Source organism: Peristeroidobacter soli, assembly GCF_004138485.1.
Taxonomy (GTDB): Bacteria; Pseudomonadota; Gammaproteobacteria; order Steroidobacterales; family Steroidobacteraceae; genus Steroidobacter; species Steroidobacter soli.
In genome coordinates, this window is the sequence record NZ_RYEV01000003.1 from 1,143,654 (window position 1) to 1,201,324 (window position 57,671).

A 57,671-nucleotide genomic window follows, 5' to 3' on the forward strand; every position below is an offset into this window, starting at 1 on the left:
TCGCGGCAGTGTGCTCACGAGGGTGCAAGGCAAGCCCCTGCCGGCCTGGGCCGCCGATTACGATGCGACCAGCTGGGCGCAGCTCTTCCTGAAGTACAACATCTCGCACCCGGCCGTGACGGCGGTGATTCCCGGCACGACCAAGATCGCGCACCTGAAAGACAATCAGCTCGCCGGTCGCGGCCGCCTGCCGGACGCCAAGGGTCGCAAGAAGATCGAAGAGTTGTGGGCCAGCGTCTCGGCCTGACCGCTAACCGCCAAGATGGGGTTGCAGCCAGCGTAGCAGCCCCCCGAGCTCCATCGCGCCGGACTGCCGCGCGATCTCCCGGCCCTGCTTGAACGCAATCAGGGTCGGGATGCCTCGGATGCCGAAGCGCGCCGACAGCGACGGCTCGTTGTCCGAATTGACCTTGGCGAAGCGCGCCTTGGTCCCGAGCCTGCGGGAAGCTTCCTCGAAGTGAGGGGCCATCATTCGACAGGGACCGCACCAGGGTGCCCAAAAATCCACGATCAATGGCAGGTCGCTGCGGGTCAGGTGCCGGTCGAACGCCGCCGTGGTCAGTTCCAGGGGATGACCCTCAAATAGCGCGTGATGACATTTCGGACACTTCGGTCCTTGCTCCAGCCGGTCGGCAGGGATCCGAACCACGGAATCGCAATGGCCGCAGACCAGGTGGATGCCGGCGGCGGAAGGGGTGGATTGGCTCATGAGGTCTGTATTACGCGTCGGGCAGGTCTCCCGGTAATGGGGACGACAAAAATCGCATACAAGCCCGCAAGCAGGTCCGCTTTCGAGCACAATATGCGCCTCCCCAAGTCCCATTGACCCGCAGCCGCCTCCGATAAAGGGGCGGCGCATGACCGATAGCGCATGAAAGATCTCACCCAAGGTTCCATCGCCGGACATCTGGTCTCACTCGCGGTCCCCACAGCGGCGGGCATGCTGTTCCAGACCCTCTATTACTTCGTCGACCTGTACTTCGTGGCCGCGCTGGGCGACTCCGCGGTGGCGGGCGTGAGCGCGGCCGGCAACGTCATGTTCATCGTGCTGGCCCTGACTCAGGTGCTCGGCGTCGGTACGGTCGCGCTGATCTCGCACGCGGTGGGGCGCAAGGATCAGCAGGACGCCAACCTGATCTTCAATCAGTCGCTGCTGATCGCCGCCTTGTGCGGTCTGATCGTGCTGGTGGCGGGCTATCTCATGGCCGGTCCGTATCTGAGCGCAGTCGCTGCCGATGAGCCGACGATCGAGGCCGGCAAGGCCTACCTGTATTGGTTCTTCCCGGGACTGGCGCTGCAGTTCGCGCTGGTCTCCATGTCCTCGGCCTTGCGCGGCACCGGCATCGTCAAGCCGACCATGATCGTGCAGGTGCTGACAGTGCTGCTCAACACCGCGCTCGCTCCCGTGCTCATCGCCGGTTGGGGCACGGGTCACGCCATGGGCGTGGCGGGCGCGGGCCTCGCCAGCACGATCGCGATCGCGGGCGGCGTGATCCTGTTGTCGATTTATTTCGGGCGGCTGGAGAAGTATGTCTCCTTCCATCCCGAACAATGGCAGCCGCGCATCGCGGTGTGGCGTCGAATGTTGAACGTCGGTCTACCCGCGGGCGGCGAGTTCGCGCTGATGTTTCTTTATACCGCCATCACCTACTGGGCGATTCGTGACTTCGGCGCCGCGGCCCAGGCCGGCTTCGGCATCGGCTCACGCATCATGCAAGGCATCTTCATGCCGGCCATGGCCATCGCGTTCGTGGTCGCGCCGATTGCGGGTCAGAACTATGGCGCCAAGCGCATGGACCGGGTCCGTGAGACGTTCCGTGTTGCCTCCGTGCAATGCGTGGGCATCATGTTGGGCCTCATGATCCTGTGTCAGTGGCGTCCGGAAGCGCTCGTCGCGTTCTTCTCGCATGACCCCGAAGTCATCCGCGTCGGCGCCTTGTTCCTGCATCTGATCTCCTGGAACTTCGTGATGAGTGGGCTGATCTTCACCTGCTCGGGTGTGTTCCAGGCGTTGGGCAATACCGTGCCGGCGTTGCTGAGCTCGGCGTCACGACTGGTTGTTTACGCGCTGCCGCTGGTGTGGCTCACCTCGCAACCGGGCTATGACATCGAGCACGTCTGGTACCTGTCGATCGCGGCTAACGTCGTGCAGGCGACGATCAGCGTGACGTTGCTCCGGAAGCAGATGCGTCTGCAGCTTGGCTCAGCTGCGACTCAGCCGGCGTAACGCGCCAGATACAGTTGCCGACATCGTCGGCGACCAACAACGCGCCATCGCGGCTGACCGCCACGCCCACCGGTCGGCCGAGTGCTTCACCGTGCTGGCTGATGAATCCGGTGAGCACATCCTCGGGCAGGCCGATCGGGCGGCCATTGGCGAAAGAAACAAATGCCACTTTGTAGCCACTGCGCGGCTCGCGATTCCACGAGCCGTGCATGCCGATGAAGGCGCCATTGCGATATTTCTCGGGCAGCATCTCGCCCTCATAGAAGATGAGGCCCAACGACGCGGTATGCGAGCCGAGCCCGTAGTCCGGCACGAGCGCCTTCGCGACCAGCTCGGGTCGCTTGGATTCGACACGCTCGTCGACGTTCTTGCCCCAGTAGCTGTACGGCCAGCCATAAAAGCCGCCGTCCTGTACCGAGGTGAGATAGTCGGGCACGAGGTTGTGACCAATCTCGTCGCGCTCGTTCACCACCGTCCACAGCACGCCACTCTGCGGTTGCCAGTCCATGCCGTTTGGATTGCGCAGCCCCGACGCGAACACACGCGTCGCGCCCGTGGCCGGATCGATCTCCCATATCGACGCGCGCTTCTCTTCCGCCTGAATGCCGTTCTCCGCGACGTTGCTGTTCGAACCGACCGTGGCGTAGAGCTTGTCACCCTTCGGACTGGCGATCAGGTTCTTGGTCCAGTGATGATTGATCGGTCCGGCGGGCAGGTCGGCGAGCTTCGTTCCTTTGTCTTTGATCTCGGTGGCGCCTGGCTCGTAGTTGAAGCGCAGCACCGCGTCGGTGTTCGCGACGTAAAACTGTTTACCGATGAGCGCCATGCCGAACGGCGAGTTCAAGCCTTCGATGAAGGTCGCTTTGACCTCGGGCTGACCGTCGCTGTTGGCATCTCGTAGCAACGTGATGCGATTCGCGCTCGCTGTTTTCGAGCCGGCCTTCTTCATCGCCTTGTCTTGAAAATACGCGCGGATTCCTTTGCCGTCGTCGGGCCGCTCCGGTGCGTTTGTTTCGGCGACGAGCACATCGCCGTTGGGGAGCACGTAGACCCATCGCGGATGATCGAGATCGCACGCGAAGCGGGAGACGGCAAGTCCTTTCGCAGGCGTGGGCGCTTCGTCGAGTTTCCACGGCCTTGCCTTCGCAACGTGTATGGTTGGGATGAGAGATTTTTCGGGCGCGGGCAGCTTGGGATTGGCGCCGTAGCCTTGGTCGGGGGTCATTTGGGTGGTGACGTCGGCGGCGTTGGCCGCGAGGGTCGTTGCGAGGAGAGATGCGGGGAACGAGACGGTCGCGGCTTTTGTAGGCGTGCGCATGACAATGGTCCCACGGGGAAGGGAGTTGTCAGGTGGAAGGGTTGGGGGTGGGTGGGAGTTCCGGGGGAGGGAGGAATGGCTACCGGTTCTTTACGACCTGTCTCCTAGCGAAGCGCATTCATCCAAAGGATGAATTTCCGCCGGCTCGGTCGCTCTCGGGTTGACGATGCAATCGATAGGCCCATACGATCTCAATGTCACGTCTGGACTGGCGTGGCGGAATTCAGGCGAGCCAACAATCAATTCGAAGCCTTGTTGCCATGGACGGTGCCTTTGCATTGCATCTCCATCACGCGGACATCGCTGCGATTACGAAACGCGTGCGTAGGTCTGCACACTGACGGGCGAGGAGTTGCGGATGCGGAGTCATTATTGCGGCCATGTGCAGTCTCGAGCTGCGTTGCTCGGATCGCGTCAGGTACATTGGCTGGTTACGCTACTGCTAGTCATTGTCGCCGCCTCAAGTCATGCAGGCGACCTGGAGCCACGCTATAGATGGTGGATAGGTGTCGGTGGTTTGACCTACTACGATAGCTTGGAAGAAGGCTTTGCAGCGTACAAGGCCTGGGAAGATGCGAACAATGAAACCCGTCCCGGCACGAACAACGACATCTTCGTGCTCGGATACGAGCCCCATTCAAATGGCTGGACAACCAACGGACAGGTCCGGCTATATCCCTTCCGTTATCGTAGCGCTTCGACTTGTCCGAACACCTGTCTCGCCGGCGGTATGGGATTGGCACCCGAGTGTCCGGTAGGCACTACGCTAGTCCAAATTGATGAGAGCGCGACGGTGCGCAAGGTCTATTGCGCGGAGCTGGCCCGGCCGGAACCGGACTGCGATGACTGCGGCGAGGTGGGCAATCCAATCCATCCCTCCGCAGGCGTGAAGCGTCAGGTTGAAACGGACTACGAAGCTGCGGATGGCACGCTGCGATTTGCGCGAACCTATCGCAGCGATCGCAATGGCTGGCGCCACAACTATCAGGTCGCAGCAGTCGATGTGAGCAGCAGCTTTGGAACGCCGAGTCACTCCGCGGGCGCGTGCAAGCCCGGTGTCGGCCTGACCAGCGGCAAGCCTTATTGCTTCCGCTACATTTCACGCGGCTCGCCGAGTGACATCGCACTGCTTCGCGCGGATGGTCGTGTGGTGTACTTCTCCAAGGTCACCGGTTTGCCGACGTCTGCGAATGTCAACGAGCGTATGACCCCTGTCCTCGACGGTGGCGGTGCTCTCATCGGCTGGGACATCCGAGATGGTCGCAATGACAGCGTGCAGCGACTGAGTCCGAGTGGCCAATTGCAGATGATCCTTCATCGCGACGGCCGGACCGAGACCCTTGCATATTCGGATGCAACCACCCCCTCCACCATCGCGCCGTTTGCCGGGTTGTTGATCAGCGTCAGCGATCAGACGGGCGCACAGCTGACGTTCACTTACGATGCTCAGGGACGTATGGCAACGATGACGGATCCGTCGGGCGGCATTTATTCGTACGCCTATGACGAGCCCAGTTCGGTCGTGCTTGCGGGCAAGTTGCCGGTTGGCAATCTCACGTCAGTCACCTATCCGGATCAGACGAAACGCACCTACTGGTACAACGAGCAGGACGAGACGGCCAATAACAACCAGCCTTTCGCCCTGACCGGCATTACAGACGAGGCCGGAAACCGCTACGCCACCTTTTCATACAACTCATCCGGTCGGGCCATTGCTACCGAACATGCCGGAGGCGTGGAAAGGTACTCGTTCACGTATTCCGGATCGAACGCCAGCGTTACCGATCCTCTGGGGACCGTGCGCACACACACTTACTCCACGGTGCTCGGTCTGGCGAAGAGCACGTCCATCAACAAGCCCTGCACCGGTGCGACTTGCGGCGGCAATCCTGCGGCGACGACTACCTATGACGCCAACGGTAACGTTGCCAGCCGTACCGACTTCAACGGCCGCAAGGTTTGCTACGCGCACGACCTGTCTAGGAATTTGGAAGTCGTCCGTCTCGAGGGCGTGGCTTCTGGCGTGAGTTGCCCAGCCAATCTGAGCTACTATGTGCCTGCCGTCGGCACGAGGCAAAGGAAGATCGTAACTCAATGGCATGCAAGCTATCGCTTGCCCACTCAGATTGATGAATTGGGTAAGCGCACGACCTTCACACATGATGTCAGTGGCAATGTGTTGACCAGGACCGATCTGGATACCACCACGAGCGAATCGCGCATCTGGACCTATACATACAACAGCTTTGGCAAAGTGCTGACAGCGGATGGTCCGCGCACCGACGTTTCGGACGTGACGACATACACCTATTATGGCTGTACGACCGGCTATCAGTGCGGCCAGGTCCAGACCGTCACTAATGCTGCCGGGCACGTAACGACCTTCAATTCATACAACGCGCATGGTCAGCCGCTCACGATCACTGATCCTAACGGGCGGGTTACGACGCTGACTTACGATGCACACCGGCGATTGAAGTCGCGAACCGTTGGTATTGAAGTAACATCATTCGACTACTGGTCGACAGGTCTGTTGAAGAAGGCCACGCTGCCTGACGGCAGCTATCTCGAGTACACCTATGATCCCGCTCATCGTCTGAGCGAAATTAACGACGCGGAAGGAAACCGTATCCACTACACGTTGGATGCGATGGGCAACCGCACTGGCGAGGCTGCCTACGATCCGTCCAATGCGTTGACCCGCACTCGCACGCGAGTCTTCAGTGTTCTCAATCGTCTGGAAAAGGAGATCGGCGCGGCGGGCACAGTCAACGTCACGACTACCTTCGGCTATGACAACAATGGAAATCAAACGAGTGTGATCGCTCCGCTCGGCAGGGATGCCACTCAGGGCTACGACGAGCTGAATCGCTTGACCAGCGTTACCGATGCACTGAACGGCGTCACGCAGTATGGTTACAACGCCTTGGATCAGCTGATCTCGGTCACCGACCCGAGAGGGCTGGTCACTTCGTACTCATACAACGCGCTGGGAGACTTGGGGCAGCAAACCAGTCCAGATACCGGCGTCACGAGTAACACATACGACTCCGGCGGTAACCTCGCCACGAGCACCGACGCACGCGGCGCCGTCGCCACGTACACTTACGATGCGCTGAATCGAGTCGCCACGGCTGCATTCTCTTCTGGCTCGACGACGGATCAGACGCTCACGTACACCTACGATGCGGGCACCTACGGCAAGGGGCGCCTCACCGGCGTCTCGGATGCCGACCACTCGTTGTCATGGACTTACGATGATCAAGGCCGTGTGCTGACTGCAGGTCAGGTCGTCGGGTCTGTTAGTAAAACGACGAGCTACAGCTATGCCAATGGCCTGAGGCAAAGCATGACCACGCCTTCGGGGCAGGTCATCAGTTATAGCTACACCGACGGAAAAATCACCGGCATCAGTGTGAACGGCACCGTGCTAATTTCCAATGCCCTGTACGACCCCTTCGGTCCCGTGCGCCAATGGACCTGGAGCAACGGCTCGCTCTCGGTGCGCACATTCGACCAAGATGGCAAAGTCACCCAGATCGACAGCGCCGGTTTGAAGACTTACAGCTACGATGATGCTTTCCGCATCACCGGTATCACCGATACCACCGATTCGGCACTGAGCTGGACGTACGGGTACGACGATCTCGATCGTCTCACGAGCGGCTCGAAGACCGGTACGACGCTCGGCTACACATACGATGCAAACGGCAATCGCCTCACTCAAACCGGTACCGGCGCATCGACGTTCACGGTTGCAGCGAACAGCAATCGGCTTACGAGCACTTCAGGCGCGCTCGCACGCACGTATGGGTACGACAATGCCGGCAACACGACGAGCTTCACCGGCATCACGTTCACCTACAACAACCGCGGGCGGATGAAGAGCTCGACGAAGAGCGGCGTCACCACCAACTACACCTACAACGCGCTTGGCCAGCTCATCAAGAAGGGCACGAGCACGCTGTACTACTACGACGAAGCCGGTCACATCATTGGCATCTACACCGGTAGCGGCGCGTTAACCGAAGAAATCGTGTGGCTGGGTGATACACCCATCATTTCCCTGCGCCCCAAGGTCGGCGGTGGCATCAACATCTACAACATCCACACTGACCACCTGAACACGCCTCGTCTCATCGTTGGCTCGGTCAATCCCGGCGTGCGCTGGCGCTGGGACGCCGACCCGTTCGGCGGTGGCACGGTCAGCAACAATCCGTCGGGGGTGGGTGTGTTCAATTTCGATCTGCGGTTTCCCGGGCAGATTGCGATGGCGGAGACGGGGCTGAATTACAACTATCTGCGCGATTACGATCCAAATACGGGTAGGTACATTCAATCGGATCCAATCGGGTTGAGGGCCGGTATAAACACCTATGCGTACGTGAGTGCCAACCCAATCAGCCTCATCGATCGGTTTGGCCTACAGGGATTTGATCCCGGTCGCTGGCCTGAGGACCCCACCCCGGATAACAGGGATCCGCGTACGCCTTGGCAGCCGCCTGGTGCTTCCAATCGCGATCTTTGCGATCCGTACTGGCGCGTAACTGTTGAATTCAACGGGCAGCAGAACACCGGGCTTATTCCGCTTGTCTCAGAGGAAGTGGTTTCGGAGGACGGGTGTCACAAAACCGTCCTGTGTACCTACACGGGGCGCATTTTCGTCAACGTGAGATGGGGCGAAGCTAGTGCTGACAGTCGCGAGATGGTTGTTACGAAGTTCAAGACTCGAAAGAAGTAAGCACATGAGAAAGATCTGGATCGTGCTGTTTTGCATGCTTGGCGGAGCGATCGCTGCCTGCGCTGCGGAGCCGCCGATGGATGCACGCAAGGTTCATAAAAATGAAGAATCAGCTGTGCAGGAGCAGCCAGGAAGTGCTGGCACAACTACCTTGGGCCACCCGGTCATTCGTGCCGAGTTACTGACTGTCAATAGAGGGACCATCATCGATCTCGTCGTCGGAACTGCCTTCATAACCCGCCAAGATCGAGAGGCCATTCAGATACATGGCGCACTTCCCCTCGAAGAGGGTGATCTTCTGCAGATTCATTCCGATTCGACAGTGCGTCTTCGTTCTCCCGATGGCAAGGAGATCGAGCTTCGACGTGAACACGGCGAGTGGTTTCGCTTCTCCATACGCGGCAACTGATGCGGATATTGTAGCCGCGTCACGAGAAGCGCTTCGGTACTACAACTACTTCGGGGATTACGATCCGGCAACTGGGAGATATATCGAATCCGATCCGATCGGGCTCGACGGTGGCATCAATACCTATCTTTATGCAGACGCCGATCCGATATCGATGGTCGATCCGACAGGAGAAAACGCCGCCGGAGTGGCGGCGGTAGGTGCCGCTGCATGGAGGATATGTATGAGGATTCCGAAGTGCGCGGCGAAGCTTGCTGAGCTGGCCAAAAAGGCAGTTGAGCTATGCAAAACAATAGACTGCACTGTTCGGTTCGATAAGAAAGGTCATCCGTTTGATATACCTGGACAAGGGGTTTGATTGTGTATGCATTGGCAGATTGATTGCCATATTAAAGGTGTTAAGGGAAGCGGGTTCAGCATCCATTCCAGACTTCCAATCTGCTATAAACGGGGTGACCCGATTCCCCCCCGCCCGTCCACCATCAACCCTCCCATGAGTACGCTACTAGCTAGAGCCCTCGGATCCGGGGTGCAGGTCGCAGCGCTCACTCCGTATACGAAGTGGCAACAACTGCTGCTTGCCCGTGAAAGCCTGGGTGGGACGATCGAAGACGGCGATTCTGTCGCGACATATGAACTGCTCCCCGTCCAAGCACTGGATGATTTGGGCGAGGAGACTATTGAAGTGCGCGTGCTTGCGGCGGATGGGCATCGGCAGCTAACTGCGTACTATTATGCACGTCCAGGTTCATGAGCTCATGGATGGCTTTGAGCATGCCGACGATCGCGTGGTCGTGCGAGGAGATCTCGTGATCGAGTCCCGCGAACCTCTCGGCGAGCTGAAGTTGTAGGCGAACAGGTCCGCAGTTGCACGAGGCGCGCACGACGTGGATGCTCATCTCAACAGCTAGCGAGCTGTTGAATATCGTGGCGGCCATGATTGCCCGTGTTCAGTGAAGACGTAGGGCTGATACTTGTGGTGCTGGCCCCGGCCATTCTTTAAGGTCGCAGATTGGGGAAGGGTAAAGAAAATCTGTTGACGCAGGCGAGTCGCCGAGACGGGTTTTGAGCCATGGAAGGCCGCTTTTTCTGGGTAACTCGCATGCATGCAATCGAAGCATGCGAAATCCCCTTGTTGCGCAGCTCCCGTGCGTCGGTTTGGCCCGCGACGTCGACAGTGCGTGCAATGCCATCGCACCTGGACGATCCGCCCCAAGAAGCGCGGTCGTCCGCTTCGTCGAACATCTCCCGCTCTTCTGCATCAGGTGCTGGTCGAGGGTTACACGCTCGGGCAACTCTTCTCCGATCGCGTCCCGGTTGCTCTACCTGCATATCGATATCGGTTTCGTCAGGCACTGCGCCGATGGGTGTCTCGACCCAGCCCCCAACACATCCCGCCCGGGCCGCTGGTGCTCTTGGTCGATGGACTGTGGTTCGAATTCGAGGGAATACCGTGGGTGCTGTACCTGATTGCACTAAAGCCCTGTCGAGGCCACCAAGCCACCTTCCTTGATCCTTTGCTGCTTCCCGGCCGGGAAGGTGCGTCGCGCTGGCAACAAGCCGTGGACGCGATCCCAGTCCATGCCAAGAAGCGTACTCGAGCGGTCGTGGCCGATAATTTGCCTGGGATTGAGAAAATCGCCCGCCACCATGAGTGGATTCTGCAGCTCTGTCACTTTCATCTGCTGCTTAAGTTGCAGGCCCCTCGCCGCAGGGTGCGTTACAGCCTACGTGGCGGATCGGTACGTGAGGATATCTATCAATCGATGCGCAACGCATTGAGCTTGCCGCCAGGAAAGCGACTGTCTCAAACCATCGAACATCTACAGCGTTTGTCTCGAGGAGACTGCGGAACGGCACGTATCAAAACAGTACTGTGCCAGTTCTTGGTAGACCTGCCGTTCTATCGATCCTATCTCGCCCATCCGAATCTTGGCCTGCCGCTGACCACTAACGCTGTCGAATCTATGTGCCGCTTGGTACGAGAGATGCTGCGCAGTAGTCGCGCCGGATCCAATCCAAAGTCACTGCTGCTCTGGACCACCGCCCTCATTCGTCTACGCCCCACCATCATTTGCAATGGGCATCAGATCAACAGAAATTCTTGACCCTTCCCCAGATTGCGACCTTAAAGCGCCCGCCTCATCGGTGCCCAGCTGGAACATGAAATCCGCGGGGAAACGTGCCAGATTACGTTTGACCTGCTCGTTGAAACGTTTGGTGGTGACGCCGTAGAGCACGGCGTGCTCGCTATCGAGCAGCACGCGCTGGCCGCGCAAAATGAGGATCGATTGTGCGATGCGCTCGGCGGGGATGAGGGCGGACAGTGCGTTCTTCGTCATTTCTGCTCCTTGAAGGTTGGCTTCCTTGCCTGTTGTGCGGTCTCGATGCCAGTTTGTCTGGAAGTCGACGCTCGCCATGTGAAGTATGTACGACCGGTGTCGATGCAGTTCTCCATTTACGGAGACGATGGTGGGGCTCCTGGGGACCGGTGCACGGGGAGGTCATGGCTGGCGCTTCTGCGGAAAAGTTTCCGCGAAAACGAAAGCGGCGGCCCAACTTGAGATCGCGATCTGCGATCTCAAGTTGTGAGCTACTGAGCCGTGATGAACAAGGCTAATGACGCTGCTATACCCCTCGACGTTAAGCCGCGAGCGCAGCTGCGCAGTGGTCGCGGTGAGACACTCCGCCATGCTGGCTCCGCGACCGTACATTTTGTTACGAATCCTCACACTCTCAAACTTGCCGAGAGCCATAGTGAGCGACGGCGCGCGTGCGCTGGTTGCACTCACGGAATTCGTATGGCTCTTCTCAATGGTTGCTTGGGCACGGCCCGCGGCGTGGCTCTCGGGCTCGCCGCACTAACGATGTTCTTCGTCGCTGGCTGCGCCGGTCTGCGAGACAAGCCGCCGTCCGACGTGAATTTCTCCGGCGAGTGGAGCTTGAACACGTCGTTGAGTGAGGATCCTTCGGCAATGGAGCGAGGCGGAGGGCCGGGACAGCGCGGTGGTGGAATGGGGCCGGGTGGGCGTGGGCCGGGTGGCGGCATGGGCGGAATGGGCGGCGGCATGGGCGGCATGGGAGGACGCGGCCCCGGTGGTTCAGGCGGACCGGGCGGTGGAATGGGTGGGCATGGCGGCCGTGGTGGCATGGCAGGCGGGCCTGGAGCGATACGCGATTTCATGGACCAGCCCGAGCAGCTGTCCATTACTCAGGCGCCCACGGAGTTGAATCTCGTGGCCGACGGCGTGCCGACCAAACTGGTTTACGGTGAGAAGGTGACGGAGTCGGCGAGCAGAGGCGTGGCGGAGCGAGAGGCTGGATGGAAGGGTAATGACTTTGTGGTCAAGCGTTCGATCAAAGACGGGCCGAGCGCGACCCGTCACTATTCGCTCACTGACGAGGGCAGACAGCTGGTCGTCACGACCAAGATGTCGGGTGGACGAGGGCCGGAGCGGGAGTTCATTTCTATTTACGAGCGACACTAGGGCGCCGACTGGTCATTCGCATACAGGCGCGCCGGTCGACGGAGAGTGCGCGGCGAAAGAATGAGGCGGCATGCTCCTGTATCATGTCGCGCATGTCCGACCCCATCCAAACCATCAGCACACTCCTAAACAAAATCTCCAGCCAGGCCGACGTCGAAGAGAGCGCCGAGTGGTATCTGCGCAGCTACCTGGTCGACTACAAGCGCACGCTGTTGAGAAAGTGGTCCAGTCAGGAGATCGAGTTCGCGACGGGTGCGTTGATGCGCTTCTGCGCGCAGTCGCTGGATACGGACGGCCCGCTGTATCGAGAGTGTGCTGAGATCGCGGAAGAAGGCACGAAGATGGGCGTGGAGCTCAAGGCAGCGGGGCGTTGATAGGCGCTCGGGGAATTTAACACTCGGCGTTTCCGCAGAAACTTCCGCGCCGGCTCCGGCTAGAATGAGCAACGCAAACCAGCCACTGACCCTGCGGAGTCCTCCGACCATGCCCATCTACCGCTACGGCGAGCGAGTCCCCTCCGTCCACGAAAGCGTCTTTGTCGCGCCGAACGCCAGCGTCATCGGCAGCGTCGTCCTGGCCGAAAACACCAGCGTCTGGTTCGGTGCGACGATTCGCGGCGACAACGATCTCATCACGTTAGGCAGAAACTCCAACGTGCAGGAGAGCGCGGTGCTTCACACCGACCCGGGGCTGAAGCTCACCGTGGGGGAGAATGTCACCATCGGTCATCAGGCGATGTTGCACGGATGCACGATCGGCGACGGCTCGCTCATTGGCATTCAGGCCGTCATTCTCAACGGCGCCGTGATCGGCAAGTCGTGCCTGGTCGGTGCTGGCGCCGTGGTCACCGAGAAGAAAGAATTCCCGGACCGCTCGTTGATCGTCGGTTCGCCGGCGCGAGTGGTGCGCCAGCTGTCGGATGAAGACGTGGAGAACTTGCTGAAGTCCGCGCGAGTCTACGCCGAGCGGCGAGCAAACTTTCTCGCCAATCTCAAGGAGATCTGACCCCGCCGCGGCTCGCGAGCTGATGGCGCAGGTGTGAGCGCACCGTCGGCCATTCGCTCGCGATGATGCTGTACACGCAGGTGTCTCGCAGCGTGCCGTCACTGGAGCGGCGATGGTTCCGCAGCACTCCGTCGAGCTTCGCGCCCAGTCGTTCGATGGCGCGACGGCTTTGATGATTGAAGAAGTGCGTGCGGAATTCGACCGCGATGCAGTTGAGATTCTCGAACGCGTGCGTCATCAACATCAGCTTGCATTCGGTATTCAGCGAAGTGCGTTGCACTTGCTTGCGATACCACGTGCCGCCGATTTCAACCCGGCGGGCGTCGGCGTCGATGTTCAGATAGGTCGTGATGCCGACCGCCTTGCCGGTATCCGCCGCGATGACGGCGAACGGCAGCATCGTTCCCTTGCGCTGTTGATCGAGTCGCTTCTCGATGTCCGCTTTCATCTGCTCGGGCGACGGAATGAACGTGTACCACAGATTCCACAGCTCGCCGTCGCGCACGGCTTCGACCAGCTCGTCGTGCCGGGCCAGGCTCAGCGGCTCGAGAAAGACAGTGTCGCCATGTAGGGAGATCGGATCCGGCCAGGGCATAGCGGTGCCATCTGATGAGTTGAATGCAGCTAGCTTAACGCAAACGCGTCAGCTGGCGTGCAACAGGCCGGCGGCGGGGGCGAGGATGCCGTTCAGCGGTCGGGGTTTACCGATGGCGTAGCCCTGGCCGTATTGGACTTCCAGCTCGATCAGGCGCATGCAGATTTCGGGCGTCTCGACGTACTCGGCGATCGTTTCCATGCCCATCGCGCCGGCCAGCTGAGCGATGGCGCCGACCAGCGATTGGGAGCGTTCGTTGTGGAGCAGGTCGCGGATGAACGAGCCGTCGATCTTCAAGGAAGAGAACTGCAGGTTCTTCAGATGCGTGAGTGAGCTCAGGCCGGTGCCGAAGTCGTCGATGGCGAAACGGCAGCCGCGAGCGCCGAGTTTGCTCATCAGCAGTTGCGCTTGCCCCATGTTGCTGACCGCCGCGGTCTCGGTCAGTTCGAAGGTCAGCCATTCGCCGCTCACGCCGCTCTCATCGAGTTGCATCTGCATCCAGTCGAGGAAGGCGTCGTCGCTGATCGTCGGGCCGGACAGATTGATCGACACGTGCAGCGGTTTGAAACCGGGGCGGGCGCCGGCGTCACGAAGATGTTTGAGCACGTCGATCACGACGAGGCGATCGATCTGAGGTAACAACTGGTACCGCGTGGCCGACGACATGAAGTGCGACGGCAGCACCATGCGACCTTTCTCGTCGATGATCCGCAACAGCATCTCGTAGCGATGCACCGAGTCCGGTGTCAGCAGCGAGGCGATCGGCTGGCCGAAGATCTGATAGCGGCCTTGATCCAGCGCGCTGCGCAGCCGGCCGACGATGGAAATGTCATCGCGCCGGCGGATCATGCTGGTGTCCGACACCTCATAGATCTCGACGCGATTGCGTCCGCGATCCTTGGCGGCCTTGCAGGCGACTTCGGCGCCCGCGAGCGAATGGTCGAAGCTCCGCTCGCCGTCGCGCAACGTCGCCGCGCCAAAACAAATCGACAGGGGATATTTGTCATCGCCGACCGGAAGGGAGCGCGCCTGCACGGCGTCTCGCAAGCGCGAGGCGATTCTTTGCGCCTGAGCCAACGGGCAGTCGGGAAGGAAGATGGTGAAGCGATCGCCCGACAGACGGCTGAGCACGGCATCGTCGTTGGCAAGCGCCCCTGCGAGCGCGTTGGCGACGACGGCGATGGCGCGGTCGCCCGCCTCGAAGCCGAACAGATCGTTCACGACATGCAGCTGATCGATATCGCCGTAGAGCACGCTGGAGCTGGCGCGCTCGCCGAGCGATTTCAGTCGCCAGCCGACCAGCTTTTCAAAGCTGCCGCGCGCGATCAGGCCGGTCACGGGATCGGCCGGCAGCGACAACAGACTTGCCAGCTGACGACTCAGCTGTGAGCCGGTCTTGAGATCGCTCTGCTCGAAAGCATTCTCAGCGCTGAGGCGATACATCATCACGATGCCCGCCGGCTCGCCGGAAGATTCGAATACGGGGGCGACCAGGAAACGTCCGATCATCGGGCCGCCGTCCTCGTAGCGGACGCGGTTGCGTATCACCGGGCTGTTGCTCTCGCGTGCTTGCAGCAGAAACGTATTGGCGATCCCCCGCAACATTTCTTCCACGTCGCGTGCGTCGTCGCTGGGACAGTGGCTATGAAAATCGTCGCGCGCCCCCGACGCAAAGGCGGTCGCATGGCAGCCGATGCGTCGCTGCGCCTCGATCAGAAACTGGCGGATGGTACTGGTTGCCGAGTCCATAGACGCCCCATGGGGCACGGCAAATGTAAGTTGGGCGCCGACGGCGCGGTGAGAAGCCGTTCGCAAACGACTTATCACAGGTTGGGAAAAAACGCGGAAATTGGCTCGTGCAGTGCGATGCCGGGACGGGCCGTGTGACGTGCATCACACGGCCGCCCTTGGGGATTCCGCCGGGACCAATCAATCCCGGATGAAGATGGTCGCCGGCTGTTCCAGCTTTTCTTTCAGCGCCTGGATGGACTCGGCGGCGTCGTAGCCGTCGATGAAGCGGTGATCGAACGATGAGGACAGGTTCATCATCAAGCGGACCGCGATCTCGCCATTGACGATCATCGGGCGTTCCACGGCCTTGTTGATGCCGACGATGGCAACTTCGGGCGCATTGATGATGGGTGTCGAAACGATGCCGCCGAGCTTGCCGAGGCTGGTGATCGTGATCGTCGAACCCTGCAGCTCGTTGCGGCTCGCGGTGCCTTCGCGCGCCGCCGTCGTGACACGGCGGATCTCGGCCGCAAGCTCTTTCAGAGACAGCGATTCGGCATGCTTCACCACCGGCACCTTCAGACCATCGTGGGTCTGAGTGGCGACGCCGATGTGCACGCCGTCGTGCCGGACGAGCACGTTGCGCTCGGAGTCATAGCGCGAGTTCACTTTCGGAAACTGCTCGATGACTCGCACCAGCGCCATCGCGAGGAAGGGCAGGTAGGTGTACGAGGGCGAACCCTTCGGCAGCTGCGAGTTCAGGTGTTTGCGCAGGCGTTCCAGCTCCGTCATGTCGACTTCCTCGACATAGGCGAAGTGCGGAATGTTTCTCTTCGAATCCGCCACGCGCTGCGCGCTCACGCGACGCACGCCGAGGATGCGGATCTCTTCGGTGCCGGTGCGAACCTGGCGGCCGCTCGGCGCAGAGGCAGGAGCAGGCGATTTGCCGGCCTGGCGGTCCTGGATTGCGGTCTCGAGATCTCCGCGCTGGATGCGGCCATCGCGGCCGCTGCCGGCGACGGTCGAGAGGTCGATGCCAGCGAGCTTCGCGCGTGCACGAGTCGCAGGCGATGCCATCACGCGGCCGCCCAGGACCTTGGCGGGCTGAGCGGTGACGTTGCCGTTGTTCGCAGCCGCCGGCGTCTTCGCCGGCGCGCTCGAGGCGGCGGGTGCGGATTGAGCGGCGGCAGGCGCGCCCTCGACAGCCACGCTCGCATCCGTTTCCAGCACGTACAGTTCGCTACCGACCGCGATTTGATCGCCGGGCTGCCCACCGAGCGAAACCACTTTGCCGCCCACCGGCGCGGGAAGCTCGACCACGGCCTTGTCGGTCGACATCTCCACAACGGGCTGATCTTCGCCGACGACATCGCCGACCTTGACCTTCCACGCCACGACCTCGGAAGACACCGTGCCTTCGCCGAGATCCGGCAGTTTCACCACATGACGGCTCATGTCGCCTCCATCGTTGCTTTAATGGCGGCGATGACGCGCGCCTGGCCAGGGAAGTATTCCCACTCGAACGCGTGCGGATAGGGCGTGTCCCAGCCGGCGACGCGCAGGATCGGCGCTTCCAGGTGCCAGAAACATTCTTCCTGAATGGTCGACAGGATCTCGCCGCCGAAGCCGCCGAAGCGGGTCGCTTCGTGGGCGACGATGCAGCGGCCGGTCTTTTTCACCGAGTTCACGATGGTTTCGATGTCCAGCGGCACGAACGAGCGCAGGTCGATGACTTCGGCATCGACGCCGGCCTTTTCAGCCGCCGCCAGGCACACGTGCACCATCGTGCCGTAAGTGATGATGGTGAGTTTGTTGCCGGGGCGGACGATGTCGGCGACGCCGAGCTCGACGCGATAATGACCTTCCGGCACGTCGCCCTTCGGGTGGGAGTTCCAGCCCACCGCCGGCTTGTTCGGATCGCCATCGAACGGACCGTTATAGAGACGCTTCGGCTCCAGGAAGATCACCGGGTCGTCTTCTTCGATGGCCGCGATCAACAGACCTTTGGCGTCGTACGGATTCGAGGGCATGACGACCTTCAATCCCGACACGTGCGCGAAGATCGCTTCCGGACTCTGCGAGTGCGTCTGGCCGCCACGGATGCCGCCGCCGCATGGCGTGCGAATCGTCACGGGCGCGCAGAAGTCGCCGCCGCTGCGATAACGAATGCGCGCCAGCTCGCTGACGATCTGGTCGTAGGCCGGATAGATGTAATCGGCGAACTGAATTTCGGCGACGGGGCGCAGCCCGTTGATGCTCATGCCGATTGCTGTCGCGACGATGCCGCCCTCGGCGATCGGCGAGTCCAGCACGCGGTGCTCGCCATACTTGCGTTGCAGGCCTTCGGTGGCACGGAACACGCCGCCGAAGTAGCCCACGTCTTCGCCCATCAACACGACGCCCGGATCGCGCGCCATCATGACATCCATGGCGGAGTTGAGCGCCTGGATCATATTCATCTGAGTCATTTCTGCGCGCGCTCCTTCAGCTCCTGAGCCAGCTGCATGCGCTGGCGTGCCAGGCTGGGCGTCTCTTCTTTGAACACATCCTGGAACATGATTGCAGGGTCGAGTTGCGGGCCGTCGGTGAGCGTGCCGTAGGTGTTGGCCTCTTTCCACGCCTGGTTGACGTGCTCCTCGCACTCCTTCTCGACTGCTTTGTCCTGCTCGTCGGACCATGCGCCGAGATTGCGCAGATGGCCTTTCAGGCGGTCGATCGGATCGCCGAGCGGCCAGCTCTTCTCTTCATCCTTCGGGCGATAACGCGACGGATCGTCGCTGGTCGAGTGAGGCGCGGCACGGTAAGTGACGAGCTCGATCAACGTCGGGCCGGCGCCGGTGCGAGCGCGCTCGGCAGCCCACTGAGTAACCGCGTGAACGGCGAGGAAGTCGTTGCCGTCGACGCGAATGCCCGGCATGCCGTAGCCCGGACCGCGCGAAGCAAACGAACGGCCTTCACCGCCAGCAAACGTCTGGAACGTGGAGATGGCCCACTGATTGTTCACGACGTTGAGAATGACGGGCGCCTTGTAGATCTGCGCGAACAGCAACGCGTAATGGAAGTCCGCTTCGGCCGTGCTGCCATCGCCGAGCCACGTGGCGCAGATGCGGTCCTCGCCCTTGATGGCCGCGGCCATCGCCCAGCCCACGGCCTGCGGGAACTGAGTGGCCAGGTTGCCGGAGATCGAGAACAGATTGCTTTCGACCGAGTGGTACATCACCGGCAGCTGACGGCCTTTGCACATGTCCCGGGTGTTGGACAGCAGCTGGCACATCAGATCGACGATCTTCAGACCGCGCGAGATGTGCAGACCCTGGTTGCGGTACGCAGGAAACATCATGTCGCTGGGCTTCAGCGCCATGTTGGCGGCCACCGAGACGGCTTCTTCACCGGTGGACTTCATATAGAACGTGATCTTGCCGCCGCGCTGAGCGCGGTGCATGCGATCGTCGAACGCGCGCGTCAGCATCATGTTGCGCAGGCCGAGCTCGAGATCGGCGGCCGCGAGGTGCGGATTCCAGGGGCCGACGGCGCGATGATTGTCATCGAGCACGCGGACCATTTCCTTGGACAGGAATTCGGTCTCGCTCAAGGGCGCGTTCGGATCCGGGCGGGCGGCGGCGCCAGCCGGAGAAACCTGGACGTAACTGAAGTCCGGTTTCTCGCCGGGTCGAGCCGGCGGTCTGGGAACGTGCAGACGGGATCGCATCATCGGGCCTCCGCAAGCAACTGGGCGCGCCATCTCGTCCGCCAGTTGCGCTGGCCGGACGGTGGGTGGCGCTTAAACGCGCAAAAAAAGCTGTGGTTCGAACTGGTACGAAGCGAATTCGCTCGAGTTATGGTGTGGCGAAAAGCGGGCGCTGGTCCGCTCCGCCTGTCCCGGAGCATATTGCGCTACAATACCGACTGTTTGGCAGTAGAGTCTGCCAAACGAGACTGCCAGAACAGTAGGAATTACTAGATTTTCATGAGCAGCAATCCTCCAGGCCGTGAACTGGATCGCGTCGACCGGCAACTTTTGTCGCTATTGCAGGCGGACGGGCGGCTGACCGTCGCGGAGCTGGCGCGCACGGTCAATTTGACCCTGACGCCGTGTATCGAGCGCGTGCGCCGCCTCGAGCGGGAAGGGTTCATCGACGGCTACTACGCGCACCTGAACCCGAAGCGCCTCGGCCAGAGCATGCTGGCGTTCACCGAGGTCACGCTGGATCACGCCACGCAGGACGTGTTCCAGCGCTTCAAGGAAGCCGTGCAGCTGGTGGAGGAGATCGTCGAGTGCCACATGGTGGCGGGCGGCTTCGACTATCTGATCAAGACGCGCGTCCAGGATATGGATGAGTACCGGCGGGTGCTGGGCGACAAGATCGTCAACGTGCGCGGCGTGCGTCACACGCAAACGTACTTCGTGCTCGAGGAAGTGAAGTCCACGCACGCGGTGCGAGTCAGCGAAGCGGGGCGGGCAGCGGCCGCGGCACCGAAGCGGCGCCGTGCCAGGTCCTGACAACCTTAGATCCCAAAACAGGATCAGAAGAAGAGAGGACCCTCGCTCGGCCCCGTCGCTGCGGAGGAGGAGCTGCCGCGCAAAGGGGGGACCAGAGCGCGGTGACCTGCTGACTCTCGCCGGTACATAGGCTTCATCCATGCAAGCGAGGGTCTCTCTAAGTCGAGAGATCGCTGTGGAAGGCGGTGTGAGCCCCCCGCACGTCCACCAGGGGCATTGCGCAGAACGTGCCGTTCACGTGAAAAAAATGGTGGATGAGCGCAGGATAGGGTGGTTCAGCCGATGGGAGCCTGCGCCATGACTCAATCCGACCCGCCAGATCTGCAAGCGCTGGAGGATGCGAGCCGCGCCTTGCGCGGGCTGTTGGGAGTGGTGATCGCGGTCGAAAGGAAGTTCGGCAGTCAGCAATCGCCGTTGGCCCTGCTGCGGCAGATCATGGAGGATCCGCAATGGGAGTGGTTGCGCCCGCTGTACCAGTTGATCGCCGACGTCGACCATGCCCTGCATGAAGGCGACCTGCCCCTTTCCGAGGTTGCGGCCATCGGCGGCCATGCGATTGCCCTGTTGTCGGGGATCGGGGCGCCGGTCGAGCAGGCCTTTCTGGAGCGCTATCGCGCGTTGTTACAAACCGACCCGGAAGTGGCCATCGCTCACTCGACCGCCCTGCAAGCGCTACGCAAGCTGCCGCCCGAGGCCGATAGTGAAGCCGAGCGTCTGCATGCTCGTCACCAATGGGCCATGCGTTGCAAGCACCGCCGGCACGGGCAGGAAAAGTAGCCGTTCATCGCGACGAAGTTATGTCGCGTGCCCTGGCTGTTTTTGCGCAAGTCTCGTGGTCGATCGGCGACAGGGCGCGCGAACGTGATGATTGCGGTAGGGTTGCCGAAAGTTCTCGGCCCGACGACCGGCGGTTCGCGACCGATGACCGGTCGAAATGTCTTTATTAGAGCCGCGTCGGGCCTGTCACTATCAGTTTTTTCCCGGTCCGAACAGTGTCTGCTCGTGGAGGCACTTTTCAAGCAGTCAGCCCTAGTGCAATGTGTCCCTCCCGGAATCGATACGCGGGATTAAAACAGTCCGGGACGAATCGTCGCTTTTGGTTCTTGCACGGAAGAATTCGCAACCACTATGTCCAGCCGTCTGGAGAATGCGCTGATGCTGCTCGGGCTGGAGTCAGCCGACGATCCTGCCACGTTATGGCAAAACTATACGGATCGTCTGGCGGTTCTTCAGCACAAGCTCATCAACGCCGAAACTCCGGCGTCCCAGGAATCGGCCCAACAGGATCTGGCCCGACTGGTGGCCGCCTACCAGACCGCGCGTAGCGCCACCGAACCGGCGACCCGCCAGGTCAATCGCGAAGCCGTCACCATGATGCGCATGGATGACGTGGCCGAACCTGAAACACAGGTTCATCAGGGTTCGAACGTGGTCATCGGCCCCGGCGTCGTGCTTCAGGGGCGATATGAGATTCAGGCAGTCCTCGGCGACGGCGGCATGGGCCGCGTGTTCGCGGCTCGCGATCGTTTGAAAGACGAAGAGGTCGCGATCAAGGTACTGCGCAACGAGCTGCTGTCGAGCAACGCCGCCCGCACCCGTTTCCTTTCCGAAGCCAAGGTTTCCTGCAAGCTCGCGCATCCGAACATCGTGCGTGTGTTCGACGTTGGCGTGGCCAGCGGCCGTTATTTCTTCACGATGGAACGTCTGCGCGGGGTGAGTTTGCGCCGTCGCATGCAGGCGCAGCTCGCCACCGGCAAACCGTTCCCGATCGAGGAAGCGACCGCGATTGGTGAACAGCTGCTCGAAGCGCTGCGTCACGCACATCGTTTCATCGTTCATCGCGACCTCAAGCCCGAGAACGTCTGGATCGACAGCAGCGGGGTCGTGAAGCTGATGGACTTCGGCATCGCGCGCGCCTATCAGAACAACGAGCTGACCCGCACCGGCATGAACCTGGGCACGGCCTATTACATGGCGCCCGAGCAGCACACCGATGCGAAGGAAGTCGATTGGCGCGCCGATCAATATGCATTCGGCGTGCTCATGTATGAATTGTTGACCGGCCGTGTGCCGATGGGCGCCGTGCAGCCGATCGAAAGGGTTCGGCGCGACATTCCTCGTCAGATCGCCCGCGCCATCATGCGAGCCATGTCGCCGCGGCCCGATGCTCGATTCGATTCGCTGCGTGAGCTGCAGAGTCGCATCGTCGCTCGTCGCGAGGACGATGGCGCCGGCGCGATCTTCAACGCCTTCGGTCGCTCGATCACGCTGGGCACGGTTGCCGGTGCGCTGTTCGCTTTCTTCGACAGTCTGAGCATCGGACGCATTCATGAATGGATGTATCCCTCCGCCATTGCGGTCGGCATAGGCACGGCATTGATGGTGGAGTTCTGCGAGACCTTCTTCCGCTCGCGCTACCGGAGTCACGTCATTGCGGCCTTCATCGCGACGGTGATGTGGATCGGGCTGGTGCTGGTCGTCGCGCAGAAACTCACCGGCCTCAGCAACGGTCTGGTGATGATGTTGTGCGGCTCGGTCTGGGCCAGCAGCATGGACTACGTGACGCGCCGGTGGCGGATCGCCGCCGGAAGATTCAGATTCGAAGTGGCCTTCATCGGGGCCGTGTTCGGCACACTGCTCGGGCTGGCGCTGCTGGTACAGCAGGACCACATCACCGATCGCAATTATGTGTACAGCGCGTTGAGCGGCATCCTGCCGGGCATGATCATCGCGATGGCGTCGCTGCGTCGGCGTCTGTGGCGCCGGACCGATTCGCCGTTCTCGCGAATGTTATCGCTCGCACGCGACTAGGGCCTGTGCAACGCAGCCCATCCAATGAGTGTTAACAGGCCCTACGTGGTCGCGCCGGCCGTGCGATACAGCGCGGCCGCCAGTCTTTCCGCTACGTCGGCGGGTAAATAACGAATTCTGATTCCCGCTGTCATGGCGCTGGCGCCGGCGGTGTCGACGTAGAGGCTCGCCATGCGACTGCGTCGATCGAAGGGCGATGCCTCGACGCTCAAGGTTTGCACACGATCCCGCGGCACGATGGTCAGTCGGCGATTCAGCCAGCCATGACGAAACAACATGGCATCGCCGACCAGTGCCCAGCGCGTGTACTTCACATACAAGTGCGCATGCATCCATGCCAGCGGGATGCAGCTCAGCACCGCGACGATCGCGCCCTCGCGCAGATACCAGAGGGCAGGCGCGGTCAGAATGAGCACGGACCACAGCGCGGTCTTGCGAAAGATGCGTCCTCGCGCGCGGGGTGCGAGCGGATGCCATTCGGGTTCGGTGCTCCAGTCCAGCGAGGGTAAGGCTGCTGCGATGAGCGCAGGCGCGGCGCTGGCTGGACACACGGGCGCGAGCCATCGCGTTTTCATCCGTGAATTGTCGCCTTCGTCTTGATCGCCGCCGCTGTCGCCGGCGAGATCGACGTTCAGTGACACCCGGTGGAACCAGCGATGCAGCAGGGATTCGTGTTGATGAACCGCCTGAATGCGGCGCGTTCGTAACGTCAGCGCGACGCGCGTGAACAGGCCGTAACGAGCGCGCAGATCGCCGGCCACGCGAGTCAATCTGAAATCGTAGAAGGTCACGATGGCGAGAACGACCGACAGGATGCGCACGGCGATGATGGCGCCCAATATCGTGATCGCGCCGAGTGCGATCTGCATCATCAGGCCGAGCGCCGCGAGCCCGGCGGCCGACGACGATTCCAGCACTCGATCGACCAGTTGCCGGTTGATCACGAACACGCCGGCCTCGTGCAGCACGCCGAAGGCCGCGGCCACCAGAATCATGCCGCGATTGTCGATGAGGCCGTGGCGTACGAGCTCGCCTATGGTGAGGTGGAGCAGCGTGTTCTCGACCGGCGCTTCGATGGTTTTCTCTGCGGGCTGCGCTTCTGAGAAGACGCGCTCGCGCATTTCCTGAACCGCGGCGAGATCGAGCACGCTGATCAGCGCTTCCGGTTTGCCGCCCGTGGATGTTTGCACGCGCACTTCGGCGACGCCGAACAGTCGATGCAACACGCCTCGCTCCGTGTCGATGTTTTCGATGCGCGCGTATTCGATGTGTCGAACGTTGCGGAATACCATTCCTCGACGCACGACCAGGCCGGTCGGGCTGAAGCCATAGCGGAAGGTCAGTTGAACCCACACCGCACGGATGGCGACGGCGGCGACGATGATCGGCACGATCCACGGGCCGAACGGGCCGGGCGTGTCATCCCGCACGTTGAAGAAGAGCAGGGCGATCAGGGGCAACACCATTTGTTTGATCGCGCCGCTCAGGCCGAACACCCAGGAGAGCGCGTGCAGCCGAAGGGTCGGCTGAAAGTCAGGATCAGACGCCACTGCCGGCCCCTTCGGCGAGCAATGCATCGCGCAGGGCGATCGCGTCTTCGTGGCGCAAGCCGGGCAGCTCGATCCGGGTGTGCCGGCTGCCTGCCGTGTACAGCTTCAGCGTGCCGATGTCGTAGCGACGCTCGAGCGGTCCTTGCGACACGTCGGTATGTTGGATGCGAACGCGCGGAAGCGCGATGCGCGAGCGCCAGAGCACGCCGCTCTCGATGGCGATGCCCGTGTCATCGACGCCGAAACGCAAATGTCGATACGACAGCGGCGGCCACCACCACGTGCGCAGAATGCCAGCGATGAATACGAGCAGCGGCGCGAGCGGCCAGAGTGGAGGGATCGAGAAACTGAATGCGGTCACGGCAACCGTGACGATCAACGTTGCAATGGCCGCTTCCCACCGCCAGACGCCAATGATTCCCGAGTCGACGTGTGAGAGTTGCAACGGCGCCATCCTGCTTGGGAGAGAGGCGTCGATTCTAACCCGCCGCGAGCCTAAGCCCAGTTCTCCACGGTCAGGGCATTGAAGGGCGCGAAGTCGCGCACATTGGAGGTCACGAGGATGAGCTCATTGATCTGCGCGATCGCAGCGATCTGACCGTCGATGAAGGGGACCGTGGTTCCGAGCCCCTGCAGGCGGACGCGCTCGATCGCGTGCAACTTCGCCGCCAGGTCATCGTAGGGAAGAATCTCGAAAGTCTTGATCACATCCGCGAGATAGTCCTGCAGAGCATGGCGACGTTTGCCCACCGCCAGGCGTTTGCAGCCAAACTGCAATTCGTGCCACACCGGCGCGGCGATCGCGCATTCATCCGCGACCGCCATCAGCTTTCTCATCACGCCGGCGGAGGGCGTGATCATCATGGGCTGCGACACCACGTTGGTGTCCAGTAAATAACGCAGCATGGTGCCCCGCTCAAAAATCGACTTTGCGTCCGGGGCTGCGGTCGCGAAGCCGGCGGGCGAACTCCGGCTCCAGGCCGACGTCGGCCAGGGAATGTTTTTTCAGAAACCGCTGATAGGCGTCCTGAAAGGTCGGGCGCTCGCTGCGTAACCGTTGATATTCGTTGACTGAGATCATGATTGCGACTCCTTTTCCTCTACGCGTCAGTTCAATGGCCGCGCCCGCCTCCACCTCATCGATCAGAGTGGGCAAGTTGGCTCGTGCTTCAGCGATGGCATAACTTTTAATCATTTTTCCGGTGTACACCTGCCTGTACACGGAATCAACCTGATTTTTGCCGCTAATCCGGCGGTTTCTCACGAAGAAAGCGGGCGAAGCGGGGGATGCCGCGGGCGGTGACGTTGTCATGGCTGTAAGTGATCCAGCTGCCGACGGCGGGCGGGTTGCGACGCTGTGCGTCGGTGAAGCCGGTGCCGATGCGAAACTGTGAGCCGTCGGCGGTGCGCACGAGCAGTGCGCCGAGCATGCCGAGATATTTTCCCTGACCGGGAACATGCGCGATGACCCGGGCTTCGGCGTCCTGGTGGGGCTTGAGCTTCAGCAGGTCATCACTGCGCTCGGCGCGGTACAGCGAATCGTCCCTGTGAAGCATCAAGCCTTCGCCGCCGGCTGCGGCGACGGTTTCCAACTGACGGTGCAGTGAGAGGTCATCTGCGACGCGGGACTGTGTGACTGCGCGCAGCCAATCGATTCGCAGCGGCGCCAGCACAGATCGCAACGTTTCCAGTCGTGCGCTGAAAACTCCTCCGTGCGCCGGCAGATCGAAGACCATGAAACGGATGTCGCGCCAGGCGATGTCGTCGGGGTCGAGATCGCGCACCGTCGCGGTGACTTGCTCGAACTGGCCGCGGCCTGCCCACAGTTCGCCATCGAGTGGCTCCGCGGGCCAGCCGCGGACGAACCACGCTGGCGCATGAATGGGATTGCCGGCGCGCGTGATCAGGCGCTGGCCGTCCCAATACGCCCGCACGCCGTCATACTTCTCACTGACCCAATACCGGGACACGTCGACCTCGGCATCGTCGAAATCATTGGCGAGCAGCAGCGGCGGCGGGGCCGCCTGCGCTGGCGCGGGCACGCACACCGTTCCGACGACGAGTGCGGACTCGACCAGAAGCAGCGTAGCTGCCTTGCGCGTTGTGAAGCGGTGTGCGGTGTCCATGGCGGTATGACACCACCGGGCGCCGTGCCAAAGTGGCCTCATTTCTGGTGCATTCACCCAGAAAGTACCGATATCGGTGCAGCCGAAAGCTGTTATGGGGCGGCCCGATCGAAAAGCACTGAGATTCAAGCTCAGATGCCCGCGATCGGCGGTAGTATCGGAGCGGATTGCCGGCTGCCGGCCGGCGCAGGAGGATGCATGACTCAGCAGCACGACCTGGTGGCCCCCGTCACCGCCATCGATCACAGGCTCGGTCCCGATCACGCACCGGTCACGGTCGTCGAGTACGGCGATTTCGAATGTCCGACGTGCAAGCAGGCGGCGCCGTCGCTGCAGCTGTTGTTGAGCCGCTTCCCCGGCCAGGTGCGGCTGGTGTTCCGTCATTTCCCGCTCGAGGAAGTGCATCCGCATGCGCTGTGTGCCGCCGAGGCGTCGGAAGTGGCGGCTCAGCAAGGCAAGTTCTGGGAGATGCACGATCTGCTGTTCGCCAATCAGTTGCATCTGAAGCCCAATCAGTTGCGCGGCTATGCCGAGCAGTTGAATCTCGACATGGCGCGCTACACCGCCGAGATGGACGACGAGATCTATCGTCAGCGGATTCGTGAGCACATCGACACCGGCCGGCGCAGCGGTGTGCGCGGTACGCCCGGGATCTTCATCAACGGCGAGATTCACGACGTGTCCGCCGGCATGCAATCGCTGTTCGACAAAGTGCAGGCGCTGCTGGGCAAGTAACGCACGGTGCTCTCATGCCAAACGAGCTATACGAAAAGCGCGCGGAGCAGATGTTTCCGAAGCTCACGAAGGCGCAGATCGCGCGCCTCGAGCCTCATGGCGTGCATCTGCCGACGGTCGCGGGACAGGTACTGATCGAGCCCGGCGCCCACGAGCACAAGATGATGGTGGTGCTGGCCGGCAGCCTGAAGATCACCATCCCTGGCTTCGACGAGCAGGTCATCAAGCCGCTCGGGCCCGGAGACTTCGCGGGTGAGATGAGCACGCTTCGTGGCACGCCCGGCTTTGCCCGGGTGGAAGTCGGCGAGCCGGGTGAAGTGCTGGTGATCACCGACAGCGATCTGCGCGTGGTCGTGCAGACGGACGCGGAGCTCAGCGAGATCTTCATGCGCGCCTTCATCCTGCGCCGCATGGGATTGATCTCGGCACCGAACACCGAAATGACATTGATCGGCTCGCGTTATTGCGGCCACACGTTGATGTTGCGTGAGTTCCTGGCGAGAAATGCGCATCCGCATTTTTATCTCGACGCTGACCTGGATCAGGAAGCGGCCGGGCTGTTGGAGCGCGCGGGCCTCACGGCGGCCGATGTTCCCGCCGTGATCGGTCGTGGTCGCGCGCTGTCGCATGCGAGCCTGCGACAGCTGGCGGAGTTCCTGGAACTCAATCCTGAGATCGATCCGGACATCATTCACGATGTGCTGGTCGTCGGTGCCGGGCCGGCGGGGCTGGCCGGCGCGGTGTATGCCGCTTCCGAAGGCCTGGATGTGCGGGTGATCGACAGCTTCGCTCCCGGCGGCCAGGCGGGCACCAGTTCACGCATCGAGAATTATCTGGGCTTTCCCACCGGCATCACCGGCCAGGCGCTGGCCGGTCGCGCGTTGGTGCAGTCACAAAAGTTCGGCGCGCGGTTTCATGTCGCCTGCGACGCGGTGGCCTTGCATTGTGATAAGTGGCCGTATCGGGTCGAGATGGCCGACGGTCGCATCGTGCAGGCTCGCACCGTGTTGATCGCGACGGGCGCGCAGTACCGCAAGCCGGAGCTGCCGAACCTGGATAAGTACACCGGCGTGGGCCTCTACTACGCAGCGACGCATCTGGAAGGCCGGCTGTGTCAGAACGAGGAAATCATCGTGGTCGGCGGCGGCAATTCAGCCGGTCAGGCCGCGGTGTTTCTTGCTGGCAACTGTCGTCAGGTACGCATCATGGTGCGTTCGGACGGTCTCGCCGAGACCATGTCTCACTATCTGATTCGGCGCATCCAGGAAGCGCCGAATATCACCTTGCACACACGCACTCAGATCAGTTGTCTGGAGGGTGCGGACGAGCTGGAACATGTGACGTGGACGGACGCGCGCACGGGCGAACGGGAGCGGCGCCCGATTCGACACGTGTTTCTCATGACCGGAGCCGCGCCGAACACCGAGTGGCTGAAGGACTGTGTGAATCTCGATGAGAAAGGCTTCGTGCGCACAGGCGCCGACTTGAGCAAGGACGAGCTGACGGCGGCGCGCTGGCCGATGCCGCGTGCGCCGTACATCATGGAGACGAGCTTGCCCGGTGTGTTCGCCGTCGGCGATGTGCGCTCGGGCAGCGTCAAGCGAGTGGCATCAGGGGTCGGCGAAGGCTCGATCTGCGTGCAGTTCGTGCACCGGGTGCTCAGAGAACTGCCGGCGGTCTTCGGTTAGAACCAGTTGTAGTTGAAGCTGATGCTGACGCGCTCGCCCGCGACCGGATTCGCCGGCACTTCGTGTCGCAGCCAGCTTTCGAACAGCACGACCTTGCCCGCTTCGGCGGGCACCACCGACCACGCACGATTCGCCCGGCTCGCATCTGCCCGCCGCGGCGGCGCGGCCATGAATTTGTCCAGGCGCGGATCTTCGAACTTCAGGCCGGCGCAGCCCTTGGGAGTCTGCACGTAATAGGTGCCGCTGATGGTCGACAGCGGATGCAGATGCATGCTGTGCGCGACCTGCCGCGGCATGATGTTCACCCAACAGTCGGTCATCTCCAGCTCACGATCCGTCATGTCGAGCTCGAGTGTCTTCACGAACGATTTCACATGCCGGCTCAGCTGTTTTTCCAGCTGGGCGAAGGTCGGCGAGACCTGCTGCATGCGATGCGCGGAGTGATAGGAGGTGAAGCCGCCGGGATAGTTTTTCTCGGACCACTTCTGGCCGGCTTCATCGTCGAGCTGCAGTTGCAGGCACTCGCGCAACAGCTGCTTGTTGAGCTTGCGCCACTCGCCTCGTTGCAGTGGAGCGGCGTAAATATAGGTGGGAAAAAGGGTTTGAATGGGCATGGGCGGGGATTCTACCCCATGGGGTACCATGGGCCCATGAAAGCCCTGATCATTCCCGTTACGCCCTTTCAGCAGAACTGTTCGGTCATCTGGGACGAGCGCAGCAAGCGCGCGGCTGTCGTCGATCCAGGCGGCGACCTCGATCGGGTGCTCGCGGAAGTGGATCGAGAGGGGCTGCAGCTGGAGAAGATTCTGCTGACGCACGGGCATCTGGATCACGCGGCCGCGACGGCGGAGCTGGCGAAGCTGCGCCATCTGAAGATCGAAGGGCCGCATCGGGACGATCAGTTCTGGATCGATCAGCTGCCCGAGGCGACTCAGCGCTTCGGCTTTCCACCGGCCGCGGCATTCACGCCGGATCGTTGGCTGGAGCAGGGCGACCAGGTCAGCGTGGGCGATCAGATCCTCGAAGTGCGGCATTGTCCCGGTCACACGCCGGGTCACGTGATCTTCTTTCATCCGCAGCAGAAGTTCGCCTGGGTGGGCGATGTGATTTTCGCCGGCTCCATCGGCCGCTCCGATTTTCCCCGCGGCGATCACCAGACTTTGGTCAAATCCATTCGCGAGAATCTGTTCCCGCTCGGCGACGACGTGCGCTTCGTGCCCGGGCACGGCCCGCTGTCCACGTTCGGACAGGAGCGCCAGACCAATCCGTTCGTCGCCGATCACCGCTTCGGCTGATGGCTCGATCGAGATAGTCGGAGACCCCGCCGCGAAGGCACCTGCGTCAGCGAGTTCGTACCCTCGCCGGCGGAGGTATTCATGTCGTCGACGCAATTGAATGATGATGGTCTGGATCCGGAGATCCGTCGTTTTGTGAAGCTGATGGGCCAGCGCTGGCGTCAGCATCCGCCGCTGGACAAGGTGTCGTTTCCCGAAGCGCGTCGTATCGCCGAAGAAGTGCGATCCGCGTGGACGCGCGGCGGCCCGCAGATGGCGCGCACCGAAGAGATCATGGTGCCTGCGCCCGACGGCCCGGTCCGCGTCCGCATCCATGATCCGCGCAACGACGGCCTGCGCCCCGCGTTTGTTTATTTGCACGGCGGTGGCTGGACCATCTTCAGCATCGATACTCACGACCGCCTGATGCGCGAGTACGCCGCTCGCAGCGGCATGATCGTGATCGCCGTCGATTACTCGCTGTCACCCGAGAGCCGCTTTCCTCGCGCCATCAACGAAACCGTCGCGGTCGTGCGCTGGCTGCGCGAGAAGGGCACGAGCTACGGCGTCGATCCTGATCGCATTGCTGTCGGCGGCGATTCGGCCGGCGCGGCGATGACGATTTCCACCTGTATCAAGCTGCGCGACGCCGGCGAGACCGACGCGGTCAAGGCGATGCTGCTGAACTATGGCGCCTACGATGCGACTTGTGACAACGAGTCCTACAAGCGCTACGGCGAAGGTGGCTACATGTGGGATCGCGGCGAGATGGCGGCGTTCTGGCGCAACTATCTCGGCGACACGCCGATGACCGATCCGCTCGCCTGTCCCATTCACGCCGATGTTCGCAATCTGCCGCCGGCATTCTCGGCCGTGCCGGATTGCGACGTGATGTACGAGGAGGCAATGGAGATGGCGGAGAAGCTGCGTCGCGCCGGTGTGAAGTCACACATCGCCGTGTATGCGGGTGCGACGCATAGCTTCCTCGAAGCGGTGTCGATTGCACGAATCGCCGATCGCGCCTTCACCGAAGCCGCGCGCTGGTTGCGCGATACGTTGAACAGCTGAGCATTCATAACAAGTAACACCATGTCGATCCGCAAGCCTTATCTGATTTTCCTCGGCGATGCCGCCGAGCCCGTATTGGCGAAGACCGCGTTCGGCGTGCGCGACTGGGCGCCGCAGGACTGCCTCGCGCAATGGCGGCTGCCCGAATGTAAAGTCGATCTCGGTCTGCCGGACAAGGAGCCGGCGGCAGCGGCGCAGATCGGGGCGCGCTCGTTGTTGATCGGCATCGCGCCTGGCGGCGGTCGCATTCCTGCGTCGTGGGTGCCGGGCTTGAGGCAAGCCATCGAAGCGGGTCTCGACATCGTCAGTGGATTGCACACGCGACTCGAAGATGTCGAGGGTCTGGCGGAGCTGGCGGCCAGGCGCGAGGTGCAGCTGATCAACGTTCGCACGCCACCGAAAGATCTGCCGATCGGCAATGGCATCAAGCGCAGCGGCAAGCGATTGCTCACCGTCGGCACCGATTGCGCGCTCGGCAAGAAATACACCGCGCTCACGATTACCAAGGCGCTGCAGTCACGAGGCGTCGCGGCGACGTTTCGTGCGACGGGGCAGACCGGCATTCTCATCGCCGGCAGCGGTGTGCCGCTCGACTGCGTAGTGGCGGACTTCGTCGCCGGTGCGATCGAGCAACTCACACCCGCGGCGGCCAACGATCATTGGGACGTGATCGAAGGCCAGGGCTCGCTGTTTCACCCGGGCTATGCGGGCGTAACGCTCGGCCTCGTGCATGGCGCCCAGCCGGATGCGCTCATTCTTTGTCATGACCCGACACGCAAACACATTGCGTATCACCCTCACGCGGCCATGCCGTCACTCAAGCTCGCGGCCACCCGATATATCGAGGCGGCGCAGCTCAACAATGCGAATGTGAAATTGGTGGGGGTGAGCTTGAACACGTCGGCCTTGTCGCAAGCCGAGCGCGAACGTGCGCTGTCGCAGGCGGAGCAAGAGCTGGGCGTGCCGAGCTTCGATCCGCTGAAGACGCCGAGTGATTCGGTAATTCAACGGATGCTGGGCTAGCAACAGTCTGGCAAGAAAGCTTTCCGACAGCCACGAACGTATCAGCGCCGGCCGGGAAGGGGGGACCTCTTCCCGGCAGCTTCGAAAAGCAGGGACCTTTCGTAGCAGCGCCACAGGGACGTGCAAGCAACGGAGCATGCGACAGCATGGCTCCGGCGGGTGCGCGGTGACGGGAAGAGGTCCCCCCTTCCCGGACGGCGTCGGCCACTGACCTGACCGCAAGGCACGCTCAAGAAGCCAACGATGACGACTACAAAAAAGCCAAGCCGCCTGTTCCTCAAGAAATCCGTCGAACGAGTCCGGGCCGAAGCGGGCGCTCAGCCGTTCCGGCGGGTGCTGGGAGCGGCCGACCTGGTCATGCTCGGCATCGGTTGCATCATCGGTGCCGGCATCTTCGTGCTCACGGGTAACGCGGCTGCGAGCTTTGCCGGGCCGGCGGTGCTGATATCGTTTCTGATCGCGGGCGTGGCCTGCGCGCTCACTGGTCTTTGTTACGCCGAGCTTGCGTCGACGCTACCCGTCACCGGCTCCGCTTACACCTACTCGTACACGACGCTCGGTGAAGTCGTCGCCTGGATCACCGGCTGGTTGATGGTGCTCGAGCTGGGCATTGCCGTTTCGCTCGTGGCGGTGGGTTTCTCCGGTTACACCGTCAGTCTGTTACGTGACTTCGGGATCGCCGTGCCGCCGGAGTTTGCGACCGCCTACATCAACTCGGTGAGTACGCCCGACGGCCTTCGTTTCGTGGCGGGCCAGGGTTTCAACCTGGTCGCGGTGCTCGGCGTGTTCGTCGCCTCGATTCTGCTGATCATCGGCATCGAGACCTCGGTGGCGGTCACCCGCTTCGTGGTGCTGACCAAGATCGTCGTACTGCTGGCCTTCGCGGTCATCGGCTCGCAATACATCGAATCGGTGAACTGGACGCCGTTCATCCCCGAGCACGAGGGCGGCTTTTCCTACGGCTGGCCGGGGATCTTCCGGGCCGCTTCGGTGATCTTCTTCGCTTACGTCGGCTTCGAAACCGTCTGTACCGCTGCCGCCGAAGCGCGCAATCCCCAGCGCGACCTGCCGATCGGCATCATCGGCTCGCTCATTGTATGTACCGTGATCTACATGGCGGTGGCCGCCGTGCTCACCGGCGTCGTGCCGTACCGGCTGCTCGGCGTCGCGGACCCGATGGCGGTCGCGGTGGATGTGATGAAGCTTCCCTGGTTCGGACTGGTGGTCAAACTGGGCGCCATCGCCGGTCTGTTCTCGGTGATGCTCGCAACGACTTATGGTCAAACGCGCGTGTTCTACGCCATGTCGCGCGACGGGTTGCTCCCTGCATTGTTCTCGCGCGTTCATGCTAAGCGCCGCACCCCGCACATCGGTACGCTGGTGCTCGGTGTCGCGATCGCCCTGGCGGCCGGCTTGCTCCCCATCACCATTCTTTCCGACATGGTGACGTTGGGCACGGCGCTGGGGTTCGGCATCGTCTGCATCAGCGTGATCTGGCTGCGCAACGTGCGTCCGGATCTGGAGCGGCCGTTTCGAGTCCCCGGCGGGGGCTTCCAGGTCAACGGGGTGAAAATTGCTTTCATTCCCGCCTTGGGAATACTTTTCTGTATCCTTATGGTCGCGCCGCTGCTGCTCGATATCGTCGAGAAAGCGCTGCGCGGTGACGCCATCCCGGCGATGTTGCTGGGAGGGTATTGCGCGCTGGGCGCGGTCATCTACTGGGGGTACGGCTTGCGGCATTCCAAACTCGCCGCGGCGGACGTGCCACCCGAGACCCAAGGGTTGAGTCAGGAGTCCGTGTGAAGTTAACCGTTCAAACCAAATACTGGAAGCTGAGCGAGCCGTTCGTCATCGCGCGCGGCACCTATACGACCAGCGACGTCATCATCGTCGAATTGCAGGATGGTCCGCACATCGGCCGCGGCGAGGCGGCGGGCGTCGACTATCACGGCGAGACGCCGGACTCGATGGTGGCCCAGGTGGAAGCCGTCCGCGGCAAGATCGAAGCGGGCGTGACGCGCGCCGAATTGTTGAAGCTGCTGCCCATCGGCGGCGCTCGTAACGCCCTCGATGCGGCGTTGTGGGATCTGGAAGCCAAGCGCACCGGCCGTCGCGCCTGGGATCTGGCCGGCGTCGGCAACACGCGCGAGATCGCCAGTGCCATGACCATCGGCATTCGTTCCATCGAGGGTTATGAGAAGGCCGCGCGCGGGCTCGGGCACTATCGCTGGATCAAGATCAAAGTGAACAACGACGATCCGCTCGGATGCATCGAGGCCGTGCGTCGTGGCGCGCCGAATTCCCGGCTGATCGTCGACGCCAACCAGGCGTGGGACGTGCCGACGCTGTACTCGCTGGGCCCACAGCTCGCGAAGCTGCGCGTCGACCTGCTGGAACAGCCAGTGAAGGTCGGCGGAGATAAGGACCTCGAGCTCGGCCGTTCGCCGATCCCGGTGTGTGCCGATGAGTCCATCGACACCATCGAGGATCTGCAGTATCTGAAGACCCGTTATGAGTTCGTGAACATCAAGCTCGACAAGACGGGCGGTCTGACCGCCGCGTTGGAGCTGGCGCACGCCGCGCGTGCCGAAGGCATGCGGTTGATGGTGGGCTGCATGGTCACCGGCTCCGTCGGCATGGCACCGGGCATGGTGCTCGCGCAGCTGTGCGAAGTCGTGGATCTCGACGGCCCGCTGCTGCAGGCCGAGGATTGGGAGAACCCGATTCAGTACGACCGCACCGGCGTGATGTCCTGGCCGTCGCCGAAGCTCTGGGGCTGATAACCCCAGAGCCGGCTGGCTTTCTCACTTGGGCGATTGCAATACCGGCAGCTCCACAAAGCTGCCGTGATAAATCCGCTGCGTCGCCTTCTTATAAGCATCCTTCGGCGCGTAAGCGATGTTCGGCACGAACGTTTGTGGATTGCGGTCGTAGAGCGGGAACCAGCTGCTCTGGACCTGCACCATGATGCGATGGCCGGGCTGGAATGTATGGTTCGCGTGCGGCATGCGGATGCGATAGGGCAGCGTCGCGTTCGACTTGATCGGCTTCGCCACCTCGTAACTCTCGCGATAGCGGCCGCGCAGGATGTCGGCTGAGACCATCAGCTGATATCCGCCCAGCTCCGGGGTCAGCGGCACTTCATCCGGATACGCGTCGATCAGCTTCACCACCCAGTCCGAGTCCTGTCCCGTCGTCGACGCATGCAGCTCGGCGAAGATGCTTCCGGCCACGGTAACTGGCTCCTGCAGCGGCTCGCTCACATACGTCAGCACGTCGGGGCGCGACTCGAACGGGCGCTGATCGTCGACCAGCCATTGTCCCCAGGTGGTGTCGTGCGAGTCGTTCGGCAGAATCGGTTGCACGCGATAGGGCACGGGTTTGGCCGGGTCCGAAACATACTCGTCGAACGATTTCGCCTTGGCGTCCGGCGGCGTAAATGACAGCGTGCCGTTCGCTTCCAGATAGATCTTCTTGGTCGCCACGCCCGGTGCCGGCCACTGCGCATACGAGCGCCACTCGTTCGTTCCCGTTTCGAATGCGCGCACCCTCGGCGTCGGCGAGGCGGGTTGTTTGTCGCGCAGATGCTGTTCGAAGAACGGCAGCATCACCTGATACAGGAAGTAATGCGTCGTGTCCGAATTCCACTGCAGCGGGCCGAGATGCGAGCCGCTGTACGTATGGAACCAGGGATCCTGCTGACCGTGGAACCACGGGCCGATGACCAGTTGATTCTGAGGTCCCTGCTTCTGCAGTTCCTCGAAGACGGCCGGCGAGCCGTAGTTGTCTTCCTGATCGAACAGGCCGTGCACGATCAGCGTCGGGACCTTCACCGAGGTGCGAGCGATCAGCTTGTCGACCGCCTGCGATTGCCACACCTGGGTGTAGGCCGGGTTGTCGATCAGCTTCTTCCACGCCGGCAACTGATCCATGTTCCGCGACTTCGCCATGTCGTTGGTCGAGCCGGCGCGCAGGTACGTCGTGTAGGCATCGCGCGAGCCCATCGGAATCTCGTTCGCGCCCTTCAGCGTCGTCTGCCGATACACGTACTCCAGCGAGAACGGACGGAACGCGCCATTGTGATACCAGTCATCGCCGACCCAACCGTCGACCATGGCGTTCATCGGAATCGCCGCTTTCAGCGCCGGATGCGCATCGAACAGCGCCATCAACGACGTCCAGCCTTCATACGACACGCCGATGATGCCGACGCGACCGTTATTGTTCGGCACGTTCTTCACCAGCCAGTCGATGGTGTCGTAGGCATCGGTCGACTGATCGGCCGGCCCCGGGTTGAGCGGCCCGCGCAGCGGCAGGTTCAGCACATAGTTGCCTTCCGAGCCGTGCTTGCCGCGCACGTCCTGATAAACGCGGATGTAACCTTTTTCGAGCAGCGGAGCGTCCGGCATCGGCACGGCGGCGGCCGCGCTCGGGCTGCGCGGGCGACCCGTGTAGGTCTGGCGATTGGCCGCGTCATAAGGAGTGCGTGTGATGACGATGGGCGCCGGCGCCGTCAGGTGCTTCGGCTTCCAGATGACGGTGAACAGCTTCACGCCGTCCCGCATCGGAATCATCACTTCTTCGCGCGTGTAGTCGAACAGCGCATTGTTCGCTTCGAAATGTTCCGGAATCTCCGACGGCAGCGTGCCGCTGCTTTGGGATGCCTGCGCGCCCGCCGCCAGCAGCGCCAACGAGACGACAGCACTCAATAACGATCGTTGCAGTTTCATCGGATCACCACATCATGAAAGGAGCGACTTCCGCATCGGACACGCGACCGGCGATGACATCGCGCAATGCCTGGTCGATGATTCCCAGCGCTTCACCGACTTCAGCTTCGGTCAGCGTCAGCGGCGGGGTGAATTCGAGCACGTTGCCGCGCAGGCCCACATAGACGAAGGCGGCGCCGAGCTGATACGCGCGATAGATGATCTTTGCGGTAGTGACGACCGGCACGGGCTCGCCGGTGTTGCTGTCGATGAGCTCGACGCCCACCGCGAGGCCACGACCACGTACGTTGCCGATGACGCTGTGATCTTTACCCAACGCTCGCAGTCCTTGCATGAAGGCATTGCCGACGCGCTCGGCATTCGCGGCCAGGCCTTCTTCTTTGAGTGCACGCAGAACGACGCGTCCCGCGGCGGTGGCGACCGGATTGCCCGCGGTCGTTTGTAAAGCGAAGGCCGGTGCGTGATCCATGATTTCTTGCGGTCCGACGACGGCCGACAGCGGCAAGCCGCCGCCCAGCGCCTTGCCGAACACGACGACGTCGGGCTCGAGGCCTTCGTGCTCGAAGCAATGAATCCTGCCGGTGCGGCCCAGACCCACCTTCACTTCGTCGACGACGACGCGAATGCCGTGCTTGCGGCAGCGATCCTGAAGCGCTTTCAGGAATCCTGGCGGCGGCACGATCAACCCACCATCCGACATCAGCGGTTCGAGAAACACGGCCGCGACCTGATGCGGAGGGCACGTGGTCGCGAACTGATAGTCCAGCAGCTTCAGCACTTCCTCGGCGGTGAAGTTATTCCGATACGGATCGGGATACGGCAGCAGCAACAAGCCCGCACGCGGCAGCGAATGCGTCATCGCGGTGTGGCCGCTGATGCTCATCGAGCCGGACAAGTTGCCGTGATACGAGCCGATGAATGAAATGAATCGCGAGCGGCCGGTCGCCGCCTGCAACACGCGCATGGCGCAATCGTTCGCGTCCGAGCCCGAATGGCCGAACCACACGCGTCGCTCGCCACTGCCCGGCGTGATCCGCAGCAGTTCTTCGGCGAGCGCGACGGCGTTTTCGTTCGGATAGGCCAGCAGGCTCGCGCCCGCCATGCTCTTGCAGGCATCCGCGACCGCATTGGCGAGGCCCGCGTGGCTGTAACCCAAAATGGCCGGGCCGCACGAGGCGGACAGGTCCAGCACCCGACGGCCGCCTTCCTCGATCAGCCGGTTACCCGCGCCGCCAACCACCGCGAGCGGCGAAAATCTGAGCCGTCCGATGTTGGCGATGACGCGCGCGTCCCGCGCCCGTAGTGACGTGGATTCGGCTGTACTCAAGCGCGCTCTCCGGAGGATTCGATCGACTTACAGAAGACGCCAGGGTCCGGCGTTCATGTAAACAAGATTACACAGTGGCCATCGGATTTCAATTTTGAAGGACTATTGACAGAGCCCGGGGGCGGCTCTTAAATCGGCCGGGCCGGCACCCCAACCATCGAGATGAGCCGGCGTGGGGATGGCGTGTCGGGAGAGTCCATGGCTAAGGGGTCCCTGAAAGTAGAGCTGCGGCCGGCGCTGGCGGAGGGCGTGGCCAGCGAACTCGCCGCCGGTGGCAAGCTCGCCGAGCTGTACGAGAACTATTGCGCCGAGCTTTGCAGCTATTTACGACAATGCGGTCACCGACGATCTGTGGCGCGAGCTGGAAATCGCTTCGCCCTTCCCGGTCTCGGATATCGCGCGTGATTTCACGGTGCAGGAAGGCGTGCCGCTGATCGATGTGATTTCGTCGAAATGCGTGGGCGACCAGACCGCGCTGTCGGTGCGACAGGGCCGCTTCGGTCTGGATGCGAAGTCCAAACAGGCGAAGGAATGGCGTGTGCCGGTGACGGCGACCGTGGTGGGCACGAACAAAGTCGCGCGACAGGTCGCGCCCATGCAGCGGATCGAACGCGCCGAGCTGTTGAAGCGATATCCGCAGATCGGCCTGGACGGAATCACGTTTGGCGTGTTGCAGCCGACGATGGGCGCGCTCATGGCGCGGCGGGGCGTACAGACGCTGGTGAAACACTTTGTCGACGAGGGCGGTACCTATCAGCAGCTGGCCATTCAGCCGCCGAAGGCGGGGGCGGTGCTCGATGCGATCACCAGCCTGAGTGGCGAAACCGTGCGTGCCAGGCAGTTCGTGTTTGCCTGCGGTCCGTGGCTGCCCAAGTTGTTCCCCGACGTTGTTGGCACGCGCATCGTGCCGACCCGACAGGAGATCTTCTTCTTCGGCCCGGACCCGGGCGATACCCGATTCGATCCGCCGCAGATGCCAGCCTGGGTGGATGCCGACGAGCCGGGCATTCCCTATGGCTTTCCGTCGCTGGAAACGCGGGGCTTCAAGCTCGCGATCGACGCGCATGGTCCGCGCATCGATCCGGATAGCAACGATCGCGTCATTTCCGCCGAGGGTTTGAAGCAGATCCGTGCGTACCTCGCCCGGCGTTTCCCGGGCATCGCCAAGCGTCCCTTGTCCGAGTCGCGTGTTTGCCAGTATGAGAACAGCGACAACGGCGACTTCATCATCGACAAGCATCCGAGGTGGGAGAACGTGCTGATCGTCGGCGGCGGTTCCGGCCACGGGTTCAAGCATGGCCCGGCGGTGGGGCGCTATGTCGGCGAGCTCGCGATAGGTAAGCTGTCGAAGCCCGAAGCGCGCTTCGCGCTGACGGCTCACGGGTACCAGGGGTGATCGCGAGGGCGTCTCAAATGCTAAGAAAAGTTATCCGCACTACGTTAGCGGCAGTGGTATTGCAGGCGGTGAGTGCGGCGGCGTTGGCCGCGCCCGATGCCATTTATTTCAATGCGAATGTGTGGACTGGCAATGCTCAGCAGCCCAAGGCCGAAGCGATTGCCATCGATGACGGCACCATCGTTGCGGTTGGGAGCAGTGCCGACGTTCGCAAACTCGCGGATGCAACGACCCAGGCGGTCGATCTGAAGGGCGCGTTCGTGGTGCCCGGCTTCATCGACAACCACGTGCATTTCATCAATGGCGGCCTCGCGCTGGCGCAGGTCGATCTGCGTGACGCCGCGACTCCCGCGGAATTCACCAAACGCATCGCTCAGGCCGCGAGCAAGACGCCGAAGGGGCAGTGGATCAAGGACGGCAATTGGGATCACGAGTTGTGGAATGGCGAGCTGCCGACGCGCGACTGGATCGACAAGGACACGCCGAACACGCCGGTATTCGTCTCGCGCCTCGACGGCCACATGGCACTGGCGAATTCCCTGGTGCTGAAACTCGCGGGCATTGACGAGAAGACGCCCGATCCGGCCGGCGGCAGCATCGTTCGTGACAAGAGCGGCCGGCCCACCGGCGTGCTGAAAGACAATGCGCTGAACCTGGTCTTCAAAGTGATCCCGGCGCCGTCGGATCAGGAGCTGTCGCAAGGCCTGGCGCGCGCGATGGAGCATGCGGCCGCGCGCGGCGTGACTCAGGTGCACGACATGGGCGGCATCGAAGACTTTCGTGTGCTCGATCTCTATCGACGCACCCGGGCCAGCGACCAGCTGCGCGTGCGCATCTATTCGTTCGTGCCCATGGCCGAACGGCAGCAGGCCGCCGGGTACAAGAACAAGAACGGCACTGGTGACGAGTGGCTGCGCTGGGGCGGCGTGAAAGGGTTCGTCGACGGTTCGCTCGGCTCGACCACCGCCTGGTTCCACAAGCCGTATGACGACGCGCCGAACACCACCGGTCTGACCATGGTCGAGCCGGAAAAGCTGCGTGCCGCCATCGTCGAGTCGGATGAGGCGGGGCTGCACGTCGCCGTGCACGCGATCGGCGATCGCGCCAATGACTGGCTGCTCGATGTGTTCGAAAAGATCGAGCAGGGCGGGCCGAAGAAGGACTGGCGCTTCCGCATCGAGCATGCTCAGCATCTGACGCCGGCGGCGATCAAGCGCTTCGGGCCGCTCGGTGTGGTTGCGTCCATGCAGCCGTATCACGCGATCGATGATGGTCGCTGGGCGCAGAAGCGGATCGGTGCCGAGCGGCTCAAGGGCACGTATGCATTTCGTTCCCTGATCGACTCAGGCGCGCATCTCACGTTCGGTTCGGATTGGCCGGTGGCTCCGCTCGATCCATTGACCGGCATTTATGCCGCCGTCACCCGACGCACCATCGATGGCGCGAATCCGAACGGCTGGCAGCCGCAGCAGAAGATCACGGTCGCCGAGGCGCTACGCTCGTACACCGCCGAGAATGCATGGGCGGGCTTTCAGGAAGGCAAAGTCGGCGTGCTGAAGCAGGGGGCGCTGGCGGATTTCGCGGTCCTGTCGAAAGACCTGTTCACGGTACCGCCCGCCGAGATCGACAAGGTCAAGGTGGTGCGCACCGTCGTCGGCGGGCGCGAGGTGTATCTCGCGCGTTGATAACAGCCGGGTACATGGATGTACCCCACCGCCAAGGGCGGCGAGCGAGAGGCAAAAGTCACGCCTGCAGCGTAATGCCCGATCCCGAGTATCAAATAACTCCGCGCAGTGCCTCTTCGAGCTTGCGCGTCCAGGTCTCAACGCCATCGGGATCCGAGATCAGATCGTTGCGGATCTCGATGAGCACGGCCGGATTGTTCAGCTGGTCGCCATGGACGACCAGCGCGTAGTCGGCATCGGCGCTCACGCCATAAGGAACATTCGCGCCGACATTCAACAGCGGATCGCGGCTCAGCTGCGCAATGAGGGCCTGACCCAGGCTGGCCGCCTTGTCGAATAGCACGCCCGCATGCCACGCGCGCTGCTGACCCAGATACACCGGTGTGAAGCTGTGGACCGAGACCAGCACGTTGCGTCGGCCATCGGCGGTGCGCTGTTCGAGGTGCGCGCGCAGTCGGTCCTGAAAGGGATTGAACATGAGCCGCTGGCGCCGCTCTCGTTCCTCATCGTCCAGCGACAGGTTGCCGATAATGTCCGTCGCTTCGGAGCGCAGCGGAATACTGTCGGCGACGTGCAGCGGGCGGTTCAGATCGATCAGCAGCCTGGAATAGCCGCCCAGGAACGCGGGCGCGTCGAGGCGCTTCGACAGGGCGCGCGTGACATGAGCGGCGCCGATGTCCCAGGCGATGTGACGCGCCAGATCGCTGTCCTGCAGGCCGAGCTTGTTGTACTCGGCGGGGATGTGATTGGACGCGTGCTCGCAGATCAGCACGAACGGCGAGCGGCCGTTCTCATTCAGAGCTTCGACCGCGTGAGGCCAATCGGTCGCGCCACCTTCCGCCAGCATCAATACAACGTCCGGTAGCGTTCGCACACTTCCGAGGGCGACAGGCTGGCGAGCGTATCCAGCTCGGCCTTGCGCACGCCGTGGAATGACTCGATGAACAGCGGATCGAACCAGCTTTGCACGACCGCGTCGGCATCGAACGCTTTCAGCGCGGCAGGCAAATTCTCGGGTAGGCGCACCAGCCCCAGCGCGGCACGCTGCTGATCGGTCATCTCGGTCGGATCGTCATCGACCAGTGGCGGGCTGGGCATCTTGGCCTTCAATCCTTCCAGGCCCGCGAGCACGACCGCCGTCATCACCAGATAAGGATTCGCGGTCGCATCGGCCGCGCGATATTCGATGTTGAACTGCGGCGACGGATCGGCACCGCCGATCGACACGACCGGACAGATGCGCAGCGTCGCCTCGCGATGCTGATTCGCGATCCAGGTGTACGAGGAGCTCCAGGCGTGCGGCTTCAAGCGGTAGTACGAGGGCAGGCTCGGCGCCGTGAGCGCGGTGATGCCCGGCAAATGTTTGAGGATGCCGGCGCAGAACGCCGCGGCTTGCGGTGACATTCCGCCAGGACCGTCGGCTGCATACGTCAGCGGCTTGCCATTCACGTCGCGGAAGCTGAAGTGAAGATGCACGCCGTTGCCAACGCCGTCCGGTGACGTCTTCGGTGCGAAGCTCGCATGCCAACCCTTGGCGCGCGCAATCTCACGAGCGATTTCGCGAATGACCACGCAGCGATCCGACGCGGTGATGCCATCGCTCGGGCCGCAGGTCACTTCGAATTGATCGGCGCCGAATTCGGAGATCACGACTTCGGGATCGACGCCGGCTTGTTCCAGCGCAGCCATCAGGCGCGAGGTGTATTCATCGGCGCTGCGTAGGGCAGCGAACGACAAGGCATGTGAGGGAGGCAGGGCGGCGCCAAATAGCTGGAACTCCTGCTCGAAGCTCGCGAGCAGATTGATGCCGTGCTCATCACGCAGGCGATTCAGCGCATTTTTCAGCAGCGTCCGCGTGCAGCAGTTCCAGGGCGAGCCGTCCAGACCGACGATATTGCCAAACACGATGTCGAAAGGAGTGATCCGGCCGGTATGTTCCGTGCGGTAACGGGCCTTCAGGTCCGGGATCACCCGCAGATCGCCCCGTGCGCCCCACGGATTGGGATTCGCGATGGAATTGAACGGCGTCAGGCAAATGTTTGCTTGCAGCCAGCCGATGCCGTGCCTGGAGATGCGCTCCAGGTTCTTGGCGGCGACGAAGCGGCCGCGCGTGATCGCGGCGAGGTCGGTGGTGGTGACGCCAACGAGTGGCTCGAGGCCGGCAGTGATGTTGCTCATGAGCGAAGCGCGGCGAAGCGAGCCGCGACCGTAGTCGTATCCGCAGTCCAGCAGTATCCGCCAAACGCCTGCAGCGCCGTCTCGTGCCGCTGTTGTGTCTTGGCACCGCATGCGTCATGGACGCACGTGATCATGTAGCCGAGATCCGCACCGTCGCGTACCGCCATGTCGACGCACTGGTCGGTCATGATGCCGGATACGATCAGATTGCGAACGCCCAGGTTGCGCAGCAGGTAATGAATGTTGGTGGAGTTGAAAACGCCCGAGGACGTTTTCGGCAACAGGATCTCATCGTTCACCGGCATCAGCGACGGCACGGGCAGCGCCAGCGGATCGTCCGGGCCCAGATGAATGGGCGTCATCTTGTGATCGAGGCCACGATCCCGGCCGTCGCGCGTCAGGCTGCGAATGATGGTGTGGATCACTTCGACGCCGTTGTCGCGCGCCGCTTGCAGCAGGCGCTCGTTGTTGGGAATCACGCGCTGCGCGGCTTCGCGATAGAAATAATCTTCAGCCGAGCCCGGATGATCCGGATCGGCGCCCGGCTCGAGCCAGGCACGTTGCAGGTCGATCAGCAGCAGCGCGGTTTGTCCGGGCCGGAAGGCCTCGTCCCGCTTGGGAATGGACTGTGTCATCAGCGTTTCTTCTTGGCGGCGGTCCGCTTGGCCGGCGCCTTGGTGCCATCGACGGTCGCGATATTGCGGGAACGAATCCGCTCCAGCTCTTCCATGCGCGTGCCGTTGTTGTCGGGTTGCTCGGCGACGATGCGGGCGACCAGTGCTTCCATCTGGGCCACCGCCGGCGCGAGCGTGTCATAAGGAGAGTCGGCTTCCATCGGGCCGACGATCACGACTTTCGCGTGCTCGGCGGCCGGCGAGCGCCACACGTCCGTGAACAGAACGATCTGAGCGCCGCGCTCGGCGGCCTGCTCGGCGAAACGAATCACGTCCGTTTGATAACGGCGGTGATCGAACACGACCAGGGTGTCGCGCGGGCCGGCGTCGAGCAGCAGGTCGAAGCTTTCGGCCGACAGCGACGGCACTTCGATCACGCCCGGGCGGAATTGAGCGAGGTAGCCCGCCAGCATGCCGGCGATGTGCCGGCTGAAGCGGCCACCCAGCAGCAGGACGCGGCCCTTGGCTTCCATGATCAGCTGCACGGCTTTGCCATAGGTCTGCGGCAGCGTCATCGCGGCGGCGGATTCGACGGTGGTGGCAGCCGAGCGAATATATGTTTCCTCGACACTGCGACCGCTGGTGGCGGCGGCACGGGTCGGACGCTTCGCTTCCATCATCATCAAGGGCGAGCGCAACCCGGCCTCGACTTCTTCGAGCAGGCGCTTCTGGAAGGCGGCGAAGCCGTCGAAGCCCAGCTTGGTGACCATGCGGATCACGCTCGGATCGCTGACCCCGGCACGCCGCGCCAATGCGGTGGCGGTGCCGAGACCGGCGACCGGATAGTCGCCCAGCAGCACCTGGGCTATCTTGGCTTCGGCCGGCGTCAGTGCCAGACCGTGCTGAGTGAGCAAATCCCGGATCGGGGCAGCGACGTTCAAAGTGAGGACTCCGTTTCTGACGGCAGAATTACATATGATGCTGTAACTTGCAATTCTGAAGAATTATTGACATCGACGGTGCGACCCCCTCTAATCTGTAAACACGGGGTTGGCGGCCGGGCATCCGGCCGAAATGGGGCATCACTTGTCTTCCGGAATGCGCAGTGCGTTGGCCGATTCGGTCGCCATGGCAGCCGCAGTGCTGCTGATCGCGGTGGCCGCGGCGCTGTTTGGCAGCACCTCGATGCAGCGGGTGGTGGCGCATGCCGCCGTCATGTTATCCGCGGTGCTGGCGCTGCAGCTGTTCTCCGGCAACTCTCGCATTGTTTCTTTCGGTCACGCCGCGTTCATGGCCATCGGCGCCTACACGGTGGGCATTCTCACTTTGAATGCGCAGCTTCAGCACAACGCGTTGCCGCAGCTGCCGTCGTTCCTCGCCGGTCTGGAATTGTCGACCTGGAATGCACTGATCATCGCGGCGATCGTCGGCGCGGTTGCCGGTGTGATCAGCGGCGCGACTCTGTTGAGGCTGTCGGGCTCGGCGGCCGCCATCGCCACGCTCGCATTCCTGATCATTGTTTATACCTTGCTGGCCGCGGCCCGCGAGATCACGCGCGGCAGCCAGCCTTTTTACGGCGTGCCTCGCGACGCGGGGCTGTGGGTCACGGCGCTGTTCGCAATGCTCACCTTGGTGATCACCCGGACGTTTCGTGAGACGTCCTGGGGCCTGGCTGCGAGAGCCGCGGCGGATGACGAGGCCGGTGCCATTGCAGTTGGCATCAATCCGCGCGCGGCCTTTTTCTTCCCTTGGGTGCTGAGCGCGACGCTCGCGGCGGTGGCGGGTGGATTGCTCGCGCAGGTGTTGGGCGCGTTCACGCCGCATACGTTCTATTTCGATCTGGCGTTCACGCTGCTCGTGACCTTGATCGTCGGCGGCATGGGCTCTTCGCTCGGCGCGCTGGCGGGCTTGCTCGCAACCACGGTATTGATCGAGGTCATGCGTCAGGTCGAAAGCGCGGTGTCGTTCTTCGGTCTGACGCAGAGTGCGCTGGCGATCGCAATGATCCTGGTGATCTGGCGTCGCCCGGAAGGATTGAGTGGCGGGCTGGAACTGAATCTTCTGCGCCGGCTCGGCAAGCAGCCCGCGGCGACGGTGGTTCCCGCGGAAGTGAAGCGGGCGAACGCCGATGTTCTGCGGGTCGCGGCGGTGACCAAGCGGTACGCGGGGCTGGTCGCTGTGTCCGATGTTTCTTTCGAAATCGCGCCCGACAGCATCACCGGCATCATCGGTCCGAACGGCGCGGGCAAGACCACGCTGGTCAGCATGCTCGCCGGTCACGTGCCGCCGACGGAAGGAAAAATTCATCTGGGCGAGACCGCCGTTCACGAGACGGCTGCGCACCGGGTCGTGCGTGCGGGCCTCGGCCGGACCTTTCAAAACATTCGCGTCTTCACGCGGATGACCGTCCTGGAGAACGTGCTGTCGGCGGCGCGCGGCGTGCACTCGAATGTCGCGGCGGCTGAAGAAGCAGCTCGACGCGAGCTCGCTCGGGTGGGGTTGCTCGAGCAGGCGGATGCGTTGGCCGGCAGCCTCGCTTACGGCATGCGTCGGCGCGTCGAGATCGCACGCGCGCTGGCTTGTGAGCCGACATTTCTATTATTGGACGAGCCGGCGGCAGGCCTGAATCCGGCGGAGACGCGCGAGTTGATGACGCTGCTCGCGGCCGTTCGAAAGGAGCGGGGCATCGGCATCGTGCTCGTCGAGCATGACCTGATGTTCGTGATGCAGCTGTGCGAGCGCATCCTGGTACTGGATCAGGGGCGGCTGATTGCCGATGGCACGCCCGCGGAGGTGCAGAGTCATCCGGCGGTCATCGCCGCTTATCTCGGCAGCCGCGTGGCCGCGAAGTCGCTCGCCACGAGCACGCCGAGTCTTGGGGCCGTGGTCACGGAGTCCAATTGAGCGGGCCGGCGTCTCGGCCCCCTGGCCGCGAAGGTTCAATGAGCGGGACCTGTGATGAGCGGGGTCCTGATAGTGAGGAGCGCGAGATGTTTGGTGGCGTTTGTCGTCTTGGGGAACTGACGCATGGGTAAATCGGTGCGGAGAATGTCCGTCGTTGCGGGGGCCATTGCGCTCGCCCTCGGCGGTTGCGGGTCCAAGCACGACGATTCGACCATCGTCATCGGTGTGGTCACCGCGCAGACCGGTGTGCTCGCTTCTTACGATCAGCCGTCGCTTGCCGGCTTCCGCATGTCCATCGATGAGATCAATGCTCGTGGCGGACTCGGTGGCAAGCATCCGGTGAAGCTGCTGGTGCGTGACACGCGATCGGATACCGCGACGACCGCCGCCGCCGCTCAGGAACTGGTGGATGAGGGCGCGAAGATCATGATCACGCCGTGCGATGCCGATCCCTCCATCGTCGCGGGTCAGGTCACACAGCCGGCCGGCGTGCCGACGCTGACGTTCTGCGGCTCATCGCCGATTCTGCCGGGCGCGGTCGGCGACATGATGTTCACGACGTATCCCACCGACAATCTGCAGGCCGCGGCGCTGGCGAAACACGCCTATGAGACGGGGCTGCGAAAGGTTTATCTGCTCGTGTCGCCGGACACGACCTACACCTCCGGGCTGCCGGAGTACTTCGGCAAAGTGTTCACCAACCTGGGCGGCACGGTCGTCGGGAAGGGCAGCTTCTCGATGAATCAGCCGGATTTCTCGGTCGCGGTCACGACCATTCGTAACTTGAAGGAGCAGCCCGATCTGATCATGACGGCTGCCTACGAGCCCGACTTTCCCGCGTTCGTGCGTCAGCTGCGTGCGGCAGGTGTCACCACGCCGGTGTTTGGAGCTGACGCGCTCGGCACGCCGACGATCGCGGGACTGGGCGAGCTCGCGAACGGTGTCGTGTTCACGTCCGCAGGCTGCGCGACGCCGGGCAGCAAGCTGGAAGCATTCAACCAGCAGTTCAATAAAGTGACGGGTCACCTGCCGAGCTCCGCCTATGAAGTGAATGGCTATGAGATCGGCCTGTTGCTGGACGCCGCCGTGAAATCGGCGACGTCGATGAGTGGCCCGGCGATTCGCGACGCGCTCGACAATCTCGAGAACTTCGAGGCGGTCACGGGCACGATCACTTATCGCGGCACTCAGCGCATTCCGGTTCGATCGGTGGCCCTGCTGCGCTATGAAGGCGGCAAAGCCCAATGTTTGCAGTCGGTCACGCCGGCTGCGTCGGAAATTCCGGCTCCGCTCTGATCATGCTGCACGCAGAAGGCATCAAGGTTCGATACGGCGAGATCGAAGCCATTCATGGCGTCGATCTGAACGTGGGCGAGCGCGAAGTGGTTGCGCTCATCGGCGCGAACGGCGCCGGCAAGAGCACGACGTTGAACGCGCTGTGCGGCTTGTTGCCAACGGTGGCGGGCAAGATTTCCTTCCTGGGCACCGATGTCACTGGCTGGGCTCCGGACAAGATTTCCCGCAATGGCATGGCGCTGACCCCTGAAGGCCGGCGCGTGTTCGGCCAGCTCACTGTCGCGGAGAACCTGATGCTCGGTGGCGCCGCTCACGCGGGTCGCGCCGAACGCGTGCGACGGCAGGAAGAGCTGCTCGAGTTGTTTCCGGTCCTGCGCAGTCGCATGACGCAGAAGGCAGGAAACATGTCCGGCGGCGAGCAGCAGATGCTCGCCATCGGGCGTTCGCTGATGTCCCGGCCGAAGCTGCTGCTGCTGGATGAGCCGTCGCTCGGGCTCGCGCCGCAGATGGTCGATAAGGTGTTCGATCTGATCGTCGCGCTTCGCAAGGCGGGGCTGTCCATTCTGCTGGTGGAGCAGAACGTCGGGCTCGCACTGGAAATCGCCGATCGAGCCAGCGTGCTCCGCGGCGGTAGCATCGCGTTGAGTGGTAGCGCCGAGGAACTGGCGTCGTCGGATCTCGTGCGTCAGGCCTACCTCGGAGTGCACTGACATGTTGCTTCAGCATGTAGTCAATGCGATCAGTCTCGGCGGCATCTACGCGCTGCTGGCGCTGGGTCTCGCCATCGTGTTCTCGATCGTCGGGCTCATCAACTTCGCACACGGCGAGCTGATGACGATCGCGGGTTACACGACGCTCGGCGCACTGTTGTTTGGGGTGCCATTCCCGGCCGCGGTGCTGCTCGCCATCGCGACGACGGCGGTGGCGGCCATGGCGATGGAGCGGATCGCGTTTCGTCCGATGCGCGGTGCCAGTGTCACGAGCCTGCTGCTGACCAGTTTCGCCGTCAGCGCGCTGTTGAAAGTGATATTCCAGAATGGCTTGTCCGCCCGGCCGCAGCCGCTGGCCATGCCGCAGTGGATGACGGGTTCGTATCAGGTGGGCAATGTCGCCATCGGTGTCGGGCCGACGATTTCCATCGTGATATCGGTGGTCGCGCTGGTCGGGCTGGAGCTGTTTCTGCGTCGAACCGTCACCGGCACGGCCATGCGCGCGGCGGCGGAAGATTTTCCGGTCGTGCGCCTGATGGGCATCGCGGCCGGCCGCGTGATTGCAACGGCGTTTGCACTGTCCGGTGTGCTCGCGGGTATCGCTGCACTGTTGTGGGTCGCGCAGCGCGCGTCGGTCGATCCGTTGATGGGCGCGGTGCCCGTCGTAAAAGCCTTCATCGCAACGGTGGTCGGCGGCTTGGGCAGTCTGCCTGGCGCGGTCGTCGGCGGGCTGTTGCTGGGCGCGATTGAGATTGGCCTGGACGCGGTATTGCCGCCGTCCGTTGTGCCGTATCGTGATGCCTTCGTGTTAAGCGGCGTCATTCTGATTTTGCTATTTCGTCCTCAGGGCGTCATTCCCGCGGCCACCGTGCGCCGTGGCTGATGCGTTTCGGTGTTTTTCATGACTCTATCCGCCAGTGATCTGTACGCCATCGAGGCTCGCCTCGGGGCTCGCAACTACAAGCCGCTCGATGTCACGCTCACCCGTGGCGAGGGTGTCTGGGTGTGGGACACCGAGGGCAAACGCTACCTCGATTGTTTGTCGGCGTACTCGGCGCTCAATCAAGGTCATTGTCATCCGAAGATTCTGGCGGCGATGACCGAGCAGGCTCAGCGCCTCACGCTCACCTCGCGCGCGTTCCGCAACGATCAGTTGCCGCTGCTGTATCAGGATCTGGAAAAGCTCACCGGCGCGAAAATGATCCTGCCGATGAACAGCGGCGCGGAGGCGGTGGAGTCGGCGCTCAAGGTGACTCGCAAGTGGGGCTACGAAGTGAAGGGCGTGGCGCCGAATCAGGCGAACATCGTCACCTGTTCCAATAATTTCCACGGTCGTACGCTCGGCATCGTCGGCTTCAGCACCGATCCGCTGGCGCAAAACAATTACGGTCCGTTCGCCGGTGGCTTCAAGACCGTGCCGTTCGGCGACTTCGATGCGCTGGCCGCCGCGATCGACGACAACACGGTCGGGTTCCTGGTGGAGCCCATTCAGGGTGAAGCTGGCGTGTTGATGCCGCCTGCCGGTTACTTCAAACGCGTGCGCGAGCTGTGCACGCAGAAGAACATCGTGCTGGTGCTCGATGAGATTCAGACCGGGCTCGGTCGCACCGGCAAGCTGCTCGCGCAGGAGCATGAAGGCGTCAAGTCGGATCTGACCTTGCTGGGCAAGGCGTTGTCGGGCGGTTTCTATCCGATCTCCGCGGTGCTCGCGAACAACGACGTGCTCGAGGTATTGCAGCCGGGCACCCATGGCAGCACGTTCGGCGGCAATCCGCTGGCGAGCGCCATTGCTCGCGCGGCGCTACGCGTGCTCGTCGAGGAAGGCATGATCGAGAACGCGCGCGTGCAGGGCGAGTATTTCATGAGTCAGCTGCGGGCCATCAAGAGCGATCTGATTCGTGAAGTGCGCGGTCGCGGTTTGATGATCGCCATCGAGCTGCATCCGCAGGCGGGCGGTGCTTACAAATATTGCGAGCGGCTGCGCGACAAAGGTCTGCTCGCCAAGGATACGCACGTCAACACGATGCGACTCGCGCCGCCGCTGGTGATCCAGCGGGCCGAGATCGACTTCGCCTGCCAACAGCTGATGGACGTCTTCAAATAACGATACGCGCCGCGCAATGTCTTGCGCGGGGCACTGACGCTCACCAAAGTGGGCGCCGCAGGGAATATGGCTGATGCAGGCCCCCAGCGTTGCGACTGGTGGCTCAGCTATCTAGCGGGCATGGCGTGTAAGTTATCCGTCGGCTTGGTGCCGACGCCACGCCAGATACTTCGCAGGAACTCCGCGACGCTCCAGTCATTGAATTGCCAAAGGCAAATTCATCGACGAACACAGGAGCGAGCCATGCCGACTGCGAGCGGACACACCAAAGCGATTCGGGCCAAGAAGGTCATCGGGACCACGGTCAAAGATCCCTCCGGCAAGAAGATCGGTGAGATCGAGGACGTGGTGCTGGACAAGACTTCGAACAACATCATGTTCGCGGCGGTCAGCTTCGGCGGCCTGCTCGGCATGAATGAAAAGTATCACCCCATTCCGTGGAACATGCTGAAGTACGAAGAGGACGAGAGCGGTTACGTGGTGAATATCACCAAGGAACAATTGCAGGCCGCGCCGGCGGACTCCATCGCGGAGTTGACCAGGGACGACGGCCTGGCCTATCGGGATCGAGCCTTCGACTACTACCGTTCACCCCGCTACTGGGAATAGTTTGCTCCCATTCGGGTGGCGACCGTAAGGTCAGAATAGGATAGGAGTCCGAAGGTTTGAGGCTGGCGATGGATAGCGAATCGCCAGATACGCGAGTCGCCAGATACGCGAGCGACCCCCGACTGCGGTGGGTCGCTCGGTTTATTTTGGGATATGAATACGTATGCAGCCTGTCGAGATCGGGCAGGGCCTGCGGGTAATCTTTGCGCGTCCGGGTAACGGGGGATGCGAGACGATGTCAGTACCGCCGTGGTGGCGTGGCGCGGTGATCTACGAGATCTACCCGCGCAGCTTCGTTGACAGCGACGGCGACGGGGTGGGGGACCTGCCAGGCATCGTGCAGCGGTTGGAATATGTGGCCGAGCTCGGCGTCGACGCCATCTGGATCGCGCCGTTCTTTCGTTCCCCCATGGCGGATTTTGGCTATGACGTCGCGGACTATCGCGCCGTCGATCCCTTGTTCGGCACCATGGCCGACTTCGATCGTTTGCTGGCCCGGGCGCATCAGCTGGGCCTGAAAGTGATGATCGATCAGGTGCTCAGTCACACCTCGATCGAGCACGAGTGGTTTCGTGAGAGCCGGCAGAGCCGGGACAATCCCAAGGCCGATTGGTATGTGTGGGCCGATCCGAAGCCGGACGGCACGCCGCCCAACAATTGGCTGTCGATTTTCGGCGGGGTCGCGTGGCGCTGGGAGCCGCGCCGTCGCCAGTACTATCTGCACAACTTTCTGTCGTCGCAGCCGGACCTGAATTTCCATCAGCCCGAGCTGCGCCGTGCGGTGCTGGAGAACGTGCGCTTCTGGCTGGACAAAGGGGTCGACGGCCTGCGGCTCGACGCCATCAATTTTTGTTTCCACGACCGCGCGCTGCGTGACAACCCGCCGAAGCCCGCGGATGGGCGGACCACGCGCGGCTTCAGCCCGGAGAATCCGTACGCTTATCAATATCACCGCTACGACAACACACAGCCCGAGAACCTGCAGTTTCTGTCCGAGCTGCGCGCGCTGCTGGATGAATATCCGCATGCGGCGACCCTGGCGGAAATTTCTTCCGAGGATTCGATCGCGACCACGGCGGAATACACGACTGGCGACCGCCTGCACATGGGCTACAGTTTCGAACTGCTGTCCGAGGAATATTCGGCGCGACACATTCGTACGGTGGTCGAAGGGTTCGAAGCCAAGCTGACCGAGGGCTGGCCGTGCTGGGCCTTCTCGAATCACGACGTGCGACGGGTCGTGACCCGGTGGGGCGGCGAGCAGCCCTCGAAACATCTCGCCAACCAGCTGATAGCGTTGTTGTGCTCGCTGCGCGGCTCCGTTTGTTTGTATCAGGGTGAGGAGCTGGGATTGAGCGAGGCGGTGGTGCCGTTCGAGTCGTTGCGCGATCCGTATGGCATCGCGTTCTGGCCGAATTTCAAAGGACGCGACGGCTGTCGTACGCCGATGCCGTGGAATGGCGGTGAGCATGCCGGCTTCAGTTCGGCACGGCCGTGGCTGCCAGTTCCGACGGAGCATCGGGCGTTGAACATCGAGGCGCAGCTTGCCGACCGGCACTCGGTGCTGAGCGCGACGCGCGCCTTTCTGCAATGGCGTCGGCGCCTGCCGGCGCTGCGGTGGGGTGATATCGAGTTCGTCGACGTGCCGGAACCGCTGCTGGCATTTACACGCAGCCACGGCGATTCGCGCGTGTTCGCGGCCTTCAACCTGTCGTCGGAAACAATTCAGACGGCCGTGAAGTTACCTCCGGGCACCGAGCAGATCGAAAGCGTCGGCGTTCTGGCCGGCGAGCTGCGCGATGATCGTTTGACCTTGCCCGGGCACGGCGTCGTGTTCGGTCGCTTCTGAATAGCTCGGCATGGTTGATCACGAGCGCGGACATTGGCCTGTGCGCTTCGAATGGGGGAAGCAAGATGATGGGAAGATGCGCAACCGCGCTACTGATGGCGCTGTTGGTCGTGGTATCGCCGGCAGCATTCGCAGCCGCAGTTGCATCGCAAGCCTCGCCGGGCGGCGTGCTGAAAGTCGAAGTTTCGCTGGATAATGAGGGGCACGCGCTGTACAGCGTGACCCGGCGCGGCCGCCCCGTCATCGATGCCTCGCGGCTCGGCTTCTTGTTCACGGATGCGCCGAAGTTCGAACGGAATCTCACGCTCGCCGCGCAATCGACCGATAGCCACGACGACACGTGGGAGCAGCCCTGGGGCGAGCGTCGTTATGTCCGCAATCACTACAACGAACTGCGCGTGACGCTGCAGGAGAGGATTGCTCCGGCTCGCAAGCTCGACGTGGTATTCCGTGTGTACGACGACGGGCTCGGCTTTCGCTACGAATTTCCTCAGCAGCCGGCGCTCACCACGGTCAACATCGGCGACGAGCTGACGGAGTTCGCGGTCGCGGAACATGCGATGGCGTGGTGGATTCCCGCGGGTGAATGGAATCGTTACGAATATCTGTATAACAAGACTGCGCTCGATCAGGTCGGTCAGGCGCATACGCCAATCACGGTGCGCACCGACAGCGGGCTTCATATCGCGTTTCATGAAGCAGCGCTGGTCGACTACTCCTCGATGTGGCTGCGACGGGTCACGGGGCAGCGGTTGAAGAGCACGCTGTCGCCGTCGTCATCGGTGGCGAGAGTGTCGCGGACCGCGCCGTTCAACACGCCCTGGCGAACGATGCAGATTGCCGATAGCGCCGGCGGCCTGGTGATGTCGGATCTGATCCTGAATCTGAACGAGCCGAACCAGCTCGGCGATGTGTCGTGGGTTCACCCGTTCAAGTACGTTGGCGTGTGGTGGGGCATGCACCTGGGCACGGAAACCTGGGCGTCGGGCCCGCATCACGGCGCGACTACGGCGAACACGAAGCGCTACATCGACTTCGCCGCCAGGCACGGCTTCCGTGGCGTGCTGGTCGAAGGCTGGAACAAAGGCTGGGACGGCGACTGGTTCGCCAACGGTGCCGACTTCAGCTTCACCGAGTCGTATCCGGATTTCGATCTGGAGGCGGTGACCCGATACGCCAGGTCGAAGGGCGTGCGTTTGATCGGTCATCATGAAACGTCCGGCAACATCGCAAACTACGAGCGGCAACTCGGCGCAGCGCTGGATCTGTATGCACGCCTCGGCGTCGATAGCGTGAAGACCGGTTACGTCGCCGACGCTGGCGGCATTCAAGCCATCGGTCCCGACGGTAAGCCGCGCTTCGAATGGCACGACGGACAGGTGATGTCGCGTCATCATCTGAAAGTAGTGACCGAGGCTGCGAAGCGTCACATCGCGGTGAATCCGCACGAGCCCATCAAGGACACTGGCCTGCGTCGCACGTATCCGAACTGGGTCGCCCGCGAGGGTGCGCGTGGCATGGAGTACAACGCGTGGGGCGATCCGCCGAATCCCCCCGAGCATGAGCCGAATCTGGTGTTCACCCGCATGCTGGCGGGGCCCATGGATTTCACGCCGGGCGTGCTGAGCCTGGTCGGCAAGAATGGCCAACGCATTCAATCGACCATTGCCAGGCAGCTCGCGAACTACGTGGTGCTCTACAGTCCGATTCAGATGGCCGCCGATCTGCCCGAAAACTATGAAAAGCACCTGGACGCGTTCCAATTCATCAAGGACGTCCCGACGGACTGGAGCGACACGCAGGTGCTGGATGGTGAGGTCGGCGATTACGTGGCCATCGCGCGCAAGGATCGAAACAGCAATGACTGGTATCTCGGCGCCGTCACCGATGAGCATGCGCGGCTGGTGGAGGTAACGCTGGACTTTCTCGATCAGGATCGGAGTTACACCGCGCAGATCTATCGCGATGGCAACGACGCGGACTGGCAACGCGCGCCTTTCTCCATTGCCATCGAGAAGCGCCCGGTGAGGCGCGGCGAGAAGATGATGCTGCGACTCGCGTCCGGCGGCGGACAAGCAATCCGATTCGTTGCCGCCAAACGCTGATCGTTGCCTCGGCAACATTTTATGAATACGTATGCAAAGGATTGTGGCTGCAGCTGACGCGGTCATAGGATCTGACGCGCCGATCATCAGCAGGGGGATACGCGATCGCATGAGCGTGATCGCGGCCTGCGCTCTTCAGCAGCAGCAATGAGGGAATATTTCATGATCAGTTCACTCGTGCATCGACGGATGTCGTGGCTGGGCGCCACCGCCGTTTCTCTTGCCTGGTTCTCAGTCGCGCCGCTGCAGGCGGCCACGCCCATCACGCCGAAGGACGTCGTCTATCAGGTCATCACCGACCGCTTCGCCGACGGCAACACCGCCAACAACACACCGGCGGGCTTCGACAGTACGCTGTTCGACGATCCCGACCTGGATGGACATGGCAACGGCGACGACCTGAAGTTGTATCAGGGCGGCGACTGGCAGGGCATCATCGACAAGATTCCGTACCTGCAGGGCATGGGCGTCACCGCGGTCTGGATCTCCGCGCCTTACGAGAACCGCGATACCGAGATCCTGGATTATCAGGCCGGCGGCGGCATCGACCGATGGACCAGCTTCCACGGCTACCATGTTCGCAACTACTTCGCGACCAACAAACATTTCGGCTTGATGCAGGACTTCGAGGCCCTGAAGAACGCGTTGCATGCCCAGGGCATGAAGCTGATCATCGATTTCGTCAGCAATCACACCAGTCGCTGGGTGAATCCCACCAACAGCAACTCCGCCGAGGATGGCCGGTTGTACGAGCCGGACAAGAACGGCAGCGGCAACTATGTGTTCGACGCCAATGGCAATCCGCTCGACTGGAACTCGGACGGCAATCTCGAGAATCTGCTCGCCAATCCGCATAACGACGTGAATGGCTGGTTTCATGGCCTCGGCGATCGTGGCGCCGATTCGTCGCGCTTCGGCTTCCGTCACAAGGAGCTCGGCTCGCTCGCGGACTTCTCGCAGGAGAACGCGCAGGTGGTGGCGCATCTGGAGCAGGCCGCGAAGTTCTGGAAGTCCAAGGGCATCGATGGCATGCGTCACGACGCCACGCTGCACATGAATCCGGCCTTCGTCAAAGGCTTCAAGGACGCGATCGATACCGACACCGGCGGTCCGCTGAGCCATTTCGGTGAGTTCTTCATCGGCCGGCCCGATCCGAAGTACGACGAATATCGCACCTTCCCGGACCGCACCGGCGTCAACAACCTGGATTTCGAGTACTACCGGGCGGCCACCAATGCGTTCGGCAGTTTCTCCGAGACCATGGCGCAGTTCGGCTCGATGATGACGACGACCAGCACCGACTACATCTACGAGAACCAGGCGGTCACGTTCCTCGACAACCACGACGTGACGCGCTTTCGTTACATCCAACCGAACGACAAGCCGTATCACGCGGCCATCGCGACGCTGATGACGTCTCGCGGTACGCCGAACATCTACTACGGCACGGAGCAGTACCTCACGTCCGCGGATGGCAGCGACATCGCCGGCCGGGTGTTCATGCAGACCGAGACGGCGTTCAACACATCGACGACGGCGTATCAGGTCATCGGCACACTCTCGGCCTTGCGCCAGAGTAACGACGCGCTCGCCTATGGCGGCACCGAGATCCTGTACAGCACCAACGACGTGCTGGTCTACAAGCGTCAGTTCTATGACAAGCAGGTCATCGTCGCGGTGAATCGTCAACCCAGCGTGTCGGCCACGGTGCCGGCGTTGAACACGACGTTGCCGACGGGCACCTACGCGGACGAGTTGGGTGGACTGTTGTTCTGTGGCTCGAACACGGTGACCAACGTGTCGGGTCAGAACAAGATCACCAGCTTCGGTCTGTCGGGCGGCGAAGTGTGCGTGTGGTCGTACAACCCGTCGTT

The 57,671-nt window shown here is 62.4% G+C and carries 50 protein-coding genes and 1 pseudogene (2 of these 51 cut by a window edge); 30 read left to right on the plus strand and 21 right to left on the minus strand.

What is annotated here, in order from left to right:
- Positions 1 to 247, plus strand: the 3' end of a protein-coding gene (locus tag EKO19_RS13785) for an aldo/keto reductase (RefSeq protein ID WP_129776963.1). It extends 689 nt beyond the left edge of the window; the window shows 247 of its 936 coding nt (coding positions 690-936); its start codon lies off the left edge, out of view; its stop codon occupies positions 245 to 247.
- Positions 248 to 250: 3 nt separating this feature from the next.
- On the opposite strand, the gene trxC is transcribed toward EKO19_RS13785, so the two are convergent.
- The gene (gene trxC / locus EKO19_RS13790) at positions 251 to 709 is read right to left on the minus strand and encodes a thioredoxin TrxC (RefSeq protein ID WP_129776964.1); all 459 of its coding nucleotides are present in this window, start codon (positions 707 to 709) and stop codon (positions 251 to 253) included.
- Between the two features lie 162 nt (positions 710 to 871).
- Between trxC and EKO19_RS13795 the strand changes: the two genes are divergently transcribed.
- Entirely contained in the window at positions 872 to 2,227 is a 1,356-nt protein-coding gene (locus EKO19_RS13795; protein ID WP_129776965.1) for an MATE family efflux transporter, read from the plus strand.
- On the opposite strand, the gene EKO19_RS13800 is transcribed toward EKO19_RS13795, so the two are convergent.
- On the minus strand, positions 2,160 to 3,545 hold the full coding sequence (locus tag EKO19_RS13800; protein WP_129776966.1) for a PQQ-dependent sugar dehydrogenase: 1,386 nt from the start codon (positions 3,543 to 3,545) through the stop codon (positions 2,160 to 2,162). The two genes, EKO19_RS13795 and EKO19_RS13800, sit on opposite strands and share 68 nt — an antisense overlap.
- 793 nt (positions 3,546 to 4,338) lie before the next feature.
- On the opposite strand from EKO19_RS13800, the gene EKO19_RS13805 reads away from it, so the two are divergent.
- From EKO19_RS13805 to EKO19_RS39835, 3 genes and pseudogenes are all read left to right on the plus strand, one after another.
- Positions 4,339 to 8,286 (plus strand): RHS repeat protein, encoded by a 3,948-nt coding sequence (locus EKO19_RS13805; protein ID WP_175597049.1) that lies wholly within the window; start codon positions 4,339 to 4,341, stop codon positions 8,284 to 8,286.
- 4 nt (positions 8,287 to 8,290) lie between these two features.
- Positions 8,291 to 8,695: a hypothetical protein gene (locus tag EKO19_RS39130; RefSeq protein ID WP_157995252.1), complete on the plus strand. Its 405-nt coding sequence runs from the start codon at positions 8,291 to 8,293 to the stop codon at positions 8,693 to 8,695.
- 43 nt (positions 8,696 to 8,738) lie between these two features.
- Positions 8,739 to 8,870 (plus strand): annotated as a pseudogene (locus EKO19_RS39835) (RHS repeat-associated core domain-containing protein); the annotation flags it as partial.
- Positions 8,871 to 9,372: 502 nt separating this feature from the next.
- Here the strand turns inward: EKO19_RS39835 and EKO19_RS13815 are convergent.
- Positions 9,373 to 9,633, minus strand: coding sequence for a hypothetical protein (locus tag EKO19_RS13815; protein ID WP_129776969.1), 261 nt, complete (start codon positions 9,631 to 9,633; stop codon positions 9,373 to 9,375).
- 243 nt (positions 9,634 to 9,876) lie between these two features.
- Here EKO19_RS13815 and EKO19_RS13820 point away from each other — a divergent pair, with 243 nt between their 5' ends.
- The gene (locus EKO19_RS13820) at positions 9,877 to 10,803 is read left to right on the plus strand and encodes a hypothetical protein (RefSeq protein ID WP_129776970.1); all 927 of its coding nucleotides are present in this window, start codon (positions 9,877 to 9,879) and stop codon (positions 10,801 to 10,803) included.
- Here the strand turns inward: EKO19_RS13820 and EKO19_RS13825 are convergent.
- Positions 10,753 to 11,115, minus strand: a complete 363-nt coding sequence (locus EKO19_RS13825) for an ORF6N domain-containing protein (protein WP_217705323.1) — start codon at positions 11,113 to 11,115, stop codon at positions 10,753 to 10,755. The two genes, EKO19_RS13820 and EKO19_RS13825, sit on opposite strands and share 51 nt — an antisense overlap.
- A gap of 381 nt (positions 11,116 to 11,496) precedes the next feature.
- On the opposite strand from EKO19_RS13825, the gene EKO19_RS38605 reads away from it, so the two are divergent.
- From EKO19_RS38605 to EKO19_RS13840, 3 genes are all read left to right on the plus strand, one after another.
- On the plus strand, positions 11,497 to 12,183 hold the full coding sequence (locus tag EKO19_RS38605) for a hypothetical protein (RefSeq protein WP_175597050.1): 687 nt from the start codon (positions 11,497 to 11,499) through the stop codon (positions 12,181 to 12,183).
- 92 nt (positions 12,184 to 12,275) lie between these two features.
- Positions 12,276 to 12,557, plus strand: coding sequence for a hypothetical protein (locus EKO19_RS13835; protein WP_129776971.1), 282 nt, complete (start codon positions 12,276 to 12,278; stop codon positions 12,555 to 12,557).
- Positions 12,558 to 12,666: 109 nt separating this feature from the next.
- Positions 12,667 to 13,188 (plus strand): gamma carbonic anhydrase family protein, encoded by a 522-nt coding sequence (locus tag EKO19_RS13840; protein WP_129777408.1) that lies wholly within the window; start codon positions 12,667 to 12,669, stop codon positions 13,186 to 13,188.
- Here EKO19_RS13840 and EKO19_RS13845 read toward each other — a convergent pair.
- The 5 genes from EKO19_RS13845 to EKO19_RS13865 form a co-directional block, all read right to left on the minus strand.
- Positions 13,175 to 13,783 carry a GNAT family N-acetyltransferase gene (locus EKO19_RS13845; protein WP_129776972.1) on the minus strand — a complete coding sequence of 203 codons (609 nt, stop codon included), beginning with the start codon at positions 13,781 to 13,783 and terminating at the stop codon, positions 13,175 to 13,177. The two genes, EKO19_RS13840 and EKO19_RS13845, sit on opposite strands and share 14 nt — an antisense overlap.
- A gap of 48 nt (positions 13,784 to 13,831) precedes the next feature.
- The gene (locus EKO19_RS13850) at positions 13,832 to 15,532 is read right to left on the minus strand and encodes an EAL domain-containing protein (protein ID WP_129776973.1); all 1,701 of its coding nucleotides are present in this window, start codon (positions 15,530 to 15,532) and stop codon (positions 13,832 to 13,834) included.
- 180 nt (positions 15,533 to 15,712) lie between these two features.
- Positions 15,713 to 16,969: a dihydrolipoamide acetyltransferase family protein gene (locus tag EKO19_RS13855; protein WP_129776974.1), complete on the minus strand. Its 1,257-nt coding sequence runs from the start codon at positions 16,967 to 16,969 to the stop codon at positions 15,713 to 15,715.
- The gene (locus EKO19_RS13860) at positions 16,966 to 17,982 is read right to left on the minus strand and encodes an alpha-ketoacid dehydrogenase subunit beta (protein WP_129776975.1); all 1,017 of its coding nucleotides are present in this window, start codon (positions 17,980 to 17,982) and stop codon (positions 16,966 to 16,968) included. Before EKO19_RS13860 ends, EKO19_RS13855 begins: the two co-directional genes overlap by 4 nt.
- Positions 17,979 to 19,226, minus strand: coding sequence for a thiamine pyrophosphate-dependent enzyme (locus EKO19_RS13865; protein WP_129776976.1), 1,248 nt, complete (start codon positions 19,224 to 19,226; stop codon positions 17,979 to 17,981). Before EKO19_RS13865 ends, EKO19_RS13860 begins: the two co-directional genes overlap by 4 nt.
- 255 nt (positions 19,227 to 19,481) lie before the next feature.
- Here EKO19_RS13865 and EKO19_RS13870 point away from each other — a divergent pair, with 255 nt between their 5' ends.
- From EKO19_RS13870 to EKO19_RS13880, 3 genes are all read left to right on the plus strand, one after another.
- Positions 19,482 to 20,015, plus strand: coding sequence for an Lrp/AsnC ligand binding domain-containing protein (locus tag EKO19_RS13870; RefSeq protein ID WP_129776977.1), 534 nt, complete (start codon positions 19,482 to 19,484; stop codon positions 20,013 to 20,015).
- A 297-nt stretch (positions 20,016 to 20,312) separates the two neighbouring features.
- On the plus strand, positions 20,313 to 20,792 hold the full coding sequence (locus tag EKO19_RS13875) for a hypothetical protein (RefSeq protein ID WP_129776978.1): 480 nt from the start codon (positions 20,313 to 20,315) through the stop codon (positions 20,790 to 20,792).
- Positions 20,793 to 21,143: 351 nt separating this feature from the next.
- Positions 21,144 to 22,826, plus strand: a complete 1,683-nt coding sequence (locus EKO19_RS13880; protein WP_129776979.1) for a serine/threonine-protein kinase — start codon at positions 21,144 to 21,146, stop codon at positions 22,824 to 22,826.
- Between the two features lie 41 nt (positions 22,827 to 22,867).
- Here the strand turns inward: EKO19_RS13880 and EKO19_RS13885 are convergent, their stop codons facing one another.
- From EKO19_RS13885 to EKO19_RS13905, 5 genes are read right to left on the minus strand one after another with little or no spacing between them, the layout of a single operon-like run.
- The gene (locus EKO19_RS13885) at positions 22,868 to 24,376 is read right to left on the minus strand and encodes a PH domain-containing protein (RefSeq protein ID WP_175597051.1); all 1,509 of its coding nucleotides are present in this window, start codon (positions 24,374 to 24,376) and stop codon (positions 22,868 to 22,870) included.
- Positions 24,366 to 24,821, minus strand: coding sequence for a PH domain-containing protein (locus tag EKO19_RS13890; RefSeq protein ID WP_157995254.1), 456 nt, complete (start codon positions 24,819 to 24,821; stop codon positions 24,366 to 24,368). Before EKO19_RS13890 ends, EKO19_RS13885 begins: the two co-directional genes overlap by 11 nt.
- 50 nt (positions 24,822 to 24,871) lie before the next feature.
- A complete protein-coding gene (locus tag EKO19_RS13895) occupies positions 24,872 to 25,282 on the minus strand; it encodes a type II toxin-antitoxin system VapC family toxin (RefSeq protein WP_129776982.1) in 411 nt (136 codons plus the stop codon).
- Positions 25,283 to 25,292: 10 nt separating this feature from the next.
- On the minus strand, positions 25,293 to 25,598 hold the full coding sequence (locus EKO19_RS13900) for a type II toxin-antitoxin system Phd/YefM family antitoxin (RefSeq protein WP_157995255.1): 306 nt from the start codon (positions 25,596 to 25,598) through the stop codon (positions 25,293 to 25,295).
- Positions 25,599 to 25,620: 22 nt separating this feature from the next.
- Positions 25,621 to 26,502, minus strand: coding sequence for a DNA ligase (locus EKO19_RS13905; RefSeq protein ID WP_129776984.1), 882 nt, complete (start codon positions 26,500 to 26,502; stop codon positions 25,621 to 25,623).
- A 198-nt stretch (positions 26,503 to 26,700) separates the two neighbouring features.
- Here EKO19_RS13905 and EKO19_RS13910 point away from each other — a divergent pair, with 198 nt between their 5' ends.
- Positions 26,701 to 27,237, plus strand: a complete 537-nt coding sequence (locus EKO19_RS13910) for a DsbA family protein (protein ID WP_129776985.1) — start codon at positions 26,701 to 26,703, stop codon at positions 27,235 to 27,237.
- A 14-nt stretch (positions 27,238 to 27,251) separates the two neighbouring features.
- Positions 27,252 to 28,925 carry an FAD-dependent oxidoreductase gene (locus EKO19_RS13915; protein ID WP_129776986.1) on the plus strand — a complete coding sequence of 558 codons (1,674 nt, stop codon included), beginning with the start codon at positions 27,252 to 27,254 and terminating at the stop codon, positions 28,923 to 28,925.
- Here the strand turns inward: EKO19_RS13915 and EKO19_RS13920 are convergent.
- The gene (locus EKO19_RS13920) at positions 28,922 to 29,539 is read right to left on the minus strand and encodes a TIGR02466 family protein (RefSeq protein WP_129776987.1); all 618 of its coding nucleotides are present in this window, start codon (positions 29,537 to 29,539) and stop codon (positions 28,922 to 28,924) included. The two genes, EKO19_RS13915 and EKO19_RS13920, sit on opposite strands and share 4 nt — an antisense overlap.
- Positions 29,540 to 29,575: 36 nt before the next feature.
- Here EKO19_RS13920 and EKO19_RS13925 point away from each other — a divergent pair, with 36 nt between their 5' ends.
- From EKO19_RS13925 to dgcA, 5 genes are all read left to right on the plus strand, one after another.
- The gene (locus EKO19_RS13925; RefSeq protein WP_129776988.1) at positions 29,576 to 30,220 is read left to right on the plus strand and encodes an MBL fold metallo-hydrolase; all 645 of its coding nucleotides are present in this window, start codon (positions 29,576 to 29,578) and stop codon (positions 30,218 to 30,220) included.
- A gap of 81 nt (positions 30,221 to 30,301) precedes the next feature.
- Positions 30,302 to 31,267 (plus strand): alpha/beta hydrolase, encoded by a 966-nt coding sequence (locus tag EKO19_RS13930; protein ID WP_129776989.1) that lies wholly within the window; start codon positions 30,302 to 30,304, stop codon positions 31,265 to 31,267.
- A 21-nt stretch (positions 31,268 to 31,288) separates the two neighbouring features.
- Positions 31,289 to 32,290: a DUF1611 domain-containing protein gene (locus tag EKO19_RS13935; protein WP_129776990.1), complete on the plus strand. Its 1,002-nt coding sequence runs from the start codon at positions 31,289 to 31,291 to the stop codon at positions 32,288 to 32,290.
- Positions 32,291 to 32,533: 243 nt separating this feature from the next.
- A complete protein-coding gene (locus EKO19_RS13940) occupies positions 32,534 to 34,093 on the plus strand; it encodes an amino acid permease (RefSeq protein ID WP_129776991.1) in 1,560 nt (519 codons plus the stop codon).
- Positions 34,090 to 35,070, plus strand: coding sequence for an N-acetyl-D-Glu racemase DgcA (gene dgcA, locus EKO19_RS13945; protein ID WP_175597052.1), 981 nt, complete (start codon positions 34,090 to 34,092; stop codon positions 35,068 to 35,070). The genes EKO19_RS13940 and dgcA overlap by 4 nt, the downstream gene beginning before the upstream one ends.
- A gap of 24 nt (positions 35,071 to 35,094) precedes the next feature.
- On the opposite strand, the gene EKO19_RS13950 is transcribed toward dgcA, so the two are convergent.
- Complete coding sequence (locus EKO19_RS13950; RefSeq protein ID WP_129776993.1) at positions 35,095 to 37,020, minus strand: CocE/NonD family hydrolase; 1,926 nt, start codon at positions 37,018 to 37,020, stop codon at positions 35,095 to 35,097.
- Between the two features lie 4 nt (positions 37,021 to 37,024).
- The gene (locus EKO19_RS13955; protein WP_129776994.1) at positions 37,025 to 38,347 is read right to left on the minus strand and encodes an aspartate aminotransferase family protein; all 1,323 of its coding nucleotides are present in this window, start codon (positions 38,345 to 38,347) and stop codon (positions 37,025 to 37,027) included.
- 271 nt (positions 38,348 to 38,618) lie between these two features.
- On the opposite strand from EKO19_RS13955, the gene EKO19_RS13960 reads away from it, so the two are divergent.
- Positions 38,619 to 39,743, plus strand: coding sequence for an FAD-dependent oxidoreductase (locus EKO19_RS13960; RefSeq protein ID WP_129776995.1), 1,125 nt, complete (start codon positions 38,619 to 38,621; stop codon positions 39,741 to 39,743).
- 17 nt (positions 39,744 to 39,760) lie between these two features.
- A complete protein-coding gene (locus EKO19_RS13965) occupies positions 39,761 to 41,428 on the plus strand; it encodes an amidohydrolase (RefSeq protein WP_129776996.1) in 1,668 nt (555 codons plus the stop codon).
- Between the two features lie 91 nt (positions 41,429 to 41,519).
- Here the strand turns inward: EKO19_RS13965 and EKO19_RS13970 are convergent, their stop codons facing one another.
- From EKO19_RS13970 to EKO19_RS13985, 4 genes are read right to left on the minus strand one after another with little or no spacing between them, the layout of a single operon-like run.
- A complete protein-coding gene (locus EKO19_RS13970) occupies positions 41,520 to 42,275 on the minus strand; it encodes an N-formylglutamate amidohydrolase (RefSeq protein ID WP_129776997.1) in 756 nt (251 codons plus the stop codon).
- Positions 42,275 to 43,606 (minus strand): type I glutamate--ammonia ligase, encoded by a 1,332-nt coding sequence (locus tag EKO19_RS13975; RefSeq protein ID WP_217705324.1) that lies wholly within the window; start codon positions 43,604 to 43,606, stop codon positions 42,275 to 42,277. The genes EKO19_RS13970 and EKO19_RS13975 overlap by 1 nt, the downstream gene beginning before the upstream one ends.
- Positions 43,603 to 44,241 carry a cysteine hydrolase family protein gene (locus EKO19_RS13980; protein WP_129776998.1) on the minus strand — a complete coding sequence of 213 codons (639 nt, stop codon included), beginning with the start codon at positions 44,239 to 44,241 and terminating at the stop codon, positions 43,603 to 43,605. The genes EKO19_RS13975 and EKO19_RS13980 overlap by 4 nt, the downstream gene beginning before the upstream one ends.
- Positions 44,241 to 45,161: a MurR/RpiR family transcriptional regulator gene (locus EKO19_RS13985; RefSeq protein WP_217705325.1), complete on the minus strand. Its 921-nt coding sequence runs from the start codon at positions 45,159 to 45,161 to the stop codon at positions 44,241 to 44,243. Before EKO19_RS13985 ends, EKO19_RS13980 begins: the two co-directional genes overlap by 1 nt.
- A 187-nt stretch (positions 45,162 to 45,348) precedes the next feature.
- Between EKO19_RS13985 and EKO19_RS13990 the strand changes: the two genes are divergently transcribed.
- The 9 genes from EKO19_RS13990 to EKO19_RS14030 form a co-directional block, all read left to right on the plus strand.
- Positions 45,349 to 47,124 carry a branched-chain amino acid ABC transporter ATP-binding protein/permease gene (locus EKO19_RS13990; RefSeq protein WP_217705326.1) on the plus strand — a complete coding sequence of 592 codons (1,776 nt, stop codon included), beginning with the start codon at positions 45,349 to 45,351 and terminating at the stop codon, positions 47,122 to 47,124.
- Positions 47,125 to 47,268: 144 nt separating this feature from the next.
- Positions 47,269 to 48,420 (plus strand): ABC transporter substrate-binding protein, encoded by a 1,152-nt coding sequence (locus tag EKO19_RS13995; protein ID WP_129776999.1) that lies wholly within the window; start codon positions 47,269 to 47,271, stop codon positions 48,418 to 48,420.
- 2 nt (positions 48,421 to 48,422) lie between these two features.
- Positions 48,423 to 49,130 (plus strand): ABC transporter ATP-binding protein, encoded by a 708-nt coding sequence (locus tag EKO19_RS14000; RefSeq protein ID WP_129777000.1) that lies wholly within the window; start codon positions 48,423 to 48,425, stop codon positions 49,128 to 49,130.
- Between the two features lies 1 nt (position 49,131).
- Positions 49,132 to 50,013, plus strand: a complete 882-nt coding sequence (locus tag EKO19_RS14005) for a branched-chain amino acid ABC transporter permease (protein ID WP_129777001.1) — start codon at positions 49,132 to 49,134, stop codon at positions 50,011 to 50,013.
- A gap of 18 nt (positions 50,014 to 50,031) precedes the next feature.
- Positions 50,032 to 51,234 (plus strand): ornithine--oxo-acid transaminase, encoded by a 1,203-nt coding sequence (gene rocD, locus EKO19_RS14010; RefSeq protein ID WP_129777002.1) that lies wholly within the window; start codon positions 50,032 to 50,034, stop codon positions 51,232 to 51,234.
- Positions 51,235 to 51,477: 243 nt separating this feature from the next.
- On the plus strand, positions 51,478 to 51,843 hold the full coding sequence (locus EKO19_RS14015) for a PRC-barrel domain-containing protein (RefSeq protein ID WP_129777003.1): 366 nt from the start codon (positions 51,478 to 51,480) through the stop codon (positions 51,841 to 51,843).
- A gap of 235 nt (positions 51,844 to 52,078) precedes the next feature.
- Positions 52,079 to 53,692, plus strand: a complete 1,614-nt coding sequence (locus EKO19_RS14020) for an alpha-glucosidase (RefSeq protein WP_129777004.1) — start codon at positions 52,079 to 52,081, stop codon at positions 53,690 to 53,692.
- A gap of 65 nt (positions 53,693 to 53,757) precedes the next feature.
- Positions 53,758 to 55,797 (plus strand): glycoside hydrolase family 97 protein, encoded by a 2,040-nt coding sequence (locus EKO19_RS14025; RefSeq protein WP_129777005.1) that lies wholly within the window; start codon positions 53,758 to 53,760, stop codon positions 55,795 to 55,797.
- A 162-nt stretch (positions 55,798 to 55,959) separates the two neighbouring features.
- Positions 55,960 to 57,671, plus strand: the 5' portion of a protein-coding gene (locus EKO19_RS14030) for an alpha-amylase family glycosyl hydrolase (RefSeq protein WP_129777006.1). It continues 559 nt past the right edge of the window; the window shows 1,712 of its 2,271 coding nt (coding positions 1-1,712); the start codon lies at positions 55,960 to 55,962; its stop codon lies off the right edge, out of view.

Bases quoted from the DNA above. Each gene is read 5' to 3' on its own strand.
- EKO19_RS13840 (WP_129777408.1), top strand. From the start codon at position 12,667: ATGCCCATCTACCGCTACGGCGAGCGAGTCCCCTCCGTCCACGAAAGC.
- EKO19_RS13980 (WP_129776998.1), bottom strand. From the start codon at position 44,241: ATGACACAGTCCATTCCCAAGCGGGACGAGGCCTTCCGGCCCGGACAA.
- EKO19_RS13975 (WP_217705324.1), bottom strand. From the start codon at position 43,606: ATGAGCAACATCACTGCCGGCCTCGAGCCACTCGTTGGCGTCACCACC.
- EKO19_RS13855 (WP_129776974.1), bottom strand. From the start codon at position 16,969: ATGAGCCGTCATGTGGTGAAACTGCCGGATCTCGGCGAAGGCACGGTG.
- EKO19_RS13870 (WP_129776977.1), top strand. From the start codon at position 19,482: ATGAGCAGCAATCCTCCAGGCCGTGAACTGGATCGCGTCGACCGGCAA.
- EKO19_RS13970 (WP_129776997.1), bottom strand. From the start codon at position 42,275: ATGCTGGCGGAAGGTGGCGCGACCGATTGGCCTCACGCGGTCGAAGCT.
- EKO19_RS38605 (WP_175597050.1), top strand. From the start codon at position 11,497: ATGGCTCTTCTCAATGGTTGCTTGGGCACGGCCCGCGGCGTGGCTCTC.
- EKO19_RS13915 (WP_129776986.1), top strand. From the start codon at position 27,252: ATGCCAAACGAGCTATACGAAAAGCGCGCGGAGCAGATGTTTCCGAAG.
- EKO19_RS13860 (WP_129776975.1), bottom strand. From the start codon at position 17,982: ATGACTCAGATGAATATGATCCAGGCGCTCAACTCCGCCATGGATGTC.
- EKO19_RS13950 (WP_129776993.1), bottom strand. From the start codon at position 37,020: ATGAAACTGCAACGATCGTTATTGAGTGCTGTCGTCTCGTTGGCGCTG.
- EKO19_RS13920 (WP_129776987.1), bottom strand. From the start codon at position 29,539: ATGCCCATTCAAACCCTTTTTCCCACCTATATTTACGCCGCTCCACTG.
- rocD (WP_129777002.1), top strand. From the start codon at position 50,032: ATGACTCTATCCGCCAGTGATCTGTACGCCATCGAGGCTCGCCTCGGG.
- EKO19_RS39130 (WP_157995252.1), top strand. From the start codon at position 8,291: ATGAGAAAGATCTGGATCGTGCTGTTTTGCATGCTTGGCGGAGCGATC.
- EKO19_RS14005 (WP_129777001.1), top strand. From the start codon at position 49,132: ATGTTGCTTCAGCATGTAGTCAATGCGATCAGTCTCGGCGGCATCTAC.
- EKO19_RS14000 (WP_129777000.1), top strand. From the start codon at position 48,423: ATGCTGCACGCAGAAGGCATCAAGGTTCGATACGGCGAGATCGAAGCC.
- EKO19_RS13940 (WP_129776991.1), top strand. From the start codon at position 32,534: ATGACGACTACAAAAAAGCCAAGCCGCCTGTTCCTCAAGAAATCCGTC.
- EKO19_RS14015 (WP_129777003.1), top strand. From the start codon at position 51,478: ATGCCGACTGCGAGCGGACACACCAAAGCGATTCGGGCCAAGAAGGTC.
- trxC (WP_129776964.1), bottom strand. From the start codon at position 709: ATGAGCCAATCCACCCCTTCCGCCGCCGGCATCCACCTGGTCTGCGGC.
- EKO19_RS13800 (WP_129776966.1), bottom strand. From the start codon at position 3,545: ATGCGCACGCCTACAAAAGCCGCGACCGTCTCGTTCCCCGCATCTCTC.
- EKO19_RS13815 (WP_129776969.1), bottom strand. From the start codon at position 9,633: ATGGCCGCCACGATATTCAACAGCTCGCTAGCTGTTGAGATGAGCATC.
- EKO19_RS13995 (WP_129776999.1), top strand. From the start codon at position 47,269: ATGTCCGTCGTTGCGGGGGCCATTGCGCTCGCCCTCGGCGGTTGCGGG.
- EKO19_RS13925 (WP_129776988.1), top strand. From the start codon at position 29,576: ATGAAAGCCCTGATCATTCCCGTTACGCCCTTTCAGCAGAACTGTTCG.
- EKO19_RS13935 (WP_129776990.1), top strand. From the start codon at position 31,289: ATGTCGATCCGCAAGCCTTATCTGATTTTCCTCGGCGATGCCGCCGAG.
- EKO19_RS14025 (WP_129777005.1), top strand. From the start codon at position 53,758: ATGATGGGAAGATGCGCAACCGCGCTACTGATGGCGCTGTTGGTCGTG.
- EKO19_RS13835 (WP_129776971.1), top strand. From the start codon at position 12,276: ATGTCCGACCCCATCCAAACCATCAGCACACTCCTAAACAAAATCTCC.
- EKO19_RS13965 (WP_129776996.1), top strand. From the start codon at position 39,761: ATGCTAAGAAAAGTTATCCGCACTACGTTAGCGGCAGTGGTATTGCAG.
- EKO19_RS13850 (WP_129776973.1), bottom strand. From the start codon at position 15,532: ATGGACTCGGCAACCAGTACCATCCGCCAGTTTCTGATCGAGGCGCAG.
- EKO19_RS13825 (WP_217705323.1), bottom strand. From the start codon at position 11,115: ATGGCGAGCGTCGACTTCCAGACAAACTGGCATCGAGACCGCACAACA.
- EKO19_RS13875 (WP_129776978.1), top strand. From the start codon at position 20,313: ATGACTCAATCCGACCCGCCAGATCTGCAAGCGCTGGAGGATGCGAGC.
- EKO19_RS14020 (WP_129777004.1), top strand. From the start codon at position 52,079: ATGTCAGTACCGCCGTGGTGGCGTGGCGCGGTGATCTACGAGATCTAC.
- EKO19_RS13990 (WP_217705326.1), top strand. From the start codon at position 45,349: ATGGCAGCCGCAGTGCTGCTGATCGCGGTGGCCGCGGCGCTGTTTGGC.
- EKO19_RS13865 (WP_129776976.1), bottom strand. From the start codon at position 19,226: ATGATGCGATCCCGTCTGCACGTTCCCAGACCGCCGGCTCGACCCGGC.
- EKO19_RS13905 (WP_129776984.1), bottom strand. From the start codon at position 26,502: ATGGACACCGCACACCGCTTCACAACGCGCAAGGCAGCTACGCTGCTT.
- EKO19_RS13845 (WP_129776972.1), bottom strand. From the start codon at position 13,783: ATGCCCTGGCCGGATCCGATCTCCCTACATGGCGACACTGTCTTTCTC.
- EKO19_RS13795 (WP_129776965.1), top strand. From the start codon at position 872: ATGAAAGATCTCACCCAAGGTTCCATCGCCGGACATCTGGTCTCACTC.
- EKO19_RS13880 (WP_129776979.1), top strand. From the start codon at position 21,144: ATGTCCAGCCGTCTGGAGAATGCGCTGATGCTGCTCGGGCTGGAGTCA.
- EKO19_RS13910 (WP_129776985.1), top strand. From the start codon at position 26,701: ATGACTCAGCAGCACGACCTGGTGGCCCCCGTCACCGCCATCGATCAC.
- EKO19_RS13895 (WP_129776982.1), bottom strand. From the start codon at position 25,282: ATGCTGCGTTATTTACTGGACACCAACGTGGTGTCGCAGCCCATGATG.
- EKO19_RS13930 (WP_129776989.1), top strand. From the start codon at position 30,302: ATGTCGTCGACGCAATTGAATGATGATGGTCTGGATCCGGAGATCCGT.